The sequence below is a fragment of the Rhizobium sp. R86522 genome, from assembly GCF_042466255.1.
Classification (GTDB): Bacteria; Pseudomonadota; Alphaproteobacteria; order Rhizobiales; family Rhizobiaceae; genus Allorhizobium.
This window is the reverse complement of sequence record NZ_JAXHBX010000002.1, coordinates 1-57,671: the sequence shown is the minus strand read 5'-3', so window position 1 is coordinate 57,671 and position 57,671 is coordinate 1. Positions and strand designations below refer to the sequence as shown.

Here is a 57,671-nt window from a genome sequence, read left to right as displayed (position 1 = left end):
CTGCCTTCCGGCAGATCTCTGCCACCGGCACACCATCATCGCCCTGCTTCAAAATGAACGCCTTCTGGGCGTCCGAAAACTTCGATGCCTTCATGCTTCCGTTCCTTTTCCCAGCCGGGAAGTTATCGCGGAAAACTCCAGTTATGAACGGTCCAGTTTTTGGGGATCAGAGCACCACAGCTGCATGTTGTCTCTCGGCTAGTTTGACCTGACGACTGACATGCTGTATGGCGCGTTTAGTACTGCTCTTGCCTGCTTGATACGAGGTTTGCAGACAAAATCAGCCTACTATCACGATGCAACGTTCTACTAACGTTCAGACATCGTCACCTGCTAGAGAGACGAAAATATGACAATCTTCGTAACCGGCGGCGCCGGTTTTATCGGAAGCAACTTTGTGATCGATTGGACCGCCGCCAGCAGCGAACCCGTTGTGAACCTCGATAAACTGACTTATGCAGGCAACCTGCAAAACTTATCGCAGATTGAGGGTCGTGGCAGACATATATTTGTGAAGGGCGATATATGCGACAACGAGTTGCTAGCTTGTATACTGCAGGAATATAAGCCACGCGCGATAGTGAATTTTGCAGCTGAATCACACGTAGACCGCTCCATAGAAGGACCGTCCGAATTTATCGAGACGAACGTTGTCGGTACATTCAAGCTGCTTGAAGCAGCGAAGAATTATTTCAACGGCCTACCGGATGTCGAAAAAGAACGTTTCCGTTTTCTGCACATTTCAACCGACGAAGTTTATGGCTCCCTTTCTAGTTCAGAGCCAGCCTTCCAGGAAAACAACAGATATGAACCGAATAGCCCCTATTCAGCAAGCAAAGCTGCATCAGACCATCTCGTTCGTGCTTATCACAGCACTTACGGCCTCCCAACGTTGACGACAAATTGTTCAAACAACTACGGGCCGTATCAATTCCCAGAGAAGCTGATTCCTCTCTGTATCCACAACGCTTTGTCGGGAAAAAAGCTTCCCATTTACGGAGACGGCCAACAGATTCGCGACTGGCTGTATGTAACAGATCATTGCACAGCAATTCGCCGTGTGCTTGAGTCGGGCCGTTTGGGTGAGACTTACAACATAGGTGGCTGGAATGAAAAGGCGAACCTTGATGTCGTAAAAGCGTTGTGCGTCATCCTTGATGAGTTGAGACCTTTGAACACTGGCTCATACGAAGACCAGATTACCTTCGTTCCAGACCGTCCCGGGCATGACCGCCGCTATGCAATCGATGCCTCAAAGATAGAGCGAGATCTTGGATGGAAGCCCGTTGAAACTTTTGAGTCGGGACTGCGGAAAACTGCGGAATGGTATCTTGCGAACATGCAATGGACGGCAGCCATAACAAGTGGCGAATATCGCCAGTGGGTTGAAACGCAATACAGAGGGGGGCATCTCGGGTGACCCGAAAAGGAATTATCTTGGCGGGCGGCTCAGGTACGCGCCTTTACCCCGCCACAATTTCCGTGAGCAAGCAATTGCTGCCTGTTTTCGACAAGCCGATGATCTACTATCCACTGACAACGGTAATGCTTGCCGGTATACGTGAGATTTTGGTGATCTCGACCCCGCAGGACACTCCGAGATTTGAACAGCTGTTAGGCAACGGATCGCAGTGGGGTATAAACATCGAATATGCGGTGCAACCGTCGCCCGATGGACTCGCTCAAGCGTTCATTATCGGTGAGAATTTCATTGACGATAAACCGTCTTGCCTTGTCTTGGGTGACAATATTTTCCACGGACACAACCTGTCCGAATTGCTTTCTCGCGCTTCACAGGCACAAAAGGGAGCTACGATCTTTGGATACCGAGTTACGGATCCTGAGCGCTATGGTGTAGTTGAATTTGACCTAGATGGCAAAGCTACAGGTCTCGAAGAGAAGCCCAAGAACCCTCGTTCCAACTATGCTGTTACAGGCCTTTACTTCTACGACTCAAAAGTTGTCGAATACGCAAAATCTCTTAAGCCATCTCAAAGAGGAGAACTCGAAATAACCGACATCAACCGGTTGTACCTAGATGCCGGTGATCTAAACGTCGAGATCATTTCACGTGGGTATGCCTGGCTCGACACCGGCACCCATGATTCCCTGCTAGAAGCGAGCCAATTTATTGCTGCGCTCGAACATCGGCAGGGGCTAAAGGTGGCTTGCCCCGAAGAGATTGCTTTCAAGAACAACTGGATAGATCGGGAACAACTTCTGAGACTGGCTGCTCCTCTTGCCAAGAACGCTTATGGCCAATATCTCGTCAACATAGCCAATGAGAAGTGGCACCGTTGACTACTAGATTCACAAACGCGATACTAGAGGCATATAGCGCGCGTAGCGTGATCAAGAAACTGATCGCGCAACAGTTGATACTTCGTTACCGAAGGACGTTTCTGGGTTACTTATGGACCCTAGTCAGCCCTCTTCTGATGATGTCAGTAATGGCTGCGGTGTTCGCGACACTTCTGAAATCGGACCTTAACGACTTTGTAATATTCCTCTTCGCCGCAATGATCCCCTGGAACTTTTTCAGCGCACTAACGACTCAGGCGGGAGGTTGCTTCATCAACAATGAAGGGTTGATGAAGAAGATTTATATTCCAAAACTTGTATTCCCAATCAGCTTGGCTGTGGCTTTACTAATCGACAGCCTACTATCATTCGTAGCTTTGTTTGTCATAATGCTAGCTTTAGGGGCAGAGATATCTGTTGCCCTGCCCTTCATAGTAGTATCGTACTGCCTGCTTTTCGCGTTCGCATTTGGCTCTGGGCTGATCATGTCGGTAGCAACCGTTTTCTTCAGGGATCTTCAGCACGTTACCCAGATCGCCATGCAAGGGCTTTTCTTTCTGTCACCCATTTTGTACAAGGTCGACTCACTCGACGGGAATATAGGTCTGCTTGTTAAGCTGAACCCGATAGTACCATTTATTGAATTATTTCGAATTCCTCTTTACTACGGAACTCTTCCTCCGATTCAAGTTATCCTCTCCGCCCTCACTCTCGCTGTCGTGTCGATCACGGCGGGGTTCATCGTTTTCATGATGAACGAGAAAAAAATTGTGTTCAGGCTCTGAAACTCCATGTCAGTAATTGAAGCAAAGAACCTGTCCGTCAAATTTCTTGTATATCACGACACCTCACCCTCGCTCAAAGCCTATTTCGCGGGATTGTTTAGCCGCTCCAGCGCCAAAACTGTATCTGATTTTTGGGCAGTTCGAGACGTCAGCTTCACGATCAAGGCAGGAGACCGCGTCGGAATTGTGGGGCACAACGGCGCAGGAAAAAGTACGCTGCTGAAGGCATTATGCCGCGTATACGAACCGACCGCAGGAACCTTAAGCGTCAACGGAAAAATTGCACCGCTTCTTGAAATCGGCGCCGGGTTTCATCCTGAATTTACAGGACGCGAGAATATTTTCTTAAACGGAGCTATACTTGGTTATAGCGAAAGCCAGCTAAAGGCCATTGAACCAGAGGTTGTTGCTTTTTCGGAACTTGAGCAATTTATCGACACCCCTGTAAAATATTATTCTACCGGAATGTACATGCGGCTGGCATTTTCGTTAGCGACGGCCATGCACCCCGACATTCTTATACTCGACGAGATATTTGCCGGCGGTGACGCTGCTTTCATGGAAAAAGCGCGCGCACGGATGACAGACCTGATCGACAAGGCGAATATAATGATAATGGTGTCTCACGATCATAATTTGGTCGAGAGTTTGTGCAATCGCGTATTGTGGATGGATCATGGGCGCCTAATTGCAGATGGTGAACCTGCAGATGTAATTGGGCGGTATGTTTCGAGTCAAAAGCGGGCTGGACAGTAATCCTTTGTCTATGACCATAGGGGTTGAACGGACGCGTCACTTGACCCTGTAAACTTCCCTAGAATAGAGTACCATGAGAAAAACAACGGCAAATTTACAAATTGTCACTGTTCCCGGAAGAAGTGAAAAAGAGCAGGGAAAAAACCGGCTTATACTCCATACGAAATTATTTATCGTCGGGGTGTATCGGCGATATTTAAAAAAGATTCCCCCAGTCCGGTACGTCGCAATTCGAATCTGGAAGGTGGGATATCCGGCCTATCTGAGGGCCACGACACTACTTAGTTTTGATCGGGAAATTGCGAAATGGCGCCCTTTAGTTTCGTTCTCCCAATACCAAGAGCCGCAGGCCTTAGCCTCAGTGAAGCTCCTAGACGCCGTCTCAGTTAAGACGGACGTGCCAACCGTATTGCCGGTGAAGGACCAACATTTTGTCAGTCGACAAGAGGGATACGATATACCTGACGTTACGGTGAGAGTAATGGATCAGGGAACGATCAGTGGGGGAACCAACCTGCTACAGTTTGCCAATAAGGTTGTCTGTCACGACCTTTTCGATTTGAAGCGCGACTACACCAGCGAAGAGCTTCATGGTCGCGCACTGATATCAGTGCGCAAGTCAAAGTTGCGCTTTAGGAGCAGGGACTTAACTCCGCTGCGCCTCCCCGAGGCAGCGCCATTTGTGGATGCGTGCGCGCCCAATTACGCGCACTGGCTCACGGAAGTACTCCCACGGTTGGCTCTTTTTTGCACCAACCGGCATTTCTCCGGCATACCGATCGTCATCGACAGTGGGCTACATGATAACATACTCGAGTCTATAGCCTTTTTTACCGCGGAAAGTCGTGAGATTTATGCGCTACCCATTGGGCGCTCAATCACGGCTGAAAAGGTATACGTGACCTCAGCAACCGGGTATGTGCCGTTCGAGCGAAGAAGCGGGAGCGGAGCGCATGGTCATTCTCAAGGTCGTTTTCATCCAGCGGCATTCGCCCTCATTCGCAACGTTGTCATCCCAGTAGCCGTCTCCGAAACTACTACGCAGGAATTTTCAAAGATCTATATTCGTCGAAACTCGGGAACCAGAAGAGTTTTAAACTCATCAGAACTTGAGCAAGCGCTGGTGGAGCGTGGATACGCCATCATCGAACCGGAGAAACTGAATTTCATCGACCAAGTTAAAATTTTCGCTAGAGCCAAAACGATAGTCGGCTCATCTGGGGCTGCTCTTGCGAACATAATCTTCGCCAACACTTCTGCAAATATATATATTATGATCGGCCGCCATCAGGGCACTAGCTTTTGGTACTGGCAGAACATAGCTACTGCTGTGGGTTGCGGCGTGAATTATGTGTTCGGAGAAATTGAAGCGACAGCTGGCGCCGCCATCCACGCGGATTTTCGTATTGACATCCCGCAGTTCCTGAGCGAACTCGACCTTCACGATGCAGCAAGCGCTGCAGCGTCTCCTAGTTCACTGTAACGCAACCCGCTCGGACGTGTATGCCAAGACCGTAGCGTCATCAGGTTCTCTCATGCGGCAGGATGTGAACCAATTAACAGCGCCCAGCCGAATCGCATACATGTCCTTAGGCAAGCTGATTTGAGCTGCATTGAGTTTTCAGACCTAGTTGGAAGGTTTAGAATGATATTGGACAATTGTAAGATAGTTGACTTACCACGTGTCACCGATCCTCGCGGCAATCTCACATTTGTGGAGGCCGGTCGACATATTCCGTTTGAGATCAAGCGCGTCTACTACCTTTATGATGTTCCCGGTGGCGCCGAGCGAGGCGGCCATGCTCACAAGGCGCTGCACCAGTTGATCATCGCCATGTCTGGTTCATTCGATATTCATTTGGACGATGGTTTCAGCAAGAAAACGGTGCACATGAACAGGAGCTACTACGGCCTCTACGTTTGCCCAATGATCTGGCGTGAAATAGACAACTTTTCATCAGGGGCGGTGTGCATGGTGTTGGCATCAGCATACTATGACGAGGATGATTACTACAGAAATTACGCCTCATTCCGCGAAGACATCGGCAAGGAGCCTGCACATGAAAATTCCGTTTCTTGACCTCGCTAGAATGCATCAGAGCATCCGTCCTGCCTTGGATGCGGCCTATTCGAGTGTCGTCGAATCCTCCTGGTATATCACAGGCTCTGAGCTTTCAGCTTTCGAGGCCGAATTTGCATCATATTCTCAGGTGGAGCACTGCATTGGAGTTGGAAATGGACTTGATGCACTGGAACTCATCCTGCGAGCTTACGGCATAGGCGTAGGCGACGAAGTAATCGTGCCTTCAAATACTTTTATTGCGACTTGGTTAGCTGTTTCACATTGCGGCGCAACGCCTGTCGCAGTTGAGCCCGACATGAACCACAATATCGATCCGACCAAGATCAAGGCGGCAATAACATCTCGGACCAAGGCAATCATGCCGGTTCATTTATACGGCCAGCCGGCAGATATGGATCCGATCAATGCCCTTGCTGTGGAACATGGGCTGGTAGTCGTGGAAGATGCCGCGCAGGCGCAGGGTGCGAGATACAAGGGTCGGAGGGTCGGTTCGCTGGGCCACGCTGCGGGGACCAGTTTCTACCCAGGAAAGAATCTAGGCGCCTTAGGCGACGGTGGCGCTGTGCTGACTAACGATGACGTGTTAGCAAGCAAAGTACGAGAGCTACGCAATTATGGTAGCACATTGAAATATAAGCATGACATCGTCGGATACAATAGTCGACTGGACGAGATGCAGGCAGCTTTTCTCCGAGCAAAGCTGAAAATGTTGGACACGTGGAACGAAGAGCGTCGCCAGATTGCTGCGCTTTACAGCGGACTGCTGTCTGACAGCGGCCTTACACTTCCGAATGTTCCAGACGACATGGAGCCCGTATGGCATCTATATGTAGTCGGCTGTGACAGGCGAGATGCACTTCAGGACTACCTCGCCAAGTCGGGCATCTCTACGGTCATTCACTATCCAATTCCACCCCACCGACAGCATTGTTACGCTGAGTATGCCACACAACCATTACCTCTCGCCGATCAGCTATCAGCGCAAGTCTTGAGTTTGCCTATGTATCCAGGACTTAACCCGTCTGAAATAGAATACGTTGCCGAGACGGTTCTGAACTTTAGGTCAGCATCCGCTACCTAAAGATAACAGTGCGCGTTCTGTAACCTTACCGTTTTGCGACTGGATCAGCCTCTGGAAGCTTGTGGAAATAGCGCGGCCACACGCTTAAACGAACGCTATCTGCAATTTCAAACGTACTATCTCGAGGATTTGTAAATGTCATCTCTCGCTTGGTTAAATGACCTGCAGCTAGGATCCATCAGGTTTACTCCCGTGCGTGAACATCACCGGCATTACATATATTCGCTCCGCGTTAATCCGAAATACAACACGCATCTCTCGCCTGCGCCTGCTTCCGCTGACAGCCAAGGTGCATGGATCAGCACATATACGGAGCGTGAAGCCGCTGGAACCGAGTACTACTTTCTTATCGAACGGATCGATGGCACAGCCTGCGGCACCGTAAGACTTTACGACTTTAAAGAGAATTCTTTCTGTTGGGGCAGCTGGATACTGGACGAAAACAAAACGAGATATGCTGCGATACAATCTGCGCTGCTTGTCTACGAAATTGGCTTCGATAAACTAGGCTTCGAGCAAAGTCATTTCGACGTCCGGCTCGAAAACACTCGTGTTATCGCTTTTCACGAAAGGATGGGCGCGATCAGAACACACAAGTCAACTGATGATCAATATATGATACTGACACGCGAGGCTTTCCAAAAAGAAAAACCAAAATTGCTCAACCTCTTGAAAGGCTGAAGTGGGTACCATTTAATGACTAACTAGGAAGGGGACTGCTCTGGGACCAAACCTTGGACCGCCGGAAGCTGGAGTTTTCCGGTTCTGATCACGATGGCTGGCTGGTGGCGCCACCGGGATTATGCAGAGCGATCGGGACGTTATATCCGATCGCCGAGTGAGGACGTTCCTCGTTGTAGTATCGACGCCAAGTGTCCAACTTTTCGCGCAAATCCGCAAGGGTCAGGAACCAATGGGCGTTCAGGCACTCCGATCTCAGCTTGCTGTTGAAGGCCTCGATGAAGCCGTTGTCAGTTGGTTTGCCAGGCCTTGAGAAGTCCAGGGTGACGTTGTTGGCATAGGCCCACAGGTCAAGATCACGGGAGATGAACTCACTGCCATTGTCCACCCTGATCGTCTTCGGATAGCCGGTCTTCCGGCAGATGCCTTCTAGGGTCTGTACGACATCCTCGCCGCGATAGGTGAAGCGTGCGTCGGCGGCCGGGCAGTAGCGCGAGTGCGTGTCGACCACGGTCAGTATGCGCAGCTTCTTGCCGGTTGCGAGCTGGTCGTGAACGAAGTCCATTGCCCAGACATCGTTCGGCCCGACAGCCTCCTGGCGATCATCTCTGAGCTTTGCCTTCACCCGGCGCTTCGGATGCTTGTTGCGCAGTTGAAGCCCTAACTCGCTGTAAATCCTGCGTGTCTTCTTCATGTTGATCTTCCAACCATCGCGGCGCAAATGCACATGGACGCGGCGGTAGCCATACCGCACGCGTGTCTCGCAAATCTCCTTGATGCGTCGTTCCAGTGGGGCCTGTCCGGTGCGGCGGGATTTATAGTGGTAGGTCGATGTATCGAACTTCAGGACCTTGCAGGCCCGTCGGATCGATATGCCCCAGTCCACCAGCATCCCATCGATTAGCTGGCGCTTCCGAACAGGCCTCAGAGCTTTCGGCGGATCACGTCCTGGAGCATCTCCCGGTCCAGCGTCAGGTCGGCGACGATCTTCTTCAGCCTGGAATTCTCATCCTCCAGAGCCTTCAATCGACGCATCTCATCGGGCAGCAGACCCGCATACTTCTTACGCCAATTGAAATAGGTCGCCTGGCTGATCCCTGCCTTCCGGCAGATCTCTGCCACCGGCACACCATCATCGCCCTGCTTCAAAATGAACGCCTTCTGGGCGTCCGAAAACTTCGATGCCTTCATGCTTCCGTTCCTTTTCCCAGCCGGGAAGTTATCGCGGAAAACTCCAGTTATGAACGGTCCAGTTTTTGGGGATCAGAGCATGACCATGGGCCCACTTTCGGCAGACGCCACTGGTATCGCAACAAAAATCGTAACATACTGGCGAGGTGCCAGGACAGAAACCGGAGTGACTTGTGGCTTTGCCGCTGAGCGTCGTGAATTACTGGCGTGCGTGGATCTAATACGATCCTCTTTTTCAGCTTCCACAGCCTGACGCAGATATCCATGTCTTCGTAGTAAAGAAAGTAATGCGCATCGAATCCACGAAGCGCACTAAACTCTTGGCTCTTGAACAACATGAACATACCTGCGACGCATTGCGGGCAAAAAGGCTTATCGCCGAAAACACGCAGCTCACGCCCGTCAGAAATGCCGACCAGCTTTGCCAGAATCCTACTTAGGGTTGGAAAGTGCCTAGCACTATCTTCAGTTTGTCCGTTCCGATTGACAATACGTGGTGCCACCATGGCACCGTCCCAACTCGTAATCGTCTCGAGGAGACACGGGAACGGATCCTCCAAAAACCCAATGTCCGGATTCAATACGCAGAAGTACTCGCTTTGACACTGCTTGAAAGCAGTGTTGTGGTTCTCACCAAAGCCAATGGGGACCGAGTTCCAAATCTCAGTGACGCGACTGTCAGTCGGAACATGCGCTTCTTCTACAACATTGTGGGTGACAAGGATTCGCTCCACGAGTGGAAAGTTAAGCAGTTGGCGGACTAAGTTCCCAACCATCTCGCCGTGACGATGGCTGACAATCGAAACCGTCACACTATGGCCAGCCCGAACACGTACATCTGGTGCCATTTTAACATCCATTATTTAGTCTCTCCGATCGCATAGACCTCGTCGAGAGCTTCGCGCCAATCTGGCATCACAAAAGAGAACGCGCTTTCGAACTTCATGTTGGATAGTCTTGAGTTCAGTGGACGACGCGCCTCTGTTCTGTACTTTTCAGAGAGGATAGCTTTGAGTTCGGCTTTCGAACCCTGAAGGCGAGATCTGATTGCCGCGGCAAACCCATGCCAAGAGGTCTCCCCTGAACAGGTCACGTGGTAAGATCCCCAGAGTGGAGCTGTCACTTCATTAGGCGAAATTCCGCAATGAAGAATTGCATGCACTGTCGCCCGTGCCACAGATATCGCGCTCGTGGGCGCTCCAAGCTGATCACAAACGACGGGAATTTGATCACGTTCTGCAATGAGGCGCTCCATGGTGAGTAGGAAATTTGTCCTGCGCCGGCTGTAGATCCAAGAAGTCCGGAGTATTAGATGACGCTCTAGAAATTGCCGTACAGCGATCTCACCAGCAGCTTTACTGGCACCATAAACGTTGATGGGCGAAACCGGATCTGTCTCAAAATAGGGTGACGGCTTGGTCCCGTCGAAGACGTAATCCGTCGAGAAGTGAACGAGACGGGAGTTAAGCATATTGGCTATTCGAGCGATTACGCCAGGCAGCTCCGAGTTGACAGCAAAGGCTTCGTCTTTGTTTGCTTCCGCATCGTCAACTTTAGTATAGGCAGCTGCATTGATTATCCAGTCAGGCTGGATGCGCTCTGCCGCCTTTAGCAAATTATCAGGCTTGGCAGGTTCGACATGGGTCTTTTCAAGTACCGATAGATCGCAGACAAATGGTAACAGACGGCTCAATTCAAAGCCTATCTGGCCCGATGAACCAATCAGAAGGACCCTCATTCAAACAACTCCGCGAGTTCGAACGGATCACCAGCTGCGTCCTTGCTGGAAAGTATTGGCGTGTCACGCGCTTGCCAGTCAATATCCAGGACTGGGTCGTTCCAAACAATGCAGCGTTCATCTTTGGGCGAATAATAATCAGTCGTCTTGTAAGCGACCTCTGCGACCGGGGAACACACTAGGAAACCGTGGGCAAATCCAGGTGGTATCCACACTTGAAGCTTGTTTATGCCCGAGAGTTCAATACCGAACCATTTTCCAAATGTAGGCGACGACTTGCGCAAATCTACCGCGACGTCGAAGATTGTTCCTTTCAATGCTGTTACAATTTTCCCCTGCGGGCGAGACACTTGATAATGCAGACCGCGCAGCACATGCGCCTTGGAGACAGAGCGATTATCCTGAACAAAATGGAAATTAGCGCCGGTAAGTTGGGAGAACTCGCGTTCGTTCCAGCTTTCAAAAAAGCAACCTCTATTATCACGATACACGGTGGGAGCGATTACGCACATGTCCGCTAAGATGTTTTCTTGTTCTTGAATTTTCATGAACGGCGCCCTTTGCTAAAATTGCCAAAGCGACGAATTTTATGCACAGCGATAAAAACTAAGCTTCTAATTGATTTCAATGTTTTTATTACCTTCTTTCTCAGAACTCCTCGCAAGCTGGTCGAATTGCTTATCCATTGGGCCCATTCCTCCAAATCGAACTGCACCTGTTCGTCAACGGCAGCATCAGGCATGCTAGGTACGGAATTCTCATCCGCGAGACAGCCCGCGAGAACCTCTGCCTGATGATACCTTTTATAGTGCCGACGTGCATTGGCACCCTCACGCAGTAGAGCTTCACGATCAAGCGTCATACAAAACTGAATGAGATCATCATGACGATGCCAATTGAAAGCACCCGGATATCCTAAGCTCAATCCACTCAGTATAGGCGAATACATGTGACGGTGTAGCGCGACTGGTACTCCCGCCCCCATCGCCTCTATAAGCGTCAGGCCGCCGCCGTATGGAAACGAGGCAACATAAAGATCCACACCTTTCTCCACGAGCGCATCCCAAACACTCGGCACCCAAGGCACGTATTCAAAGCGCGTCGGGTCTACACGTAGTTTCTTGAGGTTGCGTCGAATCCTGTGGAGTGCCCACGGGGTGAGATGTCCGACATGAACATGCCTGCCACCGGTCTTGCTGAGGAGTTCGGGTATCACATCCGTGTAATCTACATAATAAGGTATCTCGATCTTGTTGAGGCGCGCAGCCGTACAAGTCGTCAGGAATCCATTTTCCATAAAGCTCGATCTGGTCGCCAGCCGATCTTCAACTATCAAAGGGACGTATTGACTGTCGATCTTCAGCTTTTCCCGGCAGTTGCAGTAACCCATCGGGTGAGGATCAATGTGCTGGACGCCAGATAAGAACACACCGAGGCACAGATGATGGTCTCCGTGATGATAAAACGAGATGGGAACATCACATCGACAAATTGCCGCTGCGACAGCAACACTGTCTTGGTGATGGTTGAACAGATAAACTCGCTTCGGCGCAAGTGCACGCAATTCACGGAGCAGCCACTGTAAACGCTGCAAATGAGTTGCACCAACAGCGACATCAAACGATACATTTGGCCCTGTCGACAAGTCAGCATTAACAGATGTTAATTCCGACGGACCTAGTAGCTCTGTTGACAGGATTACATGGTGTTGAAGCGGCTTCGCCTTAATGAAGTCTCGAATGACCTTTGTGTGACCGCCAGACACCTGAAGCTTAGTGACGATGTAGACGACACACCCAGTCTGAGCCCCCTTCTCAGTTTGAATATCATTATCGGAGTGCAGCGACTCTTCGGCAAGTATCCCAATCTCTCGACATTGAGCATCCAAACGTCGCGAACCCAAAAAAACGCCAACCAAGGCTGGTTCGTCAAGCGCAGCCTCAACAACATGGTGGATCAGTTCGAGAGCTTCGTTTAGCCTATTGTCTGCGATGTGAAGGTCCACACGCGTGGCAAGACTCTCAAAGCTTTCGTAGCTGCCAAACACAATAATTTCACCTTATGCCGGTGTCCGAGAGCCTAAACGCAACTGAGCCGCCATCGCTGACGAGCAAACCACACGTTCAAGATCATACATCACGTCAGTTTACGTTTATCTAGAATCGAATCATCGCTGACGTTAATACGGGATCCTATCAGATCACTCCATATGATCCGACTGCAATCGCGGTGTTCAGTGTGTAGCTAGCGCAAACCGCTTCTGAGCTGACATCAAACCCAGTTAGCTTTGACCAACGAAACCCGAAGGCACTTGCAGTGTCAGCTTCAAGCGCTGTCTAGAGCGAAACAGTGTATTACTGAGCTGTTTGTAGCCCTCGGCACTAGGTTCGGCTTAAGATCATCAACGATACCTAGCTAAGAATCTCTCACTAAGCCTATACGCTAAGTGGTAACTCAAGTGGCGGAGAGGGTGGGATTCGAACCCACGATACCCTTGCGAGTATGCCGCATTTCGAGTGCGGTGCTTTCGACCACTCAGCCACCTCTCCGGTCACATTGGTCGGCGCTCGGTGGCGCGGGCTGTCTCATAGCGGCAACTCACCCCCCATGCAAGAGCGAATGTGACTGTTTTTCAATTCCTTTTCCCAAACGCCGCACTATCAGCTCGCATGCTGCAAAAAAGGCCGACAGCCAGCCTCCAAGGCCCTGCTAACGGCTGCGTCCAGTACCTCAATTTATGGCTCACACGCAGGCAGACCCACCGCCCTGCGGGCGCAACAATCGCATAGCATCTCTCCCCGCCTCACCGGTCCGAAGCAGTCTTTGAATCACCGCAGCCTCATCAAACGGGCAGAACGCTAATGCAAAGCTGACGCACTTTCGCAGCCCCTGAAAACCGGCAAAGCCATCTGCGGTACAGTCTGCTCCCGCAAGCCCGCAATGCTGCGACAAGAACGAGCTTCCCCGCAGCAGGGACATCGACAACTGCTATTGCCCGTCAACCACGCTGCCTTCACCGGAGCCGCACACCATCTGCCTCACCAGGAGCAGCCCACCCATGAAGGCTCATCTGCACTCACCACGATCGGAGCAGATATGCCCTCCACTGGACACAGGGAGTGTCTGCCCGGCGTTTGAACGAGACACTCAAAAACAGATGCGGCACGAGAAACGAACACCGGACGGCTGATCATGGTCGCCGACCAGGTTCGAGAGGGCCGTGACAGTCCCATGGCTGTCGCAGATCAGTGCTTATCTGGTCTGCCAGATGTCGATTTCTGGCGTCGGACGTTCACAAGTCTCGCAGGTACAGGCAGCGAAGATCACCGGCTGTCGCGCTCGACGTCTTTCTCTCCCCGCCCGCTATGCGGCGCATCCCCATCATCTGTACAGCGCATCACCAAAGTTCGATGAGCCGCTGATATGCGCGAAGCCCTCGGTGCGACACAGACTGGAATCCTATGCAGGTCCTGCTCAGCGGTTGCCAGTTTGCCGCAGTTTCGAGCGGTATTGTGGAACATCACTGCTGAAGCAGACAATCTCACAGAGCGCCTGGCAACTGCGGGCCCAAAAATCAAGCCGAGGCGCACCTCACCATGGTGCGACAAAACCACCTCCAGCTGATCTCAACCTGTTGTCAGCTGACAACGAGGAACCATTGCAGACGGCCGGTGAGGAGCCGCTTACGCAAATCGAACTCTCTGCGTCTGACCCAAGGTTGGTTTCGCACGGATCAGCAGCCTTGAGAATGTACGCGCACACAACCGCAGCCACAGTCCGGATCAAAGCCGCGCTTGCGCCAGATCCGGGTCAGGCAATGAAGAACATCGGAGGCCTCAGCATAGCGCCGGGTTAAAGCCCGGGAGGCCGGGAATTCTCGTCACGTCAGGTGACCTGAGACCCAATTTCCCTCCAGTTTTCGAGAGAGTCTTGGGTTTTCAATCTGGCCTCATGCGGCCTGTTTTTCCATAGCCATTTTCATTGCGAACTCGCTGGGGGTGATGTTGCCCAGCGACGAGTGCGGTCTGTTCCTGTTGTAATCCTCCTTCCATGCGGTGATGGCTGCGCGGGCCTGGGTGAGTGACGAGAACAGGGTCTCGTTGAGGCACTCGTCGCGGAAGCTGCCGTTGAAGCTTTCGATGAAGCCGTTTTGCATCGGCTTGCCGGGGGCGATGTAGTGCCATTCGACCTTGGTCTCCTGGCACCATTTGAGGATGGCCATGCTGGTCATCTCCGTGCCGTTGTCCGAGACGATCGTCTTCGGCTTCCCCCGTCTGAGGATAAGGGTGTCCAGCTCGCGGGCAAGCCGAGCGCCCGACAGGGATGTGTCGGCGACCAGGCACAGGCATTCGCGTGTAAAGTCGTCAACGACGGCCAGAACACGAAAGCGGCGACCGTCGGTGAAGGCATCGCTGACGAAGTCCAGGCTCCAGCGCTCATTGGAGCGCGAGGGTAGGGCCAGAGGACGCCTTGTCCCCAAGGCCCGCTTTCGGCCGCCACGCTTGCGCACCGTCAGCTTCTCCTCCCGATAGAGACGTCGAAGCTTCTTCAGGTTCATGACGATCCCCTGCCGGTCGAGCATGACGTGGATGCGCCGGTAACCGAAGCGCCGCCGCTCGGATGCCACCCTCTTCATCGCCTCCCGAATGGCCGCATCGTCAGGTCGCACACTGCGATATCGCATGCTCGACCGATCAAACGATAGAACCTCGCACGCCCGACGCTGGCTCACTCCATGCTGCGCACAGACGTGAGCCACCGCATTCCGCTTCACATCGGGCGTCACCATTTTTTTGCAGTGACATCCTTCAGGATCGCATTGTCCAGCATGGCCTCGGCGAGCAGCTTCTTCAGTTTGGCATTCTCGTCCTCGAGCGCCTTCAGCTTGCGGGCATCCGACACGTCCATGCCGCCAAACTTCGCCTTGTATTTGTAGAAGGTTGCATCCGAGATGCCGTGCTTGCGGCAGACATCAACCGTCTTCGCGCCCGCCTCCTGCTCCTTCAATATCCCGATGATCTGTTCTTCCGTAAACCGTGAACGCTTCATCCGTCCGTCTCCTTGATGTGACGGACTCTACCAAATTCTGGAGGAAGGTCAGGGGCTCAGGTCACAGGGCCCGACCGAGGGAAGCCGCAGGAGCCTGAGCGGAGCGACCCTTCAGGGTCAGGCGGGACCGACTTCCCCCGGCCATGGCGTTCCGCATGAAAAGCCTGTGAGCTTGGCAGAATCCATAAGCGCCATCCCCCCCTCACCTGCCGGGCCGCCCAAGGCATCCTCGCAACGTCAATGATGCCAACGCGGGCGGCAGTTGGACCATCCTTGCTCCATCCAATGTCGAGCCCGATGTTCAGGTTGATGCCGCTCACTTCAGGACCACATCCCTGCCCGGCCGTTTTGCCGTCCATTCCGGTGCGGAATTAGTGACGAGACCAGATGACACGAACGAGATCAGCGAGAAACTGTCGTGACACGGATGAGCGACATTTTCGGTAAGCCCATCATTATTGAAGCCGCGCTGAAGTATCACTCGACTTAAGGGTGGCTTTGCCGCGTGAAGACGAGGCTCTTCTCAGCCCTCATATCTTTGTTCGTCACGTCTCAATTGTTGGCAAGCGGATTAACGCGCGGTCTCGCCGGCAAGAACTCGAACACATAGAGTTTTCGTGCGCCCAGCCGAATGACGCACGAGGGCCCGCCGGTTCGATCAACGAATTTAACATGTCATCCTATCGGATGGGCGTTTACTGGAGCGGCGCCAGGAGGTCCATCGGAATTCCCGCCTTTTGCCGCGGATCCCGCTCGACATAGGCCCCATTCGGGGTCGTCTTCACGGAGAATCCGTTACGCGCGTAAGCGTCGGTCTGGCCCAATGGCTTCGCATTCATGGTCTTCAGCAGGGAGACAGAAGCCGCCAGGATCTTGTACTCCGCAAACAGAGCCGCGACGCGGGCCGTCTCGGCGACGATGCTGGTGTTGAAACGGGTGTTCTGCGCGTCGAGAACATCCAGAAGCGAGCGCTGACCGATCTTGAACTGCTCACCGTAAGACGAGACGAGCTGGGCATTCTGCGAGGACTGCGAGTTCAGGATCTGGGAGAGCTCGCCGCGGCTGCGGCGCTCATTCCAAGCCGAACGCACAGACTCTTCGATCTCGCGATGAACCTGATCGGATGCATAGCGCTGTTCGCTGGCGCGGCGGATCTGCTCCTGCTCGCGGGCCTGATCGATACCACCGCGATAGAGGTTCCAGCGGGCGACCAGACGCACCTGAACGTCGTTGGTGTTGCCCTGGCTGGTGCCTACATCATTGCCGACGCTTGCACGACCTTCGAGATCGACGGTCGGGGCGTAATTGGAGCGGGCAGCGCGCACAGCGGCGTCGGCCGCATCGATATCGGCGCGGGCCGAATAGATGCGCGGATTGTTGGACTTTGCGGTTGCAATGGCGTCATCCAGCGTGCGCGGGATGAACTTGGCAACCGAGCCTGGAACCTTTGCATTCACGATCGGCTCACCCACCGTCTTCAAGAAGCGGATCTTGGTGAGTTCCAGCTCTTCCTGAGCTTCACGCAGGCGGGCCTGGGCAGCCGCGAGACGCTCACGCCCCTGGACCGCATCGACTTCCGTCAGCGCCCCACCCGAGATACCCTGATTGATGTCAGAGAGAATGCCATTGTGGAAGGAGACGTTCTGCTGTGCGACACCGACGATCTTGGCCTGCAGAATATGCTCAAGGTAGTCTTGAACGACCTGCAAGGCGATCGTTTCCGAACGCTCCAGAACACGGAAGGACGCACCATCGACGCGCGAGGCCTGCTGATCGACCTGGGCCCGGCGGCCGCCGCCATCCAGGAGCCGCTGAGTGACCGTGAGGCCGACTTCTGAGGAATTAAAATCCTCGGAGTCCCGCGTCAGGGTTCCCGTGCTGTCGTTCGAGAGCCGGCGCTTTCCCACGCTTGCCTCGAGATCGATCGACGGGAGGTAAAGACCGCGCGCCTGGCGCAGTTCGAACTCGACCGCCTCACGGTTCTGAACCGCCTGGGAAATCTGCGGATTGGTCGTCAGAGCCTTTTGAATGGCCTCCTGAAGCGACATGGCGCTCGCAGGTGCAACAGACGCAATGGCAAACGCTGCCGAGGTGTACAAGGCTGCGAATAAAGTCTTTTTGGTAAACAAAGGTCTGCCCCTACCCAATTCTCAAGCTGAGGTTGGTCATACACCAGGACTGTTGTCGGTTTAAACGCCGCTCGGTCATATAACTCAGACAATGCCCAAGAACTCAGCGGAAAAACACAGCAGTGCCGTAAACAAGCAACAGTGTCCAAGCGCCGTTAGCAAAAAGGGGCGCCGATAAGGCGCCCCTTTCTTGGTCTCTGGACTATCCGTCTTAGTCGTGCGGAGTAACGACCGCATGCTTGTCGTCGAACAGCACCTTGATGGCCGTGTCGTGGTTCTGCAGGACCACAACATCCTTCCAGGTGTTCGCATCCGTCTGCACGCTGACGGTGGTGTTACCCTGTTCGTCCTTGATCGCCTGCAGATGCGTGGTAACGGACACCTCGCCCAGCAAGCTGTCGAGCAACGCCGTCACATCCAGCACGTCACCATCACCATCGAAGTCGGTGATAACATCGGTGACATCGAGATCATCGAGCGCGCTCGCATCGAAGACGAAGGTGTCGTCACCTTCACCACCGCTCATCGTGTTTAGGCCGAGCCCCCCAACCAAGATATCGTCTCCATCCCCGCCATACAGGAAATTGTCGCCGATACCGCCACTCAGATAGTCGCTGCCGCCCATCCCATAAAGGATGTCATGACCATCGCCAGCAATCAGGATTTCATCGGAACCAGTTCCGTTGATTGTGCTGCTTGCTACAGCCTTTACCGTGACGCTGGCTGCGTCGGATACATCGCCATCGCTTACAGTGTATTCGAAAGACCCGTCGGCGATAATTGCAGGGCCCGTGATGGTAACATTGTCAAACTCGGCGCTTGCATATTCTCGACTGTTTCGACCCCCGTCAAACTCGTTGATGTAGGCTCCCAGAACCAGTTCATGCGACCCTGCTGACAGATTCAGGGTAATCTCGAATTGGCCGCTAGCGTTCTTCGCACCACCGCTGTCACTACCGTCCAGCTGAACCAGGTAAGGGTTCTGACCGACGCCATATTGAACGCCGTCAACCATGAACAAGGCCCTGGCAAACTCTCCCCTGTCAGTCCCCTCACTCAAGAAGAGGCTGTAGTCGAACGCGATCGTCACGGTAGAAGCTGTGGCCAGATTGAAGCTTCGTGCCCAGCCACCGTCGCGATTTTCAAAGCTCACGTCATTCCTTGTCAGGTCGCCGACAGAAACCACAAGCTTGCTACCTGACACTTCGCCGTCCGCATATGAGGTCGGCTTCAGTCCGCCAAACCGGCCATCTTCATATACGAAACCGTTGGCGTCATTCCCGTTGAACTTAGCATTCAGAATTGTCTCGACCGGGTTACTGGGGTCGAAAACGACGCTGCCTGACACTGTTCCCTGCATCGCGTTGCCGATCGAACTGATATCCAGATCGTCATGGTCGACATCTCTATCATTCATTAGCAGCGCTGCTTCCGGAATGAAGGTCTGCGAGCCATCTACAATATTCGTCAGCACGATGTCATTGGCGGCCACCGGCGCATCATTTGTCCCGTTGACGGTCACAACGACCTCGTGCGTTGTCCCGTCCTTGGAGGACACCTCAAACACCTCCGTCTTGACCTCGCCAGCCGCCAAGCTCTGCGTGACTGGACTGTCGTTGTCCAACACGTAGGTCCACTTTCCGTCTGAACCGATGGTGAAGTGACCATATGTGCCTTCGACATTGCTCTGCTCGATGAAGGAGGCATCGCCGGCGTCGGGGTCGATGATCGTCAATTGTCCCGTCGCCTGAAGAGCGGGCGGCTCAATCCCGTGCACGACAATGTTGTCGATGCCAAAATCTTCGTTCGTATAGAGCTCGTTCAGATTGTTACCGAAACCGAGCTTTATCTGGTCGCCAATACCCGAGGCTGTGATCTGTATGTGGTAAACTCGGTCACCCGAGTTGCCGCCGCCTAGCTGGCTGTCAGAGCCACTCGACGTGACCACATACGTGGCAACTATACCGCCGACCGTGAACGAACCTGTCGCATTGTCCAACCCATCATTCCCAGAGTTCTCCGGGGTGAAAGAGAATGCAACCTGGTCGTTGAGGTAGACGCTCAACCGCTCGCCCTGATCCCAGCTATCGATCTTGAAGAAGTCAAAATCAATGACTGTCTGAGTTGCAGCGGCAGACAAAGCCAAAGTCTTCGATATTGATTGACCGTTATCGAACTCCACGAAGTTGTTTTCGCTAACAAAACGGTTCGAACCGCCGTTAAACCCACCACCAAGGAAACCGTTGGTCCACCCGTTGATGCTGGACCCGGCTTGGAAGTCTTCCGAGTAAGTGATCTGGCTAGAGCCTGCAGCGTCTTCGGTAACAGAACCGGTGGACACACCACCGATAGTGGCTGGAGTGTTTTCGACCAGATCGTTGACCTGGATCGTCCTGACCGTTTCGTAACTTTCTCCCGCCGCATCGGTTGTCCGAACGCGGATTGAGTAGCTCGACTGTGCCTCGTAATCAGCGGAGCCCACAAGCTTCAGCTGATTGCCGACGATCGTGAAGCGCTCGTTGTCTGCGGAGCCCTCGCCGGAGACCAGGGTGAAGGTGTGACTATCACTCGCATCGACGTCGCGAGCACTCAGGGTGGCAACCACCGCACCGGCTTCGTTGTTTTCGTCGATAGACAGATTGGTCACAGCGATGCCGCCGTTCGCGACATCTCCAATCAACTTGAACCCATCGTTCCAGCTCGTGTGATTGCCCGCCTGAGCGAACAATTCCACCAGCTCTCCGCCTTCGTGCTCGAAATAGACAAGCTCAATCGTATGCTGTCCGGCAGTCAGGTAGATCTGCCCAAAGTTGTTCTGCCCCGGATGAATCGCGTCATCCAGAATAACCACCTGCCCGTCGATCTTAAGGCGCACGCCATCGTCGGAGTGCGTTCCGAAAGTCCAAGTGCCGCTGGCCGTGACGTTTATCGTGCCGCTGGCGCGGACTGCGAAATCATCACCAGGCCCCCCCGGGAAATCAGCCCCTCCATTAAACTGGCCGCTCGGTCCGAAGTTGACTGTAGAAGATACGATCTGCTCGCTGGAAGTCTGATTATTTCCAGCCAACAGTGCATCTGCATTCGCAAGGTTGACAATATCGACTGACGAACGACCAACCTCAACCAGGAAGCCGGGGCTTGCATACGGCGACTCAAAGTCAATCGCCGCAGGCGCATCGTTCGCCCCTTTCACCTCAATCTTTAGCGAGCCCGTTCCCGGCCGATTCTGGTTGTCAGCCAGTGTGTAGGTGAAGGTCTCAATCTTGGTCTCGCCTGCCTTCAGGGCCTGCGTCACAGCGCGCTCATTGTCCAGACTGTAGACATAGGAGCCATCAGACTTGATCACGAGGTCACCATAGATACCGGTGATCTTCTCACCATTGGCATCGATGATCGTATCGCCAACCTTCGTGACGGACAGCTTGTCGACAATCTTGCCATTCAGGTCAAAATTACCGTCCTTGTCGTTGTCAAGAACGTTGCCGGTTGCCTCGTTAGTGCCGGTGGTGGCGTTGTCGACGCCGCCTGCTTCAACGACAGAACGGAGATCTTCAACGCCGTTCGGTGCAAGGTTGACAACCTTGTCGATCGACATGGTGTAGCCGGGCTGGTCGTCGCCGTTTCCAGAGAACTGGATCAGTTCGATGCCCTTGACCGTAGCGACGAGCGCATTGCCCTTCCAGATCGAGAAAAGGTCGGCTGTCGATTGCGTGAACACATAGTCCGTCCACAGGCCGGCGAGTTTCACTGTATCCTTCACGTCGGCTGCGCCATTGTCCTCGAACTTCACGGAGCTGCCAGCGAAGTTCGTCAAGTCAATGGTGTCGGAACCGGCACCGCCGTTGATGACGACCGTAGTCGGCGCAATCGCCGAGTCCGTTACGTCATTCAGGATTACGGTGTCACCATTGGCGCCGAGGTTGAATGTAACGCGCTCCATCTCGTCAGCAAGCAAGCTTGTGGCATCCGGACCCGTGTAGGCTACCTCGATATCTTTGCTGGCAGCATCACCGAGAGACTGCATCGGTGCAATGCCGAGGGTGAATGTACGCGTGGAGGCGTCACCGTTGATCACCAGTTCGTCATAGTTCGGATAGGACGAGCCGCTCTGAAGACCACCCTGGATGTAATCGGAGCCATCACCGACGGTGTAGATGATTGTGTCATCACCGTCACCACCAACGATGCGGTCATTGCCGGCATTGCCATAAAGCGTGTCGTTCCCGGCGCCACCATCGATGACGTCGTTTCCGTCACCACCCCAGATCTTGTCATCGCCTTCGTTGCCATAGAGCGTGTCATCGCCTCCAAGGCCAGAGATCGTGTCGTTGTCGAAACCACCCCTGATATCGTCAGCCTGCGCGTTCGAACCTTGCAGGATGTCGTTGCCTCTGCCGCCATCGATCCGGATCTGGGTGATCTCGGATGTCGAGTAGGACTTTGGCAGCAGAATGACGTCATCGCCGTTCGTGCCGATAAAGTGCTCAACGCTGTCCAAGCCCAAAGATGCATTGGCGCGGTCGAAGACGAAGCCGTTCGCTCCATTTGCCGCTTCGAACTGAACGGTATCGACGCCAGACCCACCGTTCAGGGCGTCGCCCTCACCGGACTTGCCGTTGATACCGATCTGCACAGGCGTACCGTCACCCGTCGTGAAAGTGCGTGGTGCGAAGTTGGCGGTCACGTCGATATCGGCCGAGACGACCAATGTATCTGTTCCGGCTCCGCCATTGAGCGTATCGCTGCCTTTTCCACCAACGAGAATGTCGTTGCCGTCACCACCATTCAGGGTGTTGTTCTCGTCTCCACCAACCAGGATATCGTTTCCGGTCCCGCCAGTAGCGTTGACGATGCCCGCCATGCCGTCGCGACCAATGACATTTTCACCGGTACGGTCGGTTGCCGTGTCAGCTGCCACGGTCTGGTCGCCACGGGAAACAGAGGTACCCGACAGATTGACAAAGACGTCCGACGAAAGCGCCGCATAGGAGACGGTGTTTCCGCTGATCGTTCCTGCAGCGTCGACACGCACTGAAACACTGCCGGTCGCAGAGTCGCCATCCGAGTCCTTTGCAGTGAGCGAGAACTGGAGGTCGAGGTACTGATTGTTCACTGTCGGCGAGGTGTGGTCCAGTGGCTGCAAGAGATTGAAGGAGTACTCGCCAGTTGCGGCATTGGTGGAGACCGTGAAGACGACGTTCGTAGCGCCAGAATTCTCTGGTTCGTCACCAACATAAGCGACCAAGACAGCGTTGATGAGAACGAAACTGACGAGTTCCCCATTCGAGCGGAGCGATACTGCAGCACCGTTTTGGTCCTTGACCGCAACGGCGGTGGATACTGCCAAAGTACGGCTTGCACCGTTGTCCGCACCCCATGCCAGGCCGGACAGCACTTGTGTCACCGAAGTATCCCCGTCTTCGGCGACGTCGGATCGAAGGTTTGCGTCCATGATCGGCGTGTCGTCATCGATGATCAGGTCGATGGAGCCCTCAACCGTGTCACCATCGCCGTCAGTGACGGTATAGCCAAGAATGAAGTGAGCGTCATTTTCGGCATTAGCAGCATCGTCCAGATGCAGCAGGTTTGCCACCTGGGTGTAGGTATAAGCCCCTGTCGCCGGGTTTACCGTAACCCGAGCGATCAGAACATCGGCTGCCGGATCGCCCTGCGCCTGCTTGATCAGAAGATTGCCAGTGCCGGCTTCCACCTCGAACGAGATGGTCGAAGCATCAACACCATTGTCCGGCCGGACGTTGACGACGCTCGCACCTGCATTCCAGGCAATCGAGCCGCCATCAGCACCGAAAGAGTGCGGTAGCGTCTTGCCAGACTGATGGAACTCACCGCTGTCCCCAGCACCATTAGGATTGCCGTTCAATCCAGCAACCGTGTCATCATCGCTGATGATCCGGAAATCAGGCCGATTGTGGACCGGGATCTCAGGCGTGTCGTCATCGATGATCAGGTCGATGGATCCCTCAACCGTGTCACCATCGCCGTCAGTGACGGTATAACCAAGAATGAAGTGAGCGTCATTTTCGGCATTAGCAGCATCGTCCAGATGCAGCAGGTTTGCCACCTGGGTGTAGGTATAAGCCCCTGTCGCCGGGTTTACCGTAACCCGAGCGATCAGAACATCGGCTGCCGGATCGCCCTGCGCCTGCTTGATCAGAAGATTGCCAGTGCCGGCTTCCACCTCGAACGAGATGGTCGAAGCATCAACACCATTGTCCGGCCGGACGTTGACGACGCTCGCACCTGCATTCCAGGCAATCGAGCCGCCATCAGCACCGAAAGAGTGCGGTAGCGTCTTGCCAGACTGATGGAACTCACCGCTGTCCCCAGCACCATTAGGATTGCCGTTCAATCCAGCAACCGTGTCATCATCGCTGATGATCCGGAAATCAGGCCGATTGTGGACCGGGATCTCAGGCGTGTCGTCATCGATGATCAGGTCGATGGATCCCTCAACCGTGTCACCATCGCCGTCAGTGACGGTATAACCAAGAATGAAGTGAGCGTCATTTTCGGCATTAGCAGCATCGTCCAGATGCAGCAGGTTTGCCACCTGGGTGTAGGTATAAGCCCCTGTCGCCGGGTTTACCGTAACCCGAGCGATCAGAACATCGGCTGCCGGATCGCCCTGCGCCTGCTTGATCAGAAGATTGCCAGTGCCGGCTTCCACCTCGAACGAGATGGTCGAAGCATCAACACCATTGTCCGGCCGGACGTTGACGACGCTCGCACCTGCATTCCAGGCAATCGAGCCGCCATCAGCACCGAAAGAGTGCGGTAGCGTCTTGCCAGACTGATGGAACTCACCGCTGTCCCCAGCACCATTAGGATTGCCGTTCAATCCAGCAACCGTGTCATCATCGCTGATGATCCGGAAATCAGGCCGATTGTGGACCGGGATAACCGGCGTGTCGTCATCGATGATCAGGTCGATGGATCCCTCAACCGTGTCACCATCGCCGTCAGTGACGGTATAACCAAGAATGAAGTGAGCGTCATTTTCGGCATTAGCAGCATCGTCCAGATGCAGCAGGTTTGCCACCTGGGTGTAGGTATAAGCCCCTGTCGCCGGGTTTACCGTAACCCGAGCGATCAGAACATCGGCTGCCGGATCGCCCTGCGCCTGCTTGATCAGAAGATTGCCAGTGCCGGCTTCCACCTCGAACGAGATGGTCGAAGCATCAACACCATTGTCCGGCCGGACGTTGACGACGCTCGCACCTGCATTCCAGGCAATCGAGCCGCCATCAGCACCGAAAGAGTGCGGTAGCGTCTTGCCAGACTGATGGAACTCACCGCTGTCCCCAGCACCATTAGGATTGCCGTTCAATCCAGCAACCGTGTCATCATCGCTGATGATCCGGAAATCAGGCCGATTGTGGACCGGGATAACCGGCGTGTCGTCATCGATGATCAGGTCGATGGATCCCTCAACCGTGTCACCATCGCCGTCAGTGACGGTATAACCAAGAATGAAGTGAGCGTCATTTTCGGCATTAGCAGCATCGTCCAGATGCAGCAGGTTTGCCACCTGGGTGTAGGTATAAGCCCCTGTCGCCGGGTTTACCGTAACCCGAGCGATCAGAACATCGGCTGCCGGATCGCCCTGCGCCTGCTTGATCAGAAGATTGCCAGTGCCGGCTTCCACCTCGAACGAGATGGTCGAAGCATCAACACCATTGTCCGGCCGGACGTTGACGACGCTCGCACCTGCATTCCAGGCAATCGAGCCGCCATCAGCACCGAAAGAGTGCGGTAGCGTCTTGCCAGACTGATGGAACTCACCGCTGTCCCCAGCACCATTAGGATTGCCGTTCAATCCAGCAACCGTGTCATCATCGCTGATGATCCGGAAATCAGGCCGATTGTGGACCGGGATAACCGGCACATCATCGATGACCTTTACGGTGAAGTCGTTCTTGACGATATCGCCGTCGCCGTCACGGGCGGTGAAGGTGAACTTGAAGGACAGGACGTCCTCGTTCGAAGCGCCTGAGGCCTTGACCGGATGGTCGAGAACGCCCTTGAGGTCGAACTCAAAGGAGCCGCTGTTCCGATCCGAGAGCTTGACCGTGAAGACAAGCGGTCCTTCAACACTACCAGCGCGTGCCGTCAGGGTCGTTCCGTCAGCCGAGAGCGCGAAGACGAGCGGCCTGCCTTCCGAGGTCAGGTCGCCGATGGCAACGCCACCATTACCACCGGTAACCGTCAGGAATTTTGCTACATCCGTCGCGTCCAGACGCTGGGGAAGACCAGACGTCGAGCCCGAGCCGGTCGCGAACACGACCGAGCGATCGCCGGCCACCTGGGTGCCGGTAAAGCCACCATTGACGTTCTTGTTGCCATCGTCGCCGCCCCAGAAGATGTTGAGGTCGCCGTTAGCCTTGGCTGTCGTAACATTGCCGAAGAGCGACGAGTCGTCATCGATATCGCCAGAACCGGAGGTGCGGTCTTCGTTGCCGCCAGCAAGCTCTTCTTCCTCGACAACGCGAGCGAAGAGCGTACCCCAGGCAAATGGCTGGTCATCGATGACCTTGACCGAGAAGGTCGCAGGCTCTGTGACGTCACCGTCACTATCCGTTGCGGTGAACTGGAAGGTCAGAACCTGGCTGTCTTCACCCTGCACCGAACCCTTGTGATCCAGTGTGTCATAGAGCTTGAAGGCATAGGAGCCTGCACCATTGTCCGACAGAGCGACCGAGAAGACGATATTGGCGGCAAGCGCTGCATTCGTCGTGGCCGGAACGGTGGTCGGGATCACGCTACCCGTATAGGCAAGCAGGACCTGCTGGCCGCTGCCTGTCGTCACCGTCGTATACTTGATCGCATCACCGTCGGAGGTGAGGTTCAAAGCCTCGAGATTGGTGCGTGCGTCCGGACCGAACTGAACAGAACGGTCGCCGGGCTGGCTATTGCCATCATTGGCATTGTCCGAGCCCCATGAGATCGCAAGCGTACCACCAGTCTCATGTGTGGTGCGATCGTAGTTCAAAAGCGTGTCGGCATCGCCGTCACCCAGCACACCTTCATTGCCGTCGCCGGCAACCTGCCACTGCTCTTCTTCAACGATACCGCCAGCAAACGGCGTGCCGATCGTTGCAACGTCGTCACGAACGTCAACCGTGAAGTTGCCGGTAATCGTATCGCCATCGCTGTCGGTTGCCGTGTAGCCAAAGGTCAGCGACAGATCGTTCTCGACGCCTTCTCCCTCGTTTGCAGCGTGATCGAGGGGCTTGACCAGCGTGAACACGTAAGAGCCACTGACGTCGTCAGACAAAGTGGCATGGAATACGACATTCGCTGCAGCAGTCGAGGTCGGTACGGTCGAGCCCGTGTAGCCAACCAGAGTACCGTTTGCCAGCACGGTCGTCGAAACGGCCAGGCCAAGCGATGTCAGCGACGCACCGTTATAGGCATTCGCCACAGTAACCGTCTCATTGGTGAAGGCGATGGAGCGGTCACCCAGACCACCGAGATCGGCAGCCGTGTCAGCGTCGTCAGCACCCCACCTGATGTTCAAGGCGCCAGTCGCAACAGCCGACAGGCTGTCAGCTTCGTTGTTGCCACCGTTGACAGCCTCGTCCTCTGCCGTCCCACGAACTTCTTCCCTACGAACCGGCACATCATCGATGACCTTTACGGTGAAGTCGTTCTTGACGATATCGCCGTCGCCGTCACGGGCGGTGAAGGTGAACTTGAAGGACAGGACGTCCTCGTTCGAAGCGCCTGAGGCCTTGACCGGATGGTCGAGAACGCCCTTGAGGTCGAACTCAAAGGAGCCGCTGTTCCGATCCGAGAGCTTGACCGTGAAGACAAGCGGTCCTTCAACACTACCAGCGCGTGCCGTCAGGGTCGTTCCGTCAGCCGAGAGCGCGAAGACGAGCGGCCTGCCTTCCGAGGTCAGGTCGCCGATGGCAACGCCACCATTACCACCGGTAACCGTCAGGAATTTTGCTACATCCGTCGCGTCCAGACGCTGGGGAAGACCAGACGTCGAGCCCGAGCCGGTCGCGAACACGACCGAGCGATCGCCGGCCACCTGGGTGCCGGTAAAGCCACCATTGACGTTCTTGTTGCCATCGTCGCCGCCCCAGAAGATGTTGAGGTCGCCGTTAGCCTTGGCTGTCGTAACATTGCCGAAGAGCGACGAGTCGTCATCGATATCGCCAGAACCGGAGGTGCGGTCTTCGTTGCCGCCAGCAAGCTCTTCTTCCTCGACAACGCGAGCGAAGAGCGTACCCCAGGCAAATGGCTGGTCATCGATGACCTTGACCGAGAAGGTCGCAGGCTCTGTGACGTCACCGTCACTATCCGTTGCGGTGAACTGGAAGGTCAGAACCTGGCTGTCTTCACCCTGCACCGAACCCTTGTGATCCAGTGTGTCATAGAGCTTGAAGGCATAGGAGCCTGCACCATTGTCCGACAGAGCGACCGAGAAGACGATATTGGCGGCAAGCGCTGCATTCGTCGTGGCCGGAACGGTGGTCGGGATCACGCTACCCGTATAGGCAAGCAGGACCTGCTGGCCGCTGCCTGTCGTCACCGTCGTATACTTGATCGCATCACCGTCGGAGGTGAGGTTCAAAGCCTCGAGATTGGTGCGTGCGTCCGGACCGAACTGAACAGAACGGTCGCCGGGCTGGCTATTGCCATCATTGGCATTGTCCGAGCCCCATGAGATCGCAAGCGTACCACCAGTCTCATGTGTGGTGCGATCGTAGTTCAAAAGCGTGTCGGCATCGCCGTCACCCAGCACACCTTCATTGCCGTCGCCGGCAACCTGCCACTGCTCTTCTTCAACGATACCGCCAGCAAACGGCGTGCCGATCGTTGCAACGTCGTCACGAACGTCAACCGTGAAGTTGCCGGTAATCGTATCGCCATCGCTGTCGGTTGCCGTGTAGCCAAAGGTCAGCGACAGATCGTTCTCGACGCCTTCTCCCTCGTTTGCAGCGTGATCGAGGGGCTTGACCAGCGTGAACACGTAAGAGCCGCTCTCAGAATCTGAAAGCGAAACACGGAACACAACGTTCGAACCTTCGCTGGACGCCGGTGCGCTATCGCCGGTGTAACCAACCAGAACGCCATTAATGACCGCAAAGCTCACCGGCTGACCGAGGGACGTCAATGCCTCCCCGAAAGCACCTGAAACGGCCACATTATTGTTCGCAAACGCAACCGAACGATCGCCATTGCCACCAAGGTTGCTGTTACCGTTGTCCGCACCCCAGCGAATGTTCAATGCACCATTTGCGACAAGTGAAAGGCCGTCGGCTTCGTTGTTGCCGCCGATAATCCCTTCGTCTTCAACGCGACCGCGAACTTCCTGCCCACGCTCTGGCGCATCATCCTGAATATCGATATTGAACGTGCCCGTTACGAAATCGCCATCGCGGTCAGTAACTGTGTAGGTGAAGCCGAGGCGGAGCAAATCTGCAAGGTCGCTTTGACCCGCGTCCGGGTGATCGAGCTTGCCGACAAGCTCGAAGGTGAAAGCGCCTGACACGCGGTTATCGACCGTGATCGTGAAGATCACGTTCCCCTGCGCGTCAACACCCCGGAGAGCCAGGAAGTTCAAAACCGTTCCATCGGTGGGGGCGGGGAAGGTCTGGATCGAGATCAGCGAGCCGCCCGACGTGAAACCAGCAAGGATTTGTGGGCCAGCACTCTCTTCATCAGCATTGATGGCGCCTGCGAAACCAACCGCCGATATTGTGCCGAAATCAGGACCGGCCTCGAACGGCAGAAAACTGCTGAAACGCTGATTTCCGGCAATGGTGTCTGCGATCGTTGCTTCATCGAAAACGAATGGCGCCGTCAGCGGGGACAAAATCGACGGACGGCCATCGCCACCAAACGTGGCAGCAGCAGTCGCCTCATCGGCAAAGCTGGTTCCGTCAAGCAGGCCGGCCAAGGCGAACTCTTCGAAGCCGTCACCGATCTGATTGTCTTCGAAATTGCGGTTGCCGTCAGGCGTCGACTGAGCAGAGAAGGTCCCATCCGGCCCGGCCGCAACGTTGATGTTGCTCTCTTCAAGGGCGGCAAAGAGCGCGACCTGCGGCAGCTCGACATCGCCGACCACAAAGGTCGGGATGTTTGCAGCGCCACCAATCACGGTGATCCCGGTGCCATCTGCCAGGACGAGGACGAGGTTTTCACCGTCGACCTGGAATTCGAGGTTGTCGAGTTCGATGCCGGCCGGCAGCGTCACGACATTCTCGTTGTCGGGCGTTACTTCGCTCGGGATCACGGCTGCAGCGACGTTAACCGGCTGCTGGGCCGGCAGGCGGTCGGTGCGACCGGCGTCGGGCGTTTGTGCCTGGGCGACCTCAATCCCCTCCATGGTCTCGCTTGCGAAACCCAGATGCTGCTCGACCGCAGAGTCGAAATCGTCTGCTGCGGAAGTATTGTCGATGCTGGACAGACGCGGATCTTCGATGGACATGGTAACTCACCCCTTAACAAGTTGATCGCAGTTAAATCGCGATGAAGGGGCGAGCGCAATAGTCTGTTAACCCAATGCGCATAACCGGTTATGCCGCTACCGACCATTATTGAAAATGGAGTTAATTTCGGCAGCAAAAAGCGAGTATTTTCTGTAGTTTATTAAAATTTTACCGATTGCCGGCGCCAACCATCTGGCATCGAAAGCAGCAAGTTTTTCTCAAGTGGAACTTCACGGATATCCATCAAATTCATCTGTCGGCACAGAGCAAAGCTGCAGCCAAAGACGTCGCGGCGTTTTATAATTGGCCCCCCCAAGTTATCGACCTCGGTACAAATGAAGAATGCCATGCCCCGGGACAAAGCTCAGCCAAGCGAGCGACGCTGACGAGCAAGGATTGCGAAGAACCCAATGGAAAGGCAACATCAGTCTTTGTCGGGAGGCCTTGTCATGTGCAATCTCTACAACATCACCACCAACCAGGAAGCGATCCGCGCCATCACCCGGGCAATGATCGACCATGTCGGCAACCTCCCGCCGTCGCTCGATGTCTATCCGGACCGCCTGGCCCCTGCCATCAGATCAACTGCTGATGGCCGCGAGCTCACCAACCTGACATGGGGCATGCCATCGCCGACTTCCGTGACGAACGGCAAGCCTGACAGTGGCGTGACCAATATACGCAACACCGGCTCACCGCACTGGCGCCGCTGGCTTGGACCGGAGAACCGATGTCTGGTTCCATGGACAAGATTTTGCGAATGGGAAGACACCAAGCCGAAAAAGACCAAGCGGTGGTTTGCCATCAATGAGGAGATGCCACTTGCCTTCTTTGCTGGCATATGGACGTCCTGGCAGGGCGAGCGTGGCTCAATGAAAAACCCAAGGCCAGGTCAGCATCAGCTCTTCGGCTTCCTGACGGCAGAGCCCAACGCGGTGGTGAAGCCCATCCATCAAAAAGCCATGCCGGTGATCCTGACGACCGAGGAAGAGTTGGACACCTGGCTTCAGGCTCCCTGGGCCGAGGCAAAAGATCTTCAGCGCCCGCTGCCAAAAGAACAGCTGGTCTTGCTGCCGGCCGACCCATGAAGTGGGAAATACTCCTGATTATGGCGCTGATCGCTGCAACTTTGTTCTCAGCGGGCGGAGCCCTTTACAGCTTCATCGGACAGTAGAGCAGACGGTAACCCGGTTTCCACCGTTGGCCAGCAAGTTCCCCTCGACCAAGAAACGTCTGGCTCAATGGCGGGCTTTGACGCCGATCACCGCACAACCTCCTCACAACAGCTAAGCTTCGGGACCGACCGCGGTCCACGCCTCGTCGCAAGCAGGACTGAATCGACTTCTCTTTGATGGCCGAGCTCTTTGACAAACCTTGGGACAGAACTGGTCAAGGCAATCAGCGAAGATCTGGGCACTCGGAACGACCAATCGAACGCGCGTTCGAACATGAGATGCCGCACTTGAAGCCGCTCTGCAGCAACCTCAAAACCGAACCTTAAGCCACCGGACCATTGGCGGACATCCGGCGTTGATACTGAAAGCGCCACGCTGAGACGTGCTTGACAAGAACTTGAACGTCCTGAACATGATCGGCCAGGCAATTCGACCATACAAGGCATTGTAGTGACAGCAGAATCCGAGGACCTTCAGATCATCGCTCAAAAACTGAAGGCGACACGCAAGGAACTCGGCTATTCGCAAAAGCGTGTTGCAGAACAGGCTGGCATCTCGCGGCTTCGCTACCAGGATATTGAAGCTGGGCGTAGCTCTGCGCGCGCAGTCACCCTGGTTAACATCGCCCGCGCCTTGGGTATGGAACTGGTCTTCGTTCCCCAGGCCTGGGTGCCGGCCGTCAACGCACTTATCCGGCCGGACAACGTCGTCGATGACACGCCAGGTCTGGTTTTCACGCAGCTTGACGACACTGACGAATAGAGTTTGCCGCCACAGCGGGTCTCGTCCTCATGCCTACGCTTTTCGCACAGACTTGGTTGAGACCGCCTGAGCGACGGGTGCAAGAAGCGGGCAGCCTGCTGTGGCGCGAGCGCAACCGTTATCGACTATCGTCGCTCAGCGTAAGGCGCGCGAAATGATACGCAGTTGGAAATCAAAGCCGCTTAAAAGCAAAGGCCCCACCGAAGCGGGGCCTTACAGCACTGACCTGAAACTTGCTTTCGTTCCGGTGGCCAGTGGCCCTTGGTAGGGTCTTAATGCGGATGACAAGAGCAGAGCCGCCACGACTAGAAAGATAGGTGTTTAAACGTGCTTTGTCAAATTCGAAAACCCCAATCCGTGGAGCGCACAACGTTTATCTTCTGAAAATCAGCTTCATCAATCACTTGGGTCTGATAAATCCGCTTTCCAGACTTGTCCTTGTCCAGCAGTAGCAGATCAACGCGATGCCAAGAGACCGTTGTCACCATGTCGCCTTTTACCCACCGCTCAACATTCCCCCACGCCTTCGGCATTTTGAATGGGATTGTATAGGTGCAATGATACGGCATGACTTTTTCCGGGGGAGTCGTACTTAGTGGCACCACGGTACATAGCCCCACGCGCTGCCTGATAGGTGGAGAGCTGGCTCGGGAAATCTGCACAGGGGGGATAAGTGGAATTTCTGCCTGACTTCGGCTTAGATGTCGGGAACAGGAGATACCATGACGAGACGACCGCGCCGGAACCACAGCCCGGCTTTCAAGGCGAAGGTGGCACTTGCCGCCATCCGAGGTGAACAGACGCTGGTGGAATTATCCCAGCAGTTCGATGTGCACGCCAACCAGATCAAACAGTGGAAAGATCAGCTCCTAGAGGGGGCGACGGGCGTTTTCGGCGATGAAGCCAAGGCTGAACCGGCAGGCCCGACCGTGGACGTCAAAACACTGCATGCTAAGATCGGCGAACTGACACTGGAGAATGATTTTTTATCCGGTGCGCTCGGCAAGGCGGGATTGCTGGGCGGAAATAAATGATCGACCGCGAGCACAAACTCTCCGTCGTACGCCAGGCGAAGCTTCTCGGCTTCAGCCGTGGCAGCGTCTATTATCTGCCTCGTCCAGTATCCGACGGCGATCTGACTTTGATGCGGCGGATCGACGAACTGCACCTCGACTACCCGTTTGCCGGAAGTCGGATGTTGCAAGGGCTCTTGAGAGGAGAAGGGTTGGAGACCGGGCGGCTGCACGTCGCCACGCTGATGAAGAAGATGGGCATCGAGGCGATCTACCGTCGCCCGAACACCTCCAAACCAGCGCCAGGTCACAAAATCTATCCCTACCTCCTGCGCAAGTTGGCCGTCACCAGACCCAATCAAGTCTGGGCCATGGACATCAGCTACATCCCTATGGCGAGAGGATTTGTCTATCTCTGCGCCGTCGTGGACTGGTTCAGCCGGAAGGTTTTGTCGTGGCGGCTGTCGATCACGATGGAAGCGGACTTCTGCATCGAAGCGGTCGAGGAGGCGCTCGCCCGCTATGGCAACCCGGAAATATTCAATACCGACCAGGGATCGCAGTTCACCTCCATCGACTTCACCGCCGTGCTGAAGAAGGCGGAGATCGCCATCTCAATGGATGGCAGGGGTGCGTGGCGGGACAACGTCTTCGTCGAGCGGCTCTGGCGGTCGATCAAATACGAGGAGGTCTACCTCCACGCCTACAAGACCGTATCTGAGGCCCGCCTGGGCATTGGCGCTATCTGACCTTCTACAATAGCCGACGCCCACATTCATCCCTTGACCGGCAGACGCCGGATCAGGCCTACTTCAACGCGCTGGCACCAATGATGGTGGCGGCATAATCGAGGCGGAATCCACTTAGCAAGACGCCCGAAACTGTTCAGACAAACCGAGCCACCTCTCCTGGCTGCCGCCAATGGCGTGATTGGCTTGGCGCGCGAGCGCTATACCAAGAACCTCTGGACCGACAGGCAATCCGAACAAAAGCCCCGCCTGGTGACGGTCAAGGACGAGAACGACCAGGCGGGCTTTATCGTCGAAGAGGTGCTTGCAAACCGCGAGATCGGCATTGCGCTCAAGCAGCAGGCGGTTCTCTTTAGGACATCGAGCCACAGTGGTACGCTCGAGGTCGAGCTGACGAGACGCAACATCCCCTTCGTCAAGTTCGGCGGGCTGAAGTTTCTCGACAGCGCGCATATCAAGGATCTGGTCGCCGTCATCCGCTTTGCCCAAAACCCACGTGATCGCGTCGCCGGGTTCCGGGTGTTGCAAATGCTGCCTGGGATCGGGCCACAAAGAGCTGCCACAATCCTCGACACGATTGGGGCAGATCCGGAACCCTTGCTATCTCTTGCCGAGATCCCGCCGCCTCCGAAGACCGGCGATGACTGGGCGCCCTTCGTCACTCTGCTGACTGCACTCCGCAGGCATGAACATGGCTGGCCGGGCGACATCGAACAGGCAAGGCTCTGGTACGAGCCGCATCTCGACCGGATCCATGAGGATCCCGAGACCCGCAAGGCCGATCTCCTGCAGCTCGAGCAGATCGCGTCAGGTTATCCAAGTCGCGAGCGCTTCCTGACAGAACTGACGCTTGACCCGCCGGATGCGACAAGCGATCAGGCGGGCGTGCCTTTGCTCGACGAAGATTACCTAATCCTTTCGACGATCCATTCGGCCAAAGGCCAGGAATGGCGTGCGGTATTCATGCTCAATGTCGTTGATGGCTGCATGCCGTCTGACCTTGGAGCAGGAACGACTGATGAGCTCGAGGAAGAGCGCCGACTGCTTTATGTCGGCATGACCAGGGCCCGCGACAGCCTGAGCCTGATCACGCCGCAGCGCTTTTACACCCATGGACAAAACAGCCGCGGTGACCGGCATGTCTATGCGTCCCGCACGCGTTTCATCCCGGCCATGCTGTTGCAGTTCTTCGAGGTTACGAGCTGGCCGAAGGTGGCAGCAACTACGACGGGACGCAGCGCCAGCCAGATCAGGATCGACGTCGCCGCCAAGATGCGCGGCATGTGGGGATAACGGAGACGCCTTCACGAACGGCCGGAGAAGGTCGCGGCATGAGGTAGAAAAAACTATAGTTGGCGGCCTACGCATTTGAATTGCAGAGTAAATTCACCAAGCGTGCTCACAGCGCCCGATGCGCGCATTCGTTGTTGGTTTGATAAGGGTTGCGCGGTAGGGGTTGTCTCGGGCACACGAATTTTTCGCTTTCGGCGTGTCTTTCTTATTGATTTTTACGAAGATCTTCGTATATTGAGGGCGAGATGGCTTTCAAGGACGTCACGTATCGCGTCATCAAGGCACTGAAGGACGGCACTTATCAGCATGCGGCTCGCGGGGCCATCAAGGACAAAAATGCCTTGATGACAGGCGATATTTCCCCCGAGAACCTGATAAAGATCATCGACAGGTGCAATGGTACGCATCATGAGAGTTCTGAACACCATGAGTTCAGGGGCGTTGAAGTACACATCCTCAAGCGAGATGGCTGGTACATAAAATTCTATTTCGTTGACCCGGACACGGTCTTCATAAGTGTACATCCATCAAGGTAGGCGAACATGAAAATCTGGTATGCTGGAGACAAGAGCAAGGCGCTCTGCGAAACGTGCCGGAAAGTTGTTGCGACGACTTTCGACTATCACGATGTGCCATTCGAAAGCGGGATCGGCGTAGCGAAGCAGATCATGGCGGCTACTTGCGATGAGTGTGGTACCGTTGTGGCTATTCCGCCGCAGTCGACGCCAGCAATCCGTGTTGCTCGCGAGATTGCCTCCAGACCCCTGGAAGTGGTTATGGCTGCGCCGTTTATGGACACGTTGGACCTAGCGTCCTATCGGATCGATCCTTCTGCTGGCGTGATCCTTAGAAAGTCACTGATCGCGTACTTCGTGCACAGGTCTGTAAACGACGATTCCTTGGTGGAGAAGCTTCGCAGAAACGCAGAGGTCCATCGCGAGAAGTGGAAAAGCTGGCACGATACACCCTCGAAGCGTCTTTCGATGAAAGTGACCCCACGCGTTGGCGACGAGTTTAACGAACTCGTCAAGAAGAGTGCGTTGAATAAGACGACGTTGGTCAAGTCCATCGTCATGGATATTGCCTCGGAAATCGTTGAACCTGAAGAGCCGCGGATGATGCCCGAGTTGCGCAGGATGGCTGCGGCGCTTGCTGCCTAGTGGCAGCCGCTGCCCATCTGATCCCACTCCAATCGGATCCTCATTAGATTACAGGTAAGAACCTGGGTCGTGTTCAGGGTGACATGCGTACAGCTCTGATCTTCAAGCGGTCGTGATCGGCCGCTTATCCGCTGTGTCTGCCGTCGACTTCCAGAGCCTCAACATGACCACCATCGCCTCCGCCATTACCGATCGCTCCCACGCTGAGGTGTTGACCGTCAGTGCCTTGGCAGAGGTCTAGAATTCACCCGGCTTTCCTCCGATCTGCGCGACCGAACCTGCTTCGTACCCATCTTTCGTCCGATATGCTCCCGCGTAGGGTCGAGCGCCTTGCGAAGCTTTCGAGCCGTGTCATACTCCTTGAGCAATTCCTTGTCCGCAGGTCCGACGCCTCGATCAACTCGGGCCTCGTTTCGGCAAACACATCTTTTGCGGATACAGCCATCACTCTGCCTCCTTTTTTCCAACTCTTTCAGATGCGCCTTGAAACGCGCATCAGCAGTCTTTATCAGCTTCTTCTAAAACTTCTTTTTGTTCGTTCCCGACATATCTCCGGCGACCAGGATAGTGGCCTGAATTCGCCAATCGATCGGACCCTGCCAAAATTGAGTAGGACGCCAGTCGGCAAGGCGCCTTGCCGTTTTTGCCCTCAACCGGTATGCGGATCCTGCACAACCATAGAGGATTGCATCATGGCCACTGGCACCGTCAAATTCTTCGCTCAGGACAAGGGCTTCGGCTTCATCACCCCCGACAATGGCGGACCGGACGTTTTCGTCCACATCTCGGCCGTAGGTGGCGGCTCACTGTCTGATGGCCAGAAGGTCAGCTACGACGTGGGCCAGGACCGCAAGACCGGCAAGTCCAAAGCAGAAAACGTGACCGTCGTGCGCTAAGCCAGCCTCTCGCCAATTGGCGATGCGCGGTTGGATCTACACACCACAATGGCGCATCGCCTTTTCTGAAAGCGAACCAGATTCTCTCGGGCAACCCCGTTCGAGATTTTTTGCCGTCCCCGGCACCCTCCCAGGCATCAGGACGCGGTTCCTCAACTCATTTGCAGGCGTTGCCGCTTTTTTCCGGTCGGCGCCCTTGTGAGGCTCTGTCCAGTCATGATGGTCGGAACGGGATGACATTGTTGCCGCGCATGAATGCGAGTGCACCCTCGGCCTCAATGGTTTTGACCGCAACGTCCCGCGCCTCTTCGTCGGATGCGAATTGCTCGTCCCAGACGTGGCTGGTGTTCTGGTGATCGACCACTTCCAACGTCCAGGTCGTGTCATTCTCCAGTCGGAAGATGTCGATGGAGAAAGAATGGCCGTCGATGACAATCCTGCGGCTTTTGCCAGAGGTCACAAGGTTCGGTTTTTCGTCGATCATGTCGTAGGTCCGGCTTCTGGATTACGTCGAAGAGTATGCCGGTGATACTCACCCCGTCAAGCGGTTGGCTTGGCATGCATCTCGCACGGTCCGAGGCATAAACGCATCGGCTCTGCTTTACCGATCGGATGGACGGAGAAAGGCCTCTCGGCTCAACTCCCGATCATGCGCCGCGCCACCATGAGCGTGGCTCCGCCTCGCCCTTCCCTCACAACACGGCAGCCACCCACTCAGCTTTCAGTCACTGCCGAGAGGAATTTAAGAGATTCTCCGGCGACCATGTACCCACGCGACCGCACATTCCTTTCAAAACACGGGGTCACGCCAGCCCCTCCCTGACACGGCCCAAGCTCGGCCACCAATCGACAATTGACATCTCGAACTCAAGCTGATTGATATGATGTCAGACCAATTTTGAGGCCGATTGTGAAATCCACGCTCATTCCTCTTCCGCCTGCAGACCGTGGCCGCCAGGTGTCTGAGTCACTGGCCGCCTATATCCAGCAGGCTGAACTCGCAGCAGGTGACCGCTTGCCGGCCGAACGTGAACTGATGGCGGCGCTGGGGGTGGGCCGCTCGACGATCCGCGAGGTCATTCGCCAGTTTCAGGCGCTCGGCGTGATGGAAACCCGCAAGGGCAGTGGAACCTATCTCGTAAAGCCGATCACCTCGGCCACGATCCATATGCCACTCTCGGTCAACATGGGCAGTCTGCGTGACGCACTCTTGCAGACACTGGAGGTACGCCGCGGCATCGAATGCGAGGCCTGCATGGCGGCGGCCCGCAGGCGCACGCAAGACGACCTCCAGCACATCAGTTCAGCGCTTGAGGAAATGGAGCGTGTCCATCTTCAAAAGGGGACCGCCGGCAAGGAAGATCTGGCCTTCCACCTCGCCATCTACGACGCAACCCATAATCCGCTCTTCAGACAATTGCTCGAACAGATGCGGGAAGCCTTCGAAAGCTTCTGGGACACGCCGTTTGACCGCCCCGACTTTGCGCGCCGCTCCTTTCCCTATCACCGCACCCTGTTCAACGCGATCCTCGCCCAGGACACAGAGGCTGCAAGACGCGAGACCATCAAGATCCTCGACATCGTCGAGGAAGACATCAAGGAAATGTCCAGATGACCATCGGCTCCGATTGGTTTGAACACGCCTCGCTTACCGTCGCCCATGACGAAACGAACGCATTCGAGGCCGTGGTCCCCCCGATCGTCCAGACGTCGCTTTTCACCTTCGAGACCTATGACGAAATGGTCGCCACTTACCGTGGCGAACGCAATCGGCCGGTCTATTCGCGTGGCCTCAATCCGACGGTGCGGCATTTCGAGGAGATGCTGGCAAAGCTCGAAGGCGGCGAAGATGCACTCGGCTTCGGGAGCGGAATGGCGGCGATCTCGACGACCGTCCTGACCTTTGTCGAGCCGGGTGACCGGATCGTCGCTGTCCGCAATCTCTACCCCGATGCTTATCGCCTGTTCGGCACGCTGATGCAGCGGATGAAGGTGGAGGTCACCTATGTCGATGGCAAGGATCTCGATGCCGTCGATCATGCCTTGAGCGGTGCCCGCCTGCTTTATCTCGAAAGTCCGACCAGCTGGATCATGGAAACCCATGACGTCGCAGCGCTTGCAGCACTTGGCCGAAAACACGGCGCCCTCAGCGTCATCGACAACAGCTGGGCAAGTCCCGTCTTCCAGCGCCCGCTCGAACTCGGTGTCGACATCGTCTTGCATTCAGCCTCGAAATATCTCGGCGGCCATAGCGACGTGGTGGCCGGTGTCGTCACCGGGTCAAAGACGCTGATCGACCGGATCCGAACTGAAACCCTGCCCTATCTGGGCGGCAAGATGTCACCCTTTGATGCCTGGCTCCTGATCCGGGGTTTAAGAACCCTGCCGATCCGAATGAAGGCCCATGAAGCCTCGGCAGTCGAGATCGCGCGGCGGCTGAAATCGCTCGACATCGTCGAAGAGGTCAATCATCCGGGTCTTGCCAATCAACTGCCGCCTGGACTGACGGGCACCTCGGGTCTCTTCTCCTTCGTGCTTCGCGAAGGCGTCGACATAAGGCGTTTCTGTGATCACCTGCAGCTTTTCAAGTTGGGCGTGAGCTGGGGCGGCCACGAGAGCCTGGTGGTCCCTGGCGAGGTCGTGCTTCAGCAAAAGGCCCAACCGAATTCCGCACATGCCTTTGGCATGAACCCGCGGTCCGTGCGCCTTCATGTCGGCCTCGAGGGAACCGAGGCCTTGTGGAGGGACCTGGCGGGGGCATTCGCTGCCGCCCAGGAAAGATAAGCCCTGTCGAACCAAACCAAGAAGCAGAGGAGGAACCTGATAATGAAAGCCCTTTTGACAGCAGCCCTGATCAGCACCTTGATGGCGGGGACGGCCCTTGCCGATACCACCTTGAAGCTGGTGGAAGTGATCACCAGCCCCGAGCGCACCGAGACCCTGAAATCGATCGTCTCGCAGTTCGAGGCGGAAAACCCTGGCACCAAGGTCGAGATCATTTCCCTGCCCTGGGGTGAAGCCTTCCAGAAATTTGCAACCATGGTCTCGGCCGGCGAGATCCCTGATGTCATGGAAATGCCCGACACCTGGCTGTCGCTTTATGCCAATAACGGCATTGTCGAGAGCCTCGAGCCCTATCTGAAGGATTGGGATCAGACGGCAGACCTGTCCGATCGGGCGCTTGAGCTTGGCCGCGACGTCAAGGACACCGCCTATATGCTGCCTTACGGCTTTTATCTGAGAGCGATGTTCTACAACAAGAAGCTCCTGGAAGAAGCAGGCGTCACAGAACTGCCAAAGACGATGGACGAATTTGCCGATGCCTCCAAGAAGGTCTCGGCTCTTCCTGGCAAGTATGGCTACTGCCTGCGTGGTGGACCCGGTGGCCTGAATGGCTGGGTCATGTTCGGCGCGTCGATGGCCGGCTCGAATGAATTCTTCACAGAAGACGGCACCTCGACCTTCAATTCCGAAGGCTGGGTCAAGGGTCTCACCTGGCTCATCGATCTCTACAGAGAAGGCTACGCGCCGAAGGATTCCGTCAACTGGGGCTTCAACGAGATAGTCGCCGGCTTTTACAGCGGCACCTGCGCCTTCCTCGATCAGGACCCCGATGCCCTGATCGCGATTGCCGAACACATGGGCGAGGACGATTACGGCGTCATGACCATGCCAAAGGGTCCAGACGGCCGAACCTTCCCGACGATCGGCTATGCCGGCTGGTCGATGATGTCGGCGAGCGAGAACAAGGATCTTTCCTGGAAGCTGATCGCCACCCTTCAGGGCAGGCAAGGCAACATCGAGTGGAACAAGCGGACCGGAGCGCTGCCGGCGCTCAAATCGGCCGAAAGCGATCCATTCTATGCAAGTGCGCAGTTCAAGGGCTGGTTCGAAGAACTGTCTGACAAGGATGCGGTGCCGACCGTGATGCCGACGCATCTCGAGGAGTTTGCCTTCTTCAAGGATTCGCTTGTCATCAAGACCTCTCAGCAGGCGCTGCTTGGCGATATCACGCCTCAGGAACTCGCTGATCAGTGGGCTGATTACCTGACAAAGGCGCAGCAGAAGCACCTGGCGAAACAGTAAAGCGTCTCAAGTCCGGGCAAAGTGATCCGCTTTGCCCGGCCCCTGACACGCCCGACATGACACGTCCAATCAGATGGAAGCATGAACAGTGACAGCGACCCTTGAGCGGGGCGATCGGCGGACGCTTCTCAAGCGCATGGCCGATGCGTCTGAACCCTATCTCTACAGCGCGCCGGCATTGATCCTGATCGTTGCGGTGATGCTCGTGCCGCTGACGCTCGGCATTTCCTATGCGTTTCGCGATATCCAGCTTCTCAATCCGTTTTCAGGCGGCTTTATCGGCCTTGAACATTTTAATGTGCTGAGTCAGGACGCCGACTTCTACCGCGCGCTCAAGAACACGCTCTGGTGGACAGGCGCTTCCGTTGTCTTGCAGTTCACCTTCGGGCTGATCCTGGCGCTCTTGCTCGACAAGCCCTTCTATGGTCGAGGCCTTGCACAGGCGCTTGTCTTTCTGCCCTGGGCGGTGCCAAGCTTTCTTGCCGGTCTCAACTGGGCCTGGCTCTTCAATCCGGTGATCGGGCCGCTTCCCCACTGGATGTTCTCACTGGGGGTCTTGAGCGAACCCAACAATATCCTTTCGGATCCGTCGCTTGCCATGTGGGGGCCGATCATCGCCAATGTCTGGTGGGGTGTTCCGTTCTTTGCCATCACGCTGCTTGCGGCACTTCAGGCCATTCCCCGCGATCTCTATGAGGCAGCTTCCATTGATGGCGCCGGGCCGTTCCAGCGCTTCTGGTCGATTACGCTTCCCTTTCTCGCACCGACCATGGCAATCACCATCCTGCTTCGAACCGTCTGGATCTCGAACTTTGCCGATCTGATCATCGTGATGACCAATGGCGGTCCTGCCGACAGGACGCAGATCGTTGCCTCTTACATTTTCACCCAGGCCTTCAGGCGTCTCGACTTCGGCTATGCCTCGGCAATCGCTCTCGTCCTGCTGGTGCTGCTGATGGCCTATTCCATGCTGATCGTGCTGCTCAGGCAGACACTTCTGAACAAGGACTGAGCCCATGAGGTCGTCCCGCATCGCTCTGACTGTCGCCCATCGGCTTGCCATCCTCGCCTATATCGGGCTTGCGCTCTTTCCGCTCTATTGGCTGTTGAAGGTCGCGGTCACACCCAATGACCTCCTCTACAGCGAGGGCGTGCGCATGTGGCCGTCCCGCACGACGTTTGAGCATTTCCGCTTTGTCATTGCCCACAGCGCCTTTCCGACCTTTTTCAAGAACAGCCTGATCGTTGCCGGCTCAACCGCCCTCGTCGTGACCGTCATCGCCTCGCTGTCGGGCTACGCGCTGTCACGGTTCAGTTTCCGCGCGAAATACTGGATTGTCGGCTTGATGCTTCTGACCCAGATGTTTCCGCTGGTCATGCTGGTCGCCCCGATCTTCAAGATGCTGTCTCCTCTTGGACTGACCAACAGTCTGACCGGCCTTGTCATCGTCTATTCAGCCTTCAACGTCCCCTTCGCGACCTTCCTGATGCAGTCCTTCTTCGACGGCATCCCGAAGGATCTGGAAGAGGCGGCGATGATCGATGGCGCCACCCAGTTTGTCGCCTTTCGTCAGATCATCTTGCCGCTGACACTTCCTGGAATCGCTGCCACCCTCGGCTTCGTCTTTACCGCAGCCTGGTCGGAGCTTCTCTTTGCGCTGATGCTGATCTCGGGCAATGACGCGGCCACTTTCCCAGTCGGGCTTTTGTCCTTCGTCTCGAAGTTCTCGGTCAATTTCGGGCAGATGATGGCGGCCGGTGTTTTGGCACTCATCCCGGCCTGCCTCTTCTTCCTCCTCATCCAGCGCTATCTCGTGCAAGGCCTGACGGCCGGCGCGGTCAAAGGCTGAAAGGACAAAAAACCATGGCTTCCATCGATGTCCGCGCAGCTACCAAGAGCTACGGCCACTTCCCGGTCTTGCACGGGGTGGACCTCACCATTCAAGACGGCGAGTTTATCGTGCTCGTCGGCCCTTCGGGCTGCGGCAAGTCCACGCTTTTGCGGATGATAGCAGGCCTTGAGCAGATTACCTCCGGAGAGGTTGCGATCGAGGGCCGGCGGGTCAACGATCTGCCGCCCAAGGATCGGGATATTGCGATGGTCTTCCAGTCCTATGCGCTCTACCCGCATATGTCGGTCGCCGACAATATGAGCTACAGCCTGCGGCTGAGAAAGACGGCCAAGGAGCGGATTACCGAGATTGTTGCCGGCGCCTCTTCAAAGCTCGGCCTCAACACCCTGCTTGAGCGACGGCCAAAGGCCTTGTCGGGTGGCCAGCGTCAGCGTGTGGCAATGGGCCGTGCGATCGTTCGCCAGCCGAAGGCATTTCTCTTCGATGAGCCGCTCTCCAATCTTGACGCCCGCCTGCGCGAACAGATGCGTGCCGAAATCAAGAAGCTGCACAAGGAGCTTGGAGCGACCTCGATCTATGTCACCCACGATCAGATCGAGGCCATGACGCTTGCCGATCGCATCGTTGCCATGCATGGGGGCGTGGTGCAGCAAGTCGGCGCACCGCTCGACCTTTACGACCGCCCTGCCAATCTCTTCGTTGCCGGCTTCATCGGTTCGCCCGGCATGAACTTCCTGGAAGGGCAATATATCAGCACAGGCGGCAAAGCCGCTATCCGGTTCAAGGACGGAACGGAAATTGCCGTCGAAGAGCGAGCGTCCTTTGCTGGAGATCAGAAAGTGACACTCGGCATTCGGCCCGAGCATGTGGTCATCTCGCCTGATGGCACCATCAAGGCCGGTGTGGAGCTTGTCGAGCCGACCGGCTTCGGCATCATCATGCATCTTTCGGTGCACGGGCTGCCCTTCAAGCTCTTCACGCTCGACCGCAGCGTCCTCAGCGCGACAGCCGAGGTGCGCGTCGATTTTCCCATCGACCACCTTCATGTCTTTGACCATGAGGGCAAACGCATCAAGGAGCGGTCCTCAACCGATTGATCCGAAATCCGCAATTCCGAGTGTACGGCTTGTACCATTTCAAGTGCGGGACAAGTGCCAGCATCGACAGATTCTGCGATATCGCTGCATCCCGTTTTTGCTCGTCAGGCCGCAGTTGCCGATGGCCATCTCTAATCCGGCTCTCGTGTGTGCATATCACCGCTTACATCGTCCCCAGCAAGGGTTTTTGACGGTATCGAGCGATCGAGCCAGCGCAGCACGGGGCACTCGCCATTGACATCGATACTCAGCCCAAGGCTTGTGAGATGAATGGCAATCTCGGTCCGCAGGTGATCGCGCGGGCCATAACGCTGACAAATGCCGTTGACGCGCGCGACAATCTCTTCGGCTTTGTCATCCGGGACATCCAGATCGCCAAAGAAATAGTGTTTTTCGCCCGCGGCATAGAGCGTAGCGCCCGTATTCAGGACCTCTTTGACAAAGGAAGTGATCTGATCGTTGCGCATCGCATCTCCTTACGAAGACGTAATATGGGCCACGATCACGCTTTGTCACGCTCCTAGATTTCAGGGATCGATTGTCGCGGAAGCTGTACTGCCGGGCGCCATGGCGTGCTTTCCATCGGGGCCTATGACCGAAAACTGGCCGGCTGTCACAGGCCATTATAATGTTTTGCAAATACACTGCAGCCGTCGCGAGGACTGCGGCCACGACGCCTTTTTGAGTCCGCGCTTTAAATTTACGCTTGGCCGCGCGAGCCGCTCCCCTTGAAGCTCAGCAAATCTGACGCTATATTGCGTCAAGATAACCGGCTAAAGACAGTGGATATAGCGACCATGAGCCTTGCCCAATATGCCGATAACGGATTGTTTTCGCCACGTAAGATTGCGGAGACCTTGCGGACGACCAGCGAGGACATCGCCCGAACGGCGGGCCTTGGCAAGGATGCGGTTCAACGAAAGGACCGGATCCGTTCAGACAAAACGCAGCGACGTTTGCGCGAAGTGGCGGAGATCATCAATAAGGTCGAGCCTCGTTTCGGTTCCGCGCTCATGGCCTATGCCTGGTATCGTTCACAACCCCTGCCCGGTTTTTCAGGCCTGACTGCAATGCAGCTTGTCCGAGATGGAAGGGCCGATGATGTGCTTGACTATATCGACGCCGTCGATGCCGGCATCCACGCCTAGTCGAGCTTTGCACGATGTTTAAGGGCGAGTTGTACAGGGCACTTAACCCGATCTACGCCCGTGAACCGCGATCTGGTTACGGGGCGCAACGTTATGGCGGGCGTTTCAACAACAAGGGCGTGCCTGCCCTTTACACTTCCCTTTCGATCATGACCGCCATCCGCGAGTGCAATCAGGTCGGAAGCTTGCAGCCGACAACAATCGTCTCTTACAGGGCGAACATCGAGCGTGTCTTCGACAGCACGAACGAGGCCGCTCTGACGGCTTACGGGATGGATGCTGCAGCACTCGCAGACATCACATGGCGCGACCAGATGAAAGCGAGCGAGGAGGCAAGAACACAGGCCTTTGCTCGCCAACTGATTAATGATGGCTATCACGCATTGCTCGTAAGGAGTTTTGCGCATGGTTCATCGGCAAGCGATCTTAATCTCGTTCTTTGGCACTGGGGCGACGAGGCACCATCTCGTCTCATGGTGATCGATGACGAGAACCGCCTCGCTCGATAAGGCTTTTTGCTGGCGTGGTGCTGCTATTGACGCGGCCATAGCCGCCATCGATTCTGCTGGCGAGCATTTCTGACCGACACCGACCTGGCCGACACCAACCAGAGCGTCTCCGAGGACTTCAAGCGCGAGGAAGATCTGTTCTGGTAGAAAGAGCGCGATCAGGGTCGCGTCGAAGAGGCCATCCGGAATGTCGAGATCGAGGCCGGCGACGACATCCCCGCCTCGCTCGACCAGCTCTCCAGCTCGCCCCGCCTAGCCTTCATCATAAATGATCAACGTAATGAGCCTACCCTTGCCGCCAAGTTCTGGCAGGCCGTCAATGCCGAGTTCCGCGAGGGGGCTACAAGAGCTAGCGGCTGACCGAGACCGGTGCGAAGGGGGTGACGGTGATCGCAACCGCGCTGACGGCCGGAACCGCGTAATCGCCGCGATGTCTACCTCACTCACTACCAGCCTGCGCGCGGGGTTGCAGCCGCTGATCATCAAGACTGCCGTCTCGCTGGTCAACAGATTGGGCGATCTAGGCGCAACGCTGAAGGCGTTCGGCTCGCCTGACACTCTACACAGCCTTGCGACCGCCATAGGGACGGCGGGTTTGACAACGCAGCTTCGGCAATCGGCGAGCCTCGGCATTGAGCTGCCCGCCACCGCCCAATTTCCCGACCGACTGGGGCAGAACATCCAGCAGTGAGCTGGCCATCGTTAAGGACAATGGGCACCGCTATGCTTGGGCACGCCCGGCAGAAGTGCGTCAGCGGTCTTGCGTCCCGGCTTTGATGAAGCGGGGAGATGGAGCAATTGCAACGATCTGGTTTTGACCGAAGCCGAACCTAGTCAGAACTCTTGCCGTCTTGCTCTTCCGCCGCCGGCACACCGCCACGCACCCCTTTGCTGCGCCAATTCCTCAACATCCGCCTGAAATCGAGCGCTTCGAACATAGAGTAGTCCACATCTGATCTCATCGGCAAACGAGCGAGAGCCATAGCTGATGCCTCGGTAAGTGACTTCAAGCCGTAATGTGCGTTGACGTCAGCCCCGACCGAATGGCCAACCTGAATCCTGCCTGCGCGCAGGCTGACCTCGTGATCACGCAAATCGTCGATGTATTGAGCCCGCAAGGAATGGAAGACCTCGCCACAGCCGGGCTCAATCCCCGCCTTCTTGAACAGGCGCTGCATGTATTGAGAGGCACTCTTGGAGGGATCAGAAAGTCGCACCAAATCCGGGAATAGAAACCGATTGCCGCGGCTCAACGCCCACTCAATGAAACCGATGCGGTGGAAGAACTCGTGCAGCACGAAAAAGCTTAAGCTCGCTTTGGTCTTCAGGGGAACCCTACGCGTCCGCCCCTCGATTTCGACGAGGCTTTTCGGTTGCGCGACCCAGACATTGTCGAATTTTTCAACGATATCGATCCCTCTGAGATAGATCAGAGCCGAAAGCCGTCGCCCCGTCAGATGCGCCAGCAGCGGCAGGATGGCTGCATCCATGTGGCCCGTGTCAACACCGATGCGGAAAAGGCTCGTCAGCTGTTTTGCGCTGAGCGAAGCGGTCTCTCGCGATGGGGCAAGACTTGATGGATAACGCAAGGACACATCCTGGAAGGGATCCCGATAGGAATGGGACGTCATTCCCGATCGCATTGCTGCCCGGACTGCTGCCACATAGCCGTCTTTTACTGATTTTTCAGCCAAGGGCCGATGGCCAAGCCGCCTTGCCTCTTCGAGCACTTCCCAGGCGGAGCCTTGATTTCGCAGGCTTGGCCTGGCTGGCCAGTCTGCCATCAGCAGGACGAAGGCCTGCAGATCGGCGGCCTCGTAGCGGTCGACCGGATGGTCACCGATCAGATCCAGAAAAACCGAAATCCTTGAGCCCGCGCTTTGGACGTCCTTCATATTTCCAGACGCGACCATGGCCCGGAGTTTCAGATAGTCGTCAACGACAACGCTGAACCTTGGAAGTTTCGACCTCTTACGTGGCACTGTCCTGCGATCGCGCAGAAAAGCGGGAACCGTGCCGCCACCAATTTCAGAGCGATCAGATGACAGAGTCGGCTTTCGCTTGAATGCCGGCAGCTTTTTACGCCTTGACGGTAAGGGATCAGAGTTTCCCGGAGAGGCAGCCGTTGGGGTGACCGATGGGCAAAACCTCTCATCCAAAATTTGCGTGGCAGCTTCTGCCAACTTTGCTTCGGTCTTTCGCCTGACACGCTCGGCTGCCTCCAGCAAGAACTCGTCAACTGCCATCTGTGCTGCAAGTTTGATACGTTGCTCAAGATCATGGTTAGGCGACGAGAGGGGCTTTCCTCCTTCGCCGTCCGCTGGAGGATGTCGGCCCTCTCCCATGAGCGCCAGCTCAGCCTTCAGCCAGTTTTTCGTGGCGATAGCCAGTTGCGTACCTTCCTCGCGACCTGCCTCTGGAGCCTCGATGGATGGTGTCGCCACAAGTCCTTCACTGATCTGCCTGATCTTCCGGAGCTCAGCCTTGAAGGAAAGTCGCGCTTTAACGGCTAAAGCTTCGGCCAACCGACGCGCCTCTGAAAGCTTCCTTGTTTTCAGACTGATCCGGATGAGCGGTCGGCCGTGATCAAGCTCCGACGGAAGCCTGATCTGAAACATGTATGAGGAGGATGATTGCGCAAGATAGCGGCCGGGACGGTTTGCTGACATCTAGCTCCATCGGTCTGCGGGTTGCTTAACTTTATGATGCCGCATGATCCAACGCCACCAGCGAAGTGTGCAGGCATTCATCAATCTGGAACTTCAGGGTATCAGCTGCCTGATGGCCTGTTGGCAGCCTTCGAAAGTGGGAGCCGCCTTGACGACTTCATGGTGGCGCCAAGGTCGGAAAGCTTGCGAGGCCGACCCCTTGCAGGGTTGGCGGCCGTCCAGATCTCCGCGAGTTCAACCATCCGTGCGGTAAGCGCCGGATATCCCTCGACGATCTCGTCGGTGCTCGCACCCTGAGCCTTCATTGCGGCAATCGTCCTGACAGGGACGCGGGTCTTGTTGAAAACAGGTTCGCCACTAAGGACACCCTTCACGGATTCAATCGCCCGCTCAGCTTCCCGAAGTGCCTCCGCACGCGCAGCAAGCTGCTCGCGGGCGCGGGCAACATCGACGATCAGATAGTCATCTGCCCGTACAGTATCGGCGTCCGGATTCTGGTCAATCGTGTCGAAAAGCCGCTGGCGGCGCTCGGCGGACAAGATCGAGCCGACCCCGTACCACAGCTTGAGACGCAGCAAGTCATCGTCAGAGAGTGCCCTACCCTCTTCTTCGGAACGCCGTCGTGCGATGATCCGCTTGTCGATGGCGTTGTGTACCGATTTCACGGCGATTTCGCTGACGGCGGCTGCTTCTGCGGGTGTGTAGGCACGCGACGTCTGAGCCATAATCATTCTCCTTGTAGAGAACATATAGCGACTTCACTGCGCATTGTGAAGTGGGACCTCGGTAGTCCGTACGATCGCAGAGCTTTCCGATAGACTAACCAGTGAAGAGAGCCTCGCTTGATCAGTCTGTTTCGTCGGGCGTGACCAGTTCGATTTGGCTCACTCCAAGCGCGCTTCGACATCCTTCTGCGTCAGGCCTTTTTCCCGACGGAGGCGGGCGAAATTTCGGCCGCCCAGCTTGCGCATATGCATGCGCGGACGATCACTGTTTACATACTTTAAGTTTATCAACTATAGTATGTAACTGATTTTTATATCGGCTTGCCCCGCTGCATGTCAGATTTTTAAGACGGTTTACAGCGACCGCATATGGGCAGTAACTGGATCGATCATGTTTAAAACAAGTGCAGCCGGGCCTGTGTCTGACAACAAACTCATATTGCGTCCACTCATCGGTTTGATGAGTGATCAACCGCCTGAGGAGATCGAGCGCCATGTTGTGCGCGAGATTGAGAAACATCGCCGCTTGCGCAACGACGCAGTGATGCTCGAAGCGAAAGTCGATGCCGCAACCGACTCAGAGACGGCGCGCGAGGCAAGCCAAGATTATATACGGGCGATGATTGCGGTGCATGCCCAGCAGACGGTCGTGTCCACGCTTCTCGACATTCTGGGTTACATTCCGGACATGCCGAGATCAAAGGGACACTAACTCAAATAAGGGCTAATTTCGTGGCCATGGCTGTCGCCTGCGGCAAGGTCGTCGCACCCAATGCAGCCTTGGCATTGCGAAGGAAGAACGCGACATTGGCATAAGAGGTGTTCTCGATGATCGCGATTGCACGCATCGATTTGCCCTCGGCCGACCATCGCAGGCAGGTCAACTCATCCGACTTCAATCGAATTGGCGTTCGAAATGTTGGCTTCGCTCCCAGGCCTTCGATCCTCGCATGCAGTTGCGCGACCGCCGAAGCCGCAAGGACGGGGTTCAACTGTTGTCCTTGGGCGAAGTCCGCATCTGCTGAGGCAAGTGTAAGCATCGCCATACGCCCGAAGCCCGCCTTGATCGGAATGGTAATCCCTGATCGGATTCCGAACTCACCGGCCTCTCCGTAGAAGGCCCTGCGCTCCTTGCTCATGCGCATTGATGCTTCATTGGACCACGCGAAGGCCTCAAGCTTGCCGCGCGCGCTTCGTACGACTGGATCAATCAATGCATATGCTCTTTCGAGATATCGCTGCTGCCACTCTATGTCATAGTTTGAGATTGCCGTGTGGGTTTCTGCCTGAAGGCTCAAATACGCATAAACGCCAAAACCTGCCTCCTGACTGAGTTTTTCCAGGGTGGCCCTCACTGCTGCTTCGTCGTGAGCCAGGGCGACCTGCTCGGTCAAGTGCTCAAACCATTGATTCAATTTACAGCCTCCTTCGACTGAGGGTGTGACTGCAGCACAGTTGCAGTCATCCAGAGATGCGCTCGGCTCAGGGCGCGATGGCTCCGAGATAAGTCGCCGCAGAAGAGCATGCGGCTTTAAAGTTGACTATTAAATGATAGTTTTTAGCCATGCAAGATTGCATTAGGTCATAACGATTCAATCTGTCTGTGGCATTTGCAGGGCAGGCCTGTTCGGCTAGTCGCGATACGCGGCTGGAAAGACGATGTCCTGATCTACCAATACGTTAAACTTGTAGCCCGGCCGTATCCTGACCGTCGGTTGGACATTCAGATTTTTCGAGATGCTTTGCTCGGCCACTCGGCCGAAGCTCTCGGCAAAATTCCGACGGGCCGCGTCAGACGCGGTATCCTGCGTCGCGAGCGTCGAGCTATCAGGCATCGACATATCGATGCCTGTGCCGATGATGGCAACGAGCGCGGCAGAGCCAAACGTACGCCAAATGTGGCGATCGACCTTGTCCTTGAAGCCGCCATAGCCCTCCATGTCCGTGCCGGCCATGCCACCGAGCTGAAGTGTCGATCCATTCGGGAATATGAGGTCCGTCCAGACGACCAATACGCGCTCCTGCCCGAAAGATAACTTGGAATCGTAACGACCAAAGAGTTTCGCCCCCTGCGGAATGAGCAGCCGGTAGCCCGTGGCGCTATCATAGACATTCTGGCTGACATGTGCCGAAATCCTGCCCGGAAGGTCGGAGTTCAGGCCCGTGATCATGGTCGCAGGGATGACAGACCCACGCTTCAGCTCGTAGAGCGAGAGCTGCGGGACCACTTGGTTTGCCAGATAGCCAAGATCCTTGATGTCCTGGTTGAAGAAGTCTTCCTTTGAGGTCTGGCCGTTTTGATCGACGTTCTGTCCGAGTAATCCGGACTTCATCGCGGCGCTGTAAAGATCGGATGCGCTGTTCGTCATGGAATTGAGCGGTTGACGGGCATCGATTGCGGTTTCCGACGAGCTTCTCTGCACTTCGGACACATCTACCTTGAGCGGGGAGTCTAGCGCTGTTGCGCGAGCCTGCATGCTTGCCATTCGCTGGCGCTGTGCCTCACGCAGAATCTGCTCATCTTGTTCGCGCTTAAGCCGCGCTCGCCACTCAGCCTCTGGCTCGAGTTGCGTTCTGCGCTCCGTTCGGGTGACTTCTTGACGTTCCACCACCGGCTCTCTCACGCGCTCACGCTCGATAACGACAGGTGTCGGCTGGAATACTTCCCGTTGGTCCGGCTCACCGATGATTCCATCGGATACGCCACGCTTCAGCTGATCGCCAAATGAAGTGGCAGGCGCAGTGGTACCGGTGTCGAGCTCGTTTCCCCGGTTGAGGGAAAGGCCACGCCACGAAAGGCCGATGATGACCACGCCGAAAAACAGAACAATGATGACTATAGCGACGATGATTGGCAGGCGATTGAGGCGTCGCATGCTCTGTTGATCGTCAGAACTACCCCCCGTGCCGAGCTGGAGCGATTGAACCATTGTCTCGCCTTCCCTCAGTTTCGCTGCATGACCGAAAGCGGACTGGCAGGTGTCGCGCCTGATGACGTCGCCGTATAGACCCGACCAAGCGCAACGGCTGGTGTGCTGACTTGCGCCAGTACTTGACCGTCGAAACTGTCGATTGACCACGTAAACTCGACAGGCTTCTGATCCTTACCGGCTTTCTCATCGGTAGCGACCGTGTACCCCCATCCCTTTAGCGCGGCCTCAAGAGCGGCGGCGTATTCGGAGGTATCTTTTTCCATTTTGAGCGTCGTGGCGCCAGCCGGGCCGACCTGTTCGGCGAGGCGGCTCGCCATATCGCCGGCGATTGCGCTTGCGGTGGCCCCTGTAACAGAAATCGGAGTGGCGCTTGTGGTCTGCATTTCATCCGCAGTCTGGCAACCGGAAAGGATGGCAGTGATGATGATGGCGGCAAGGGACTTGTTCATCGGTCAACCTCCGCGCCGGATGGTGATCTTTTGCTGGCGCCAACCAACCCCGGAGACAAGCACGGCTTTGTCGACGGCGTAGTCGACGATCATCACGTCGTTCTTCATGCGGTAGTTGACGATGCGGTTCTGGCCGCCGCTGACGACGAATAGCACCGGAGCGTCCTGCCCAGAGATGGACCGTGGAAACTGGATGTAGGTTTTGACGCCATCGGAATAGACGCGCTTCGGCCGCCATGAGGCTCCGCCGCTAACCGAATAGGCGAAGTTCAGCTTATCTGGAGCAGTTCCGGGAGTGCCGCCAGTCTCGAGCCGGGCATTGATGTCAGCCAGCTTGGTCGACACATCTTCCGGATACTCGAAGCCGATCCGCGCCATATACTGGCTGGGATGGGATTTAAGCTGGATATGGTAGGTTCGTCGAGAGGTCGTGACGACCATTGACGTGACGAGGCCGGCCTCGGACGGCTTGACGATCAGGTGGATCGCCTGTCCACCGGTTGCTCCAGACGTCGCCGGTTCTACCTTCCAGCGGACCGTGTCACCGACAAGCACGTCTCGGACGATCTCGCCACCCTGCAGCTCGATGTCACAAACCTGAAGCGGCGAGCACACAGCCGAGGGCTGGGTTTCGCCGAACAGAAAGATCACTTTGCCATCAGGTCCCGTCGTGACTAGACCCGGCGTCCCCCGCCACTTCCGCGAGAGGTTGGTCCCCTTCACCTCGTTCGACGTCATGCTCTGTGCGGCCGCGCAATCCGCGAGGACGAGTCCCACCATGCAGCCGACGGCCGCGATCAATCCTGTTCTGTGCATGTCAATTCCCCTGCCCTTAAAGCTGTGCAGTCCAGTCGAAGTCCTGGACATAAAGACCGATCGGGTTGAGGCGGATGATCGCCTCGTCCTGTGGAGCGGTGAGCGCGACCGTCGCGATGCCGCGGAACCGCCTCGTGCCGGTCTCCTTGCCCTTGCGATCGCGCTCATATTCGGTCCAGTCGATCTGATAGGTCTGGTTGGACAGCGCTACGATGTTGTTGACCTCGATGGCGACGGTCGATGTCTTCGCCTTTTCGAACGGCGAGTTGCCGCGGAACCAGGCATTGATCTTCTGGGTGGAAGGATCGGATGTCCTGAGCAGCGCGTAGGTCCGGTCGATGTATTGCTTCTGCACCACGGCATCCGGCGTGATCGATTTCAGGCTTGTGATGAAGTTGCCGAGCGTTGCGCGAACGACCCGGGCATCGGCGTACTCGATCTGCTGGGGGAAGCCTGCTGTCACCGACGTGCCGAGTTTATCGACTTCGACGATGTAGGGCACCAGCTTGACCTGCGTGCTGAGATACATGGCATAGGTGAAGCCAATCACGGCCATCGATAGCCCAAGAATGCCGACGATCCTCCATGCGCGTGCGGCCTGGACATAGGATCCATATCGTTCCGTCCATTCCTGCCGGGCGGCAAGGTAAGGGCTGTCGGGCGGCTGATTTGCTGCCATCGCTTTTGCCTTCCTGATAATTAGGTGTTGTGTCGTTCGGGAGGTGGTGTCGGGCTGCTATGCCCTGTGCGAGCCTGATCGAGCTTGGCGTTGGCGAGCCCCATGATCGAACCGGCATAGGCGCCGGGCGAACCGATCGCCTTTTCTTTCACGGCGGAGCTTGCAGCCCTTCCTGCCGATCCGATGCCAGCACTCATGCCGCGAAGTGTGGCACCTGCCACAGATGATCCCGCAGCCCGCGCGGATTGGGCTGCTGCAGCGCCTGCGCCCACTGCACCTGCGGCAAGCGATGCTGTGCCGAGAGCAAATGATGTCGTCTGGCCGCCGTGACGAATGGTTTCCATGCCGCCCGTGACGGATGCACCTTGAACGACGCCCTGGATGATGTTGGGAACGTACATTGCGATTATGAAGATCACGACAGAGATGCCCGCGATCGCCAATGTGGTGATAAACTGATCCGTTTCCGCCGTCGGTCCTTGTGCCAGTCCGAGGAGCACTTCCGAGCCAATTTTAGCGATCATGACCAAGGCCATGAGCTTCATACCGACGCCGAAGGCATAGACCAGATAACGGACGGCAAAATCCTTGGTGAAGGACGAGCCGCCCAAGCCGAGCATGATCATGCCGGCGAGTAGTCCGACATACATCTCGACCATCACCGCGACGAAGATTGCGGCCACGAGCGAGAAGCAAATCACCACAACCCCCATCGCCAGGACGGCGGCGATCGCAAGCGCATTGTCCTCGAACACCCCGAACTTCGCCTGCTCGGACATCTGCGAAGCCACCCGTATACCGGCATCGAACACTTCGGCCGGCGAAGCCGATCCGCCGCCAGCGCCGATCTGATAGAGGCTGTTGACGACGTCCCTCGCAAGCGTTGGTCCCTGGGTTAGAACGAACGCGAAGAAGCCGATAAACATGATCCGTCGGACGAGTTCAGCGAACCAGCTATCAAGCGACGCGGCTTGTATGGCGAGCCAGGCGGCGGCGATGCCGACCTCGATCCCCGCAAGGATCCAGAATAGCGACCTTGCCGCGTCCATTATGGTGGTCTCCCACCCCTTCGCGGCAGCAGAGACCTGGTTTTCAAGCTCTGTCAGGACCTGTCCTTGCTGCGCGAACGCTGGGGTGGCGAGGACCAGGCAGGCTATGCCGCCGAGCACGAAGGCTCGCTCAAGATTTCGCTTTACCATCGCGGCCGCATCTCCTGACCTTTTTCGATCGGGGGCAGCTCCTTGGATGTGCCGAAAAATTTCTCACGGGTGATCCGTTGCTCTTCGCTCATCTCGGGTGATGCCGGGGCGTTTGCCTGGACGAAATAAAAAGTGGTGGCGGAAGCCGCCGCAGCGACCATGACCAGCACCATGACGAGGACCGGGCGGCTCACCAGCGTGGCTCCATCTTCTGGCCACTCGGGATCGTGGTAACGTCGGCATTGAAGAATTTCTCACGCCGGGCCTGTGCGAGGTCCTTGTCCGTCTGCTCGGTCTGGAGCCATGTCCCCATCATCGTCATTTGCTGCGAGACAAGACCACGCAGCTTCTGCATTTGGGAAACCTGCTGGGCGGCAATCTGGTGTCCGACCTGGAGGGCCTTCATTTGTCCGTCGGCCGACTCCGACATCGATCGCAGCGAACTCATCGTGCCCTCCTCGGTATCGAACTGATCCGCTGTCAGACTGGCTGCTTTCAGAGTGCTGCCGATCGTGTCCCTGTTCGTGTCCGACCAGGATTGGTAGGTGTTCGAGAAAGACTCGGCGTTCGGCAGGTTGGTTTTCAGATCCGCATAGCTATTGAACCGCTGCTGAAGGACGTCGTCGGCATTGCCCATCGAGAAAGAGATGCTCTGCCCTTGATCAACAATGCTGCGCAGACGGTTGAGATCGCTTTCGACCTGGCCCCAGATATGATCAGGGAGCTGCGCCGTGTTCTGCAGCATGTTCTCATAGATCTTCAGCTGGTTCTGGATTTGCTCGGCGAGTTGCGTGATCTGGGTCAACTGATTGTCGACCTGCAGGCCGGAGCTTTTCAGAAGGTCGATGAGCTGCGCATTGTTGGCGAGCTGCGTCCATTCGGTGGCAGCGCCCGTTGCTGACCCTGCATGGGCGGAAACAATCGGCGACAGCGCGATTGCCGCAGTCATCGTTGCGACGATCCAGTTACCGGACGTTGAGGTGCGACGTGGCATCGTGAACTCCTCTCGATTCAAGCCAATGGGTCGGCCATTCCTGGCCGTGTTCCGCCTTCAGCGCTCTGATGCGCTTCAGGTCTTCCTTTCCCGATGCGCCCACAAAGCTCAGCGCCACTGGCCCGAGCGACATGTCGAAGAGCCGCCGTCCGTCTGGCGTGGCGACGTAGTATTCGCGCTTGGGGATGGCACCCGAAACGATCTCGATCTGACGCTCGTTGAAGCCAATCCGTTCGTAGAATTCCCGCGTGCCCGGCTCGCGCGCAGCGCCATTCGGCAAGCAGATCTTGGTCGGGCAGGATTCCTTCAGCACGTCGATGATGCCGGAGCGCTCAGCGTCGGAGATGGATTGCGTCGCCAGAACGACCGCGCAATTGGCTTTGCGGAGAACCTTCAGCCATTCCCGGATCTTGTCGCGAAACCCGGGATGGCCGAGCATCAGCCAAGCCTCGTCGAGGAGAATAAGACTAGGTGAGCCGTCGAGCCGCTTCTCGATCCGGTGGAAGAGATAGGTGAGGACGGGCACCAGATTACGCTCGCCCAAGTTCATGAGCTGCTCGATCTCGAAGCACTGAAACGCTCGAAGCGTCAGGCCATCCTCTTCAGCGTCTAGAAGCTGACCCATCGGGCCATCGACCGTATAGTGATAGAGTGCATCCTTGATTTCGCGCATCTGCACGCCGCTGACGAAGTCCGATAGCGACTTTCCGGGTGCTGTCGCCATCAGCCCGATCTGGCGAGAGATTGCATTACGGTGGTCCGGCGTGATGGTAACGCCCTGCAGGGCGACAAGCGTTTCGATCCACTCGGTCGCCCATGCTCGATCGCCATCTGTCGAAAGATCGAAGAGCGGGCAGAATGCCAGCGCTCTCCCCTCCCCGCTCTGGTCGTTGCCAATTTCATAGTGATCGCCGCCGGCAGCAAGCGTCAGGGGCAGGAGCGAGTTGCCCTTGTCGAAGGCAAAGATCTGGGCGAAATCATAGCGGCGGAACTGCGCAGCGATTAAGGCGAGCAGGGTCGATTTACCCGAACCCGTAGGTCCGAAGATCAGGGTGTGGCCGACATCGTCGACATGTAGGTTGAGACGGAATGGCGTTGAGCCCGAAGCGACTTGCATCAGCGGCGGGGAGTTCGGCGGATAAAACGGGCACGGCGCCACCGTGTTACCTGACCATACCGAGTTCAGCGGGACGAGATCCGCCAGATTC

The 57,671-nt window shown here is 56.1% G+C and carries 44 protein-coding genes, 1 tRNA gene and 4 pseudogenes (1 of these 49 running past the window's edge); 25 read left to right on the top strand and 24 right to left on the bottom strand.

Annotated elements, in window-relative coordinates:
* Window positions 1-94, bottom strand: a protein-coding gene (locus SJY08_RS22520; RefSeq protein WP_377278862.1) for an IS3 family transposase; it reaches 1,009 nt to the left of the window's first position. Within the gene, window positions 1-94 belong to an annotated coding region that runs on past the window's edge; the region does not span the whole gene.
* A gap of 255 nt (window positions 95-349) precedes the next feature.
* Here SJY08_RS22520 and rfbB point away from each other — a divergent pair.
* From rfbB to SJY08_RS22480, 8 genes are all read left to right on the top strand, one after another.
* Entirely contained in the window at window positions 350-1,420 is a 1,071-nt protein-coding gene (gene rfbB / locus SJY08_RS22515; RefSeq protein WP_377278860.1) for a dTDP-glucose 4,6-dehydratase, read from the top strand.
* On the top strand, window positions 1,417-2,301 hold the full coding sequence (gene rfbA, locus SJY08_RS22510; RefSeq protein ID WP_377278858.1) for a glucose-1-phosphate thymidylyltransferase RfbA: 885 nt from the start codon (window positions 1,417-1,419) through the stop codon (window positions 2,299-2,301). Before rfbB ends, rfbA begins: the two co-directional genes overlap by 4 nt.
* Window positions 2,289-3,086 carry an ABC transporter permease gene (locus SJY08_RS22505; protein ID WP_377278856.1) on the top strand — a complete coding sequence of 266 codons (798 nt, stop codon included), beginning with the start codon at window positions 2,289-2,291 and terminating at the stop codon, window positions 3,084-3,086. The genes rfbA and SJY08_RS22505 overlap by 13 nt, the downstream gene beginning before the upstream one ends.
* Before the next feature lie 6 nt (window positions 3,087-3,092).
* Entirely contained in the window at window positions 3,093-3,842 is a 750-nt protein-coding gene (locus SJY08_RS22500) for an ABC transporter ATP-binding protein (RefSeq protein WP_377278854.1), read from the top strand.
* A gap of 73 nt (window positions 3,843-3,915) precedes the next feature.
* Complete coding sequence (locus tag SJY08_RS22495) at window positions 3,916-5,325, top strand: glycosyltransferase family 61 protein (protein WP_377278852.1); 1,410 nt, start codon at window positions 3,916-3,918, stop codon at window positions 5,323-5,325.
* Between the two features lie 162 nt (window positions 5,326-5,487).
* Window positions 5,488-5,922 (top strand): FdtA/QdtA family cupin domain-containing protein, encoded by a 435-nt coding sequence (locus tag SJY08_RS22490; RefSeq protein ID WP_377278850.1) that lies wholly within the window; start codon window positions 5,488-5,490, stop codon window positions 5,920-5,922.
* On the top strand, window positions 5,903-7,006 hold the full coding sequence (locus tag SJY08_RS22485; RefSeq protein ID WP_377278848.1) for a DegT/DnrJ/EryC1/StrS family aminotransferase: 1,104 nt from the start codon (window positions 5,903-5,905) through the stop codon (window positions 7,004-7,006). Before SJY08_RS22490 ends, SJY08_RS22485 begins: the two co-directional genes overlap by 20 nt.
* Window positions 7,007-7,141: 135 nt before the next feature.
* Complete coding sequence (locus tag SJY08_RS22480) at window positions 7,142-7,687, top strand: GNAT family N-acetyltransferase (protein ID WP_377278845.1); 546 nt, start codon at window positions 7,142-7,144, stop codon at window positions 7,685-7,687.
* A gap of 88 nt (window positions 7,688-7,775) precedes the next feature.
* Here SJY08_RS22480 and SJY08_RS22475 read toward each other — a convergent pair.
* The 9 genes from SJY08_RS22475 to SJY08_RS22435 all read right to left on the bottom strand — a co-directional run bounded on the left by SJY08_RS22475 (window position 7,776) and on the right by SJY08_RS22435 (window position 30,257).
* Window positions 7,776-8,878 (bottom strand): IS3 family transposase gene (locus SJY08_RS22475; RefSeq protein ID WP_377278843.1). Its coding sequence is split into 2 segments (ribosomal slippage): window positions 7,776-8,617 and window positions 8,617-8,878, totalling 1,104 coding nucleotides; the frame shifts between segments, so codons are not numbered across the junction.
* Between the two features lie 47 nt (window positions 8,879-8,925).
* On the bottom strand, window positions 8,926-9,726 hold the full coding sequence (locus SJY08_RS22470) for a glycosyltransferase family 2 protein (RefSeq protein WP_377278841.1): 801 nt from the start codon (window positions 9,724-9,726) through the stop codon (window positions 8,926-8,928).
* A gap of 11 nt (window positions 9,727-9,737) precedes the next feature.
* Complete coding sequence (rfbD, locus tag SJY08_RS22465) at window positions 9,738-10,616, bottom strand: dTDP-4-dehydrorhamnose reductase (protein WP_377278838.1); 879 nt, start codon at window positions 10,614-10,616, stop codon at window positions 9,738-9,740.
* Window positions 10,613-11,164 (bottom strand): dTDP-4-dehydrorhamnose 3,5-epimerase, encoded by a 552-nt coding sequence (gene rfbC, locus SJY08_RS22460; RefSeq protein WP_377278836.1) that lies wholly within the window; start codon window positions 11,162-11,164, stop codon window positions 10,613-10,615. The genes rfbD and rfbC overlap by 4 nt, the downstream gene beginning before the upstream one ends.
* A complete protein-coding gene (locus SJY08_RS22455) occupies window positions 11,161-12,663 on the bottom strand; it encodes a hypothetical protein (protein WP_377278834.1) in 1,503 nt (500 codons plus the stop codon). The genes rfbC and SJY08_RS22455 overlap by 4 nt, the downstream gene beginning before the upstream one ends.
* A gap of 412 nt (window positions 12,664-13,075) precedes the next feature.
* A tRNA-Ser gene (locus tag SJY08_RS22450) sits at window positions 13,076-13,165 on the bottom strand.
* Window positions 13,166-14,565: 1,400 nt separating this feature from the next.
* Window positions 14,566-15,665 (bottom strand): IS3 family transposase gene (locus SJY08_RS22445; protein WP_377278832.1). Its coding sequence is split into 2 segments (ribosomal slippage): window positions 14,566-15,413 and window positions 15,413-15,665, totalling 1,101 coding nucleotides; the frame shifts between segments, so codons are not numbered across the junction.
* 695 nt (window positions 15,666-16,360) lie between these two features.
* Entirely contained in the window at window positions 16,361-17,713 is a 1,353-nt protein-coding gene (locus SJY08_RS22440) for a TolC family outer membrane protein (protein ID WP_377278830.1), read from the bottom strand.
* A gap of 292 nt (window positions 17,714-18,005) precedes the next feature.
* Window positions 18,006-30,257, bottom strand: a complete 12,252-nt coding sequence (locus tag SJY08_RS22435; RefSeq protein ID WP_377278828.1) for a DUF5801 repeats-in-toxin domain-containing protein — start codon at window positions 30,255-30,257, stop codon at window positions 18,006-18,008.
* A gap of 450 nt (window positions 30,258-30,707) precedes the next feature.
* On the opposite strand from SJY08_RS22435, the gene SJY08_RS22430 reads away from it, so the two are divergent.
* The 7 genes and pseudogenes from SJY08_RS22430 to SJY08_RS22400 all read left to right on the top strand — a co-directional run bounded on the left by SJY08_RS22430 (window position 30,708) and on the right by SJY08_RS22400 (window position 37,306).
* Window positions 30,708-31,346 (top strand): SOS response-associated peptidase, encoded by a 639-nt coding sequence (locus SJY08_RS22430; protein ID WP_377278826.1) that lies wholly within the window; start codon window positions 30,708-30,710, stop codon window positions 31,344-31,346.
* A gap of 537 nt (window positions 31,347-31,883) precedes the next feature.
* Window positions 31,884-32,195, top strand: a complete 312-nt coding sequence (locus SJY08_RS22425; RefSeq protein ID WP_377278824.1) for a helix-turn-helix domain-containing protein — start codon at window positions 31,884-31,886, stop codon at window positions 32,193-32,195.
* A gap of 722 nt (window positions 32,196-32,917) precedes the next feature.
* A pseudogene (locus SJY08_RS22420) lies at window positions 32,918-34,055 on the top strand (IS3 family transposase).
* A 37-nt stretch (window positions 34,056-34,092) separates the two neighbouring features.
* Window positions 34,093-35,250 (top strand): annotated as a pseudogene (locus tag SJY08_RS22415) (ATP-dependent helicase); the annotation flags it as partial.
* A gap of 245 nt (window positions 35,251-35,495) precedes the next feature.
* Window positions 35,496-35,786, top strand: a complete 291-nt coding sequence (locus tag SJY08_RS22410) for a hypothetical protein (RefSeq protein ID WP_377278822.1) — start codon at window positions 35,496-35,498, stop codon at window positions 35,784-35,786.
* A 6-nt stretch (window positions 35,787-35,792) separates the two neighbouring features.
* Window positions 35,793-36,410: a hypothetical protein gene (locus tag SJY08_RS22405; protein WP_377278820.1), complete on the top strand. Its 618-nt coding sequence runs from the start codon at window positions 35,793-35,795 to the stop codon at window positions 36,408-36,410.
* Window positions 36,411-37,102: 692 nt separating this feature from the next.
* Window positions 37,103-37,306 (top strand): cold-shock protein, encoded by a 204-nt coding sequence (locus tag SJY08_RS22400; RefSeq protein ID WP_377278818.1) that lies wholly within the window; start codon window positions 37,103-37,105, stop codon window positions 37,304-37,306.
* A 214-nt stretch (window positions 37,307-37,520) separates the two neighbouring features.
* Here the strand turns inward: SJY08_RS22400 and SJY08_RS22395 are convergent, their stop codons facing one another.
* The gene (locus SJY08_RS22395; RefSeq protein ID WP_377278815.1) at window positions 37,521-37,790 is read right to left on the bottom strand and encodes a hypothetical protein; all 270 of its coding nucleotides are present in this window, start codon (window positions 37,788-37,790) and stop codon (window positions 37,521-37,523) included.
* 426 nt (window positions 37,791-38,216) lie between these two features.
* Here SJY08_RS22395 and SJY08_RS22390 point away from each other — a divergent pair, with 426 nt between their 5' ends.
* From SJY08_RS22390 to SJY08_RS22365, 6 genes are all read left to right on the top strand, one after another.
* Complete coding sequence (locus SJY08_RS22390) at window positions 38,217-38,921, top strand: FadR/GntR family transcriptional regulator (protein ID WP_377278813.1); 705 nt, start codon at window positions 38,217-38,219, stop codon at window positions 38,919-38,921.
* The gene (locus SJY08_RS22385; protein ID WP_377278811.1) at window positions 38,918-40,090 is read left to right on the top strand and encodes a PLP-dependent transferase; all 1,173 of its coding nucleotides are present in this window, start codon (window positions 38,918-38,920) and stop codon (window positions 40,088-40,090) included. Before SJY08_RS22390 ends, SJY08_RS22385 begins: the two co-directional genes overlap by 4 nt.
* Before the next feature lie 42 nt (window positions 40,091-40,132).
* Complete coding sequence (locus SJY08_RS22380; protein ID WP_377278809.1) at window positions 40,133-41,392, top strand: ABC transporter substrate-binding protein; 1,260 nt, start codon at window positions 40,133-40,135, stop codon at window positions 41,390-41,392.
* A gap of 136 nt (window positions 41,393-41,528) precedes the next feature.
* Complete coding sequence (locus SJY08_RS22375; RefSeq protein ID WP_377278993.1) at window positions 41,529-42,404, top strand: carbohydrate ABC transporter permease; 876 nt, start codon at window positions 41,529-41,531, stop codon at window positions 42,402-42,404.
* 4 nt (window positions 42,405-42,408) lie between these two features.
* Window positions 42,409-43,242, top strand: a complete 834-nt coding sequence (locus tag SJY08_RS22370) for a carbohydrate ABC transporter permease (protein ID WP_377278807.1) — start codon at window positions 42,409-42,411, stop codon at window positions 43,240-43,242.
* Between the two features lie 14 nt (window positions 43,243-43,256).
* Entirely contained in the window at window positions 43,257-44,342 is a 1,086-nt protein-coding gene (locus SJY08_RS22365; protein WP_377278805.1) for an ABC transporter ATP-binding protein, read from the top strand.
* 131 nt (window positions 44,343-44,473) lie between these two features.
* On the opposite strand, the gene SJY08_RS22360 is transcribed toward SJY08_RS22365, so the two are convergent.
* The gene (locus tag SJY08_RS22360; RefSeq protein ID WP_377278803.1) at window positions 44,474-44,809 is read right to left on the bottom strand and encodes a hypothetical protein; all 336 of its coding nucleotides are present in this window, start codon (window positions 44,807-44,809) and stop codon (window positions 44,474-44,476) included.
* 330 nt (window positions 44,810-45,139) lie between these two features.
* Between SJY08_RS22360 and SJY08_RS22355 the strand changes: the two genes are divergently transcribed.
* From SJY08_RS22355 to SJY08_RS22345, 3 genes are all read left to right on the top strand, one after another.
* Window positions 45,140-45,490, top strand: coding sequence for an MbcA/ParS/Xre antitoxin family protein (locus SJY08_RS22355; RefSeq protein ID WP_377278801.1), 351 nt, complete (start codon window positions 45,140-45,142; stop codon window positions 45,488-45,490).
* A 14-nt stretch (window positions 45,491-45,504) separates the two neighbouring features.
* On the top strand, window positions 45,505-45,999 hold the full coding sequence (locus SJY08_RS22350) for an RES family NAD+ phosphorylase (protein WP_377278799.1): 495 nt from the start codon (window positions 45,505-45,507) through the stop codon (window positions 45,997-45,999).
* A 430-nt stretch (window positions 46,000-46,429) separates the two neighbouring features.
* Window positions 46,430-46,690, top strand: coding sequence for a DUF637 domain-containing protein (locus tag SJY08_RS22345; RefSeq protein ID WP_377278797.1), 261 nt, complete (start codon window positions 46,430-46,432; stop codon window positions 46,688-46,690).
* Window positions 46,691-46,829: 139 nt separating this feature from the next.
* On the opposite strand, the gene SJY08_RS22340 is transcribed toward SJY08_RS22345, so the two are convergent.
* The 3 genes and pseudogenes from SJY08_RS22340 to SJY08_RS22330 form a co-directional block, all read right to left on the bottom strand.
* A complete protein-coding gene (locus tag SJY08_RS22340) occupies window positions 46,830-48,668 on the bottom strand; it encodes a DUF6538 domain-containing protein (RefSeq protein ID WP_377278795.1) in 1,839 nt (612 codons plus the stop codon).
* 101 nt (window positions 48,669-48,769) lie between these two features.
* Window positions 48,770-49,393: a DUF433 domain-containing protein gene (locus SJY08_RS22335; protein ID WP_377278793.1), complete on the bottom strand. Its 624-nt coding sequence runs from the start codon at window positions 49,391-49,393 to the stop codon at window positions 48,770-48,772.
* A 168-nt stretch (window positions 49,394-49,561) separates the two neighbouring features.
* Window positions 49,562-49,645 (bottom strand): annotated as a pseudogene (locus tag SJY08_RS22330) (transcriptional regulator); the annotation flags it as partial.
* Between the two features lie 139 nt (window positions 49,646-49,784).
* Here SJY08_RS22330 and SJY08_RS22325 point away from each other — a divergent pair.
* Entirely contained in the window at window positions 49,785-50,105 is a 321-nt protein-coding gene (locus tag SJY08_RS22325; RefSeq protein WP_377278791.1) for a transcriptional repressor TraM, read from the top strand.
* A 1-nt stretch (window position 50,106) separates the two neighbouring features.
* On the opposite strand, the gene SJY08_RS22320 is transcribed toward SJY08_RS22325, so the two are convergent.
* The 9 genes and pseudogenes from SJY08_RS22320 to SJY08_RS22280 all read right to left on the bottom strand — a co-directional run.
* Window positions 50,107-50,808 carry an autoinducer binding domain-containing protein gene (locus SJY08_RS22320; protein ID WP_377278789.1) on the bottom strand — a complete coding sequence of 234 codons (702 nt, stop codon included), beginning with the start codon at window positions 50,806-50,808 and terminating at the stop codon, window positions 50,107-50,109.
* Between the two features lie 216 nt (window positions 50,809-51,024).
* Window positions 51,025-52,323 carry an IncP-type conjugal transfer protein TrbI gene (gene trbI, locus SJY08_RS22315; RefSeq protein ID WP_377278787.1) on the bottom strand — a complete coding sequence of 433 codons (1,299 nt, stop codon included), beginning with the start codon at window positions 52,321-52,323 and terminating at the stop codon, window positions 51,025-51,027.
* 14 nt (window positions 52,324-52,337) lie between these two features.
* Window positions 52,338-52,775 carry a conjugal transfer protein TrbH gene (trbH, locus tag SJY08_RS22310; protein ID WP_377278785.1) on the bottom strand — a complete coding sequence of 146 codons (438 nt, stop codon included), beginning with the start codon at window positions 52,773-52,775 and terminating at the stop codon, window positions 52,338-52,340.
* 3 nt (window positions 52,776-52,778) lie between these two features.
* A complete protein-coding gene (trbG, locus tag SJY08_RS22305) occupies window positions 52,779-53,591 on the bottom strand; it encodes a P-type conjugative transfer protein TrbG (RefSeq protein ID WP_377278782.1) in 813 nt (270 codons plus the stop codon).
* Between the two features lie 16 nt (window positions 53,592-53,607).
* Window positions 53,608-54,270, bottom strand: a complete 663-nt coding sequence (locus SJY08_RS22300; RefSeq protein ID WP_097143207.1) for a conjugal transfer protein TrbF — start codon at window positions 54,268-54,270, stop codon at window positions 53,608-53,610.
* 20 nt (window positions 54,271-54,290) lie between these two features.
* The gene (gene trbL / locus SJY08_RS22295; RefSeq protein WP_377278780.1) at window positions 54,291-55,469 is read right to left on the bottom strand and encodes a P-type conjugative transfer protein TrbL; all 1,179 of its coding nucleotides are present in this window, start codon (window positions 55,467-55,469) and stop codon (window positions 54,291-54,293) included.
* Window positions 55,463-55,663 carry an entry exclusion protein TrbK gene (trbK, locus tag SJY08_RS22290; protein WP_377278777.1) on the bottom strand — a complete coding sequence of 67 codons (201 nt, stop codon included), beginning with the start codon at window positions 55,661-55,663 and terminating at the stop codon, window positions 55,463-55,465. The genes trbL and trbK overlap by 7 nt, the downstream gene beginning before the upstream one ends.
* Window positions 55,660-56,463 carry a P-type conjugative transfer protein TrbJ gene (gene trbJ / locus SJY08_RS22285; protein ID WP_113462197.1) on the bottom strand — a complete coding sequence of 268 codons (804 nt, stop codon included), beginning with the start codon at window positions 56,461-56,463 and terminating at the stop codon, window positions 55,660-55,662. Before trbJ ends, trbK begins: the two co-directional genes overlap by 4 nt.
* Window positions 56,435-57,671: pseudogene (locus SJY08_RS22280) on the bottom strand (conjugal transfer protein TrbE); the annotation flags it as partial. The gene trbJ and the pseudogene SJY08_RS22280, both read right to left, overlap by 29 nt.

Excerpts from the sequence above, each read along its gene's own strand:
- rfbB (WP_377278860.1), top strand. The coding sequence starts at position 350 with ATGACAATCTTCGTAACCGGCGGCGCCGGTTTTATCGGAAGCAACTTT.
- SJY08_RS22500 (WP_377278854.1), top strand. The coding sequence starts at position 3,093 with ATGTCAGTAATTGAAGCAAAGAACCTGTCCGTCAAATTTCTTGTATAT.
- SJY08_RS22495 (WP_377278852.1), top strand. The coding sequence starts at position 3,916 with ATGAGAAAAACAACGGCAAATTTACAAATTGTCACTGTTCCCGGAAGA.
- SJY08_RS22490 (WP_377278850.1), top strand. The coding sequence starts at position 5,488 with ATGATATTGGACAATTGTAAGATAGTTGACTTACCACGTGTCACCGAT.
- SJY08_RS22485 (WP_377278848.1), top strand. The coding sequence starts at position 5,903 with ATGAAAATTCCGTTTCTTGACCTCGCTAGAATGCATCAGAGCATCCGT.
- SJY08_RS22480 (WP_377278845.1), top strand. The coding sequence starts at position 7,142 with ATGTCATCTCTCGCTTGGTTAAATGACCTGCAGCTAGGATCCATCAGG.
- SJY08_RS22470 (WP_377278841.1), bottom strand. The coding sequence starts at position 9,726 with ATGGCACCAGATGTACGTGTTCGGGCTGGCCATAGTGTGACGGTTTCG.
- rfbD (WP_377278838.1), bottom strand. The coding sequence starts at position 10,616 with ATGAGGGTCCTTCTGATTGGTTCATCGGGCCAGATAGGCTTTGAATTG.
- rfbC (WP_377278836.1), bottom strand. The coding sequence starts at position 11,164 with ATGAAAATTCAAGAACAAGAAAACATCTTAGCGGACATGTGCGTAATC.
- SJY08_RS22440 (WP_377278830.1), bottom strand. The coding sequence starts at position 17,713 with ATGTCGCTTCAGGAGGCCATTCAAAAGGCTCTGACGACCAATCCGCAG.
- SJY08_RS22435 (WP_377278828.1), bottom strand. The coding sequence starts at position 30,257 with ATGTCCATCGAAGATCCGCGTCTGTCCAGCATCGACAATACTTCCGCA.
- SJY08_RS22430 (WP_377278826.1), top strand. The coding sequence starts at position 30,708 with ATGTGCAATCTCTACAACATCACCACCAACCAGGAAGCGATCCGCGCC.
- SJY08_RS22410 (WP_377278822.1), top strand. The coding sequence starts at position 35,496 with ATGGCTTTCAAGGACGTCACGTATCGCGTCATCAAGGCACTGAAGGAC.
- SJY08_RS22405 (WP_377278820.1), top strand. The coding sequence starts at position 35,793 with ATGAAAATCTGGTATGCTGGAGACAAGAGCAAGGCGCTCTGCGAAACG.
- SJY08_RS22400 (WP_377278818.1), top strand. The coding sequence starts at position 37,103 with ATGGCCACTGGCACCGTCAAATTCTTCGCTCAGGACAAGGGCTTCGGC.
- SJY08_RS22395 (WP_377278815.1), bottom strand. The coding sequence starts at position 37,790 with ATGATCGACGAAAAACCGAACCTTGTGACCTCTGGCAAAAGCCGCAGG.
- SJY08_RS22385 (WP_377278811.1), top strand. The coding sequence starts at position 38,918 with ATGACCATCGGCTCCGATTGGTTTGAACACGCCTCGCTTACCGTCGCC.
- SJY08_RS22380 (WP_377278809.1), top strand. The coding sequence starts at position 40,133 with ATGAAAGCCCTTTTGACAGCAGCCCTGATCAGCACCTTGATGGCGGGG.
- SJY08_RS22375 (WP_377278993.1), top strand. The coding sequence starts at position 41,529 with ATGGCCGATGCGTCTGAACCCTATCTCTACAGCGCGCCGGCATTGATC.
- SJY08_RS22370 (WP_377278807.1), top strand. The coding sequence starts at position 42,409 with ATGAGGTCGTCCCGCATCGCTCTGACTGTCGCCCATCGGCTTGCCATC.
- SJY08_RS22365 (WP_377278805.1), top strand. The coding sequence starts at position 43,257 with ATGGCTTCCATCGATGTCCGCGCAGCTACCAAGAGCTACGGCCACTTC.
- SJY08_RS22360 (WP_377278803.1), bottom strand. The coding sequence starts at position 44,809 with ATGCGCAACGATCAGATCACTTCCTTTGTCAAAGAGGTCCTGAATACG.
- SJY08_RS22355 (WP_377278801.1), top strand. The coding sequence starts at position 45,140 with ATGAGCCTTGCCCAATATGCCGATAACGGATTGTTTTCGCCACGTAAG.
- SJY08_RS22350 (WP_377278799.1), top strand. The coding sequence starts at position 45,505 with ATGTTTAAGGGCGAGTTGTACAGGGCACTTAACCCGATCTACGCCCGT.
- SJY08_RS22345 (WP_377278797.1), top strand. The coding sequence starts at position 46,430 with ATGTCTACCTCACTCACTACCAGCCTGCGCGCGGGGTTGCAGCCGCTG.
- SJY08_RS22340 (WP_377278795.1), bottom strand. The coding sequence starts at position 48,668 with ATGTCAGCAAACCGTCCCGGCCGCTATCTTGCGCAATCATCCTCCTCA.
- SJY08_RS22335 (WP_377278793.1), bottom strand. The coding sequence starts at position 49,393 with ATGGCTCAGACGTCGCGTGCCTACACACCCGCAGAAGCAGCCGCCGTC.
- SJY08_RS22325 (WP_377278791.1), top strand. The coding sequence starts at position 49,785 with ATGTTTAAAACAAGTGCAGCCGGGCCTGTGTCTGACAACAAACTCATA.
- trbI (WP_377278787.1), bottom strand. The coding sequence starts at position 52,323 with ATGGTTCAATCGCTCCAGCTCGGCACGGGGGGTAGTTCTGACGATCAA.
- trbH (WP_377278785.1), bottom strand. The coding sequence starts at position 52,775 with ATGAACAAGTCCCTTGCCGCCATCATCATCACTGCCATCCTTTCCGGT.
- trbG (WP_377278782.1), bottom strand. The coding sequence starts at position 53,591 with ATGCACAGAACAGGATTGATCGCGGCCGTCGGCTGCATGGTGGGACTC.
- SJY08_RS22300 (WP_097143207.1), bottom strand. The coding sequence starts at position 54,270 with ATGGCAGCAAATCAGCCGCCCGACAGCCCTTACCTTGCCGCCCGGCAG.
- trbL (WP_377278780.1), bottom strand. The coding sequence starts at position 55,469 with ATGGTAAAGCGAAATCTTGAGCGAGCCTTCGTGCTCGGCGGCATAGCC.
- trbJ (WP_113462197.1), bottom strand. The coding sequence starts at position 56,463 with ATGCCACGTCGCACCTCAACGTCCGGTAACTGGATCGTCGCAACGATG.